The following is a 57,671-nucleotide window of genomic DNA, read 5'->3' as shown; positions in this document are numbered from 1 at the left end:
CGACCCTGGTGCCGGCGTCGGGTCCGACGAGCGTCGGGCTGTCGCCGGGGCGGACCGTCGGTGTCACGGTCGGTTGGTTGCTCGGCTGCGCCGTGGTGGTCGCCGGCGCGGCGTGGGCGCTGCCGAGATCCTGGGACGGTGCCCGACTGAGCCAGGTGGTGCTCTTCGCTCCGGACATCGGGCATGCGATCGTCGCTGTGGTCGGGCTCGCCACGGCGCTCGCGCTGGTCCGTCTCGGCCTCGGCGGGTACGTCCTCGCGGTGGCCCGGGCGCGTACCTGACCCGTTAGGAAGGGCCCCTTCCTATGCAAAATGCGATAGGAAGGGGCCCTTCCTTGCACCTCAGATGCGGCCGGTGCCGGCGCCGCCGGTGACGATGGACTTCACGTTGGCGGCGGGGTCGACGCTGACGCTGTACGGAAGGCTCCGTACGCTGCCGCCGGTCTGGCCGCTGCCGGAGTTCACGAAGTGGTTGTTCCTAGCCACCAGGGTGCCGGGGCCGGAGCTGGCCTCGCCGAGGTGGTACGGGTCTTCGGTGTTCTCGAAGTAGTTGCCCTCGACGAGCACACCGGCGCCCTCGGTGGAGGCGACGCCGTAGCCGCCGACGTTGTTGTAGTAGTTGTTGAAGACGTGCACCGGGTTGCCGAACCGGACCCGGGGGTGCCGCTGTTCGGAGCCGTCGAACCAGTTGTGGTGGTACGTGACGCGCAGCTTGCCGGTGTCCTCGCTCGCGTTGTCGTCCGAGTGGCCGAGCAGGAACGACTTGTCGTGGCCGTAGACCCGGTTCCACGAGACGGTGGCGCAGTCGGAGGCCCGCTTGATGTCGACCGCACCGTCGTTGCCGTTGGTGAAGCTGTTGTGGTCGATCCAGACCCGGGTCGAGTACTGCACGTTGATCGCGTCGTCGCTCCAGTTCCGGAAGTTGATGTTCCGGATGATGACGTTGCTGACGCTGGCGACGTTGAGCCCGCCGCCGGTGATGGCGGCGTTGCTGCCCACGCCGATGATGGTCTTGTTCGCGGCGACCTTCTGCATGCCGCTGATCGAGATGCTGCCGGAGACCCGGATGACCCGGGCGCCGCTGGCCTGCATGTTGCTGATCAGGCCGGCGGAGTCGGTGACGGTGACCGCCGAGGCGCTGCCGCCGCCGGTGGTGCCGCCGCACTGGGTCGCCCAACCCTGCATGTTGAACGAGGCCGCGGAGGCGGCGGGCGCGCCGGCGAGCGAGGTCGCCGCGAGTACGACGGTGGTGGTCGCGGCGAGCAGCGGGATCCGGACGAGCCGCCGGGTACGCGGTGTCGCGGTGGTGGTGTTGGTGCTGGACACGGGGGAACCTCCGAGTGGACGTGGTCCACCCCGGCGGCCGGGTCGCGGGTGGGACGCGGACGCCGCCAGCGGTGGGCGGACGGTGTGCCCGGATGCCTCCGGACACACCTGGACGGGATGTTGGAAAGCGCTTTCCCAATACCCGGAGACTATCGATGCGTTTCGACCATGTCAACGATGAATGTCGATGTTCTGTCGACTTCGCCGCAGTGATCCGCGCCCGGGTGACCTCGTCGGCTGTTTCCAGCAAAACGAACTTTGCCAGTTGTCTGGGCGGAGTCTGCTGACTAAGGTGATCGGCATACACGGGTTTCACTGCGATCAGGTGGCTGGAGGTCCCGGCGGACGGAACGCGGGGCGGACGGCCGGGCCACGGACCACCCGTGCCCCGGGGTCGGCGCCGGGCCGGGGCCTCGCCGAAGCCGGCGGCCACCGGAAGGGTTGACATGACATCCACGGCAGGCAACGGGGGGCACGCCGTGCCCGAGAACCCACTCATCCGCAACCCGGTGTTACCGGGCTTCCATCCGGATCCCTGCGTACTGCGGGTGGGCACCGACTACTACCTCGCCACCTCGACCTTCGAGTGGTGTCCGGGGGTACGGCTGCACCACTCCACGGACCTGGTGCACTGGCGCCCGCTCGGTGGCATCCTCACCGAGCGCCGATTGCTCGACCTCACCGGCGCCGCCGACTCGGCCGGCGTCTGGGCTCCCGACCTGTCCTACGTGGACGGTCTGTTCCACGTGGTGTACACCGACGTGTCCAGCTTCGCCGGCGGCTACTGGGACTCGCAGAACTACCTGACCACCGCTGCCGACATCACCGGCCCGTGGTCCGACCCGGTGCCGCTGCACGCCCGTGGCTTCGACCCGTCGCTCTTCCACGACGAGGACGGCACGAGCTGGCTGCTCGCCATGAACACCGACTGGCGTACCGGCCGGAACCGGTTCGCCGGCATCCAGATCCAGCAGTACGACCGGGCGGCCGGCAAGCTGGTCGGCGAGGAGCGACTGATCTTCGAGGGAACCTCGGTCGGCATGACCGAGGCGCCCCGCCTCTACCGCCGGGACGGCTGGTACTACCTGCTCACCGCCGAGGGCGGCACCAGCTGGACTCACCAGGTCACCGTCGCCCGGTCACGCGAGATGTTCGGCCCCTACGAGGTGGCGCCGGACGGGCCCATGCTCAGCTCCGCCGGCCGGCCGGACCTGACGCTGCAGAAGGCCGGCCACGGCAGCCTCGTCGACACACCGGACGGGCAGTGGTACCTGGCCCACCTGACGGCCCGGCCGTACTCCCCGCTCGGCCCGTGCGTGCTCGGCCGGGAGACGGCGATCCAACGGGTGACCTGGAACGACGCAGGATGGCCGCAGATCGAGGGTGGCGTGCCGGCCGAGGTCGTACCCGTGCCCGGGGCGCCGGCGGCGGTGGACCGGTCCGACCGCCGCGTCGACCACGACGACTTCGACGCGGCCCGGCTCGGCCCCGAGTGGTCGACCCTGCGCCGCCCGGCCACCCCCGACTGGGTGGATCTCTCCAGCAGGCCGTCCCACCTGCGCGTCCACGGTGGCCAATCGCCGGTCGGGCGGCAACGTCCCAGCCTGGTGGCGCGTCGGGTGACCGCCCGGCACTGCCGGCTGGAGACGACGATGGAGTTCCACCCGCGGACGTTCCGGCAGCTCGCCGGCGTCACCGCGTACTACAACACCCGCAACTGGCACTACGCCTACCTCACCCGGGACGACGACGGCCGGCGGGTGCTCGAACTGATGTCGTTCGACCAGGGCCGGCGGATCCAGCACGCCGGGTGCCAGGTCGACGCCACCAGGGCGGACGCGGTGCGGCTGCGGGTCCGGTTCGACGGGCCGGTCGTACGGTTCGACTACTCGCTGCGCCGGCCGACCGGGGAGGCGCGGGACGGCGACGGTTGGTGTCAGTTCCCCGTCGAACTGGACGCGACGATCCTCTCCGACGAACACGCCGCGGAGGCGGAGGCCGGTGAGCCGACCGCGTGGGGCTTCACCGGGGCCTTCGTCGGCCTGTGGGTGCAGGATCTGGGCGCCGAGGGTGGGTTCGCCGACTTCGACTCGGCGACCTACGTCGTGGACGAGCGGTGACCCGGCCGGCCCGACCGGTCCGCCGGGCAGGATCACTCCGGGACCGGGGTCACCTCCCCGACCAGGTACGGGCGCCCGCGCCGGACGTCGTACAGCCCGAAGTCCCAGGCCGGTGTCGCGGTGAACGCGACCGTCCCGGGCAGGGGTAGCGGCAGCGTGAAGTCCACGTCCACGACGTACGCGTCAGGGAGCCGGTTCGCCAGCGCGGCCAGGCAGCGGGCCTTGCTCCACATGCCGTGCGCGATGGGTCGGGGGAACCCGAACAGCCGGGCCGCCAGCCGCGAGGTGTGGATCGGGTTGTGGTCTCCCGACACCCGCGCGTAGTCGCGGCCGGTCCCGGCCCCGACCCGCCAGACGGCGGTCGGGGCCGGCGGCGTCGGATCATCGGCCCGGTCGCGCCGGGCCCGCTCCGCCGCCACCCGCTCCCGGCGCAGGTACGTCGACACGCCGCGCCAGACCACCTCGGCGCCGACCGACGCGGTGCAGAGCACGTCGAACTGCCGCCCCCGAGGGTGCGGCCGGAGGTCGAGGGTCCGGACCGACAGGTCGAGCGACTCGGCGGCGTCGATCGGACGGTGCGTGGTGATCCGGTTCGCCACGTGCACCAGGCCGACCAGCGGGAACGGGAACTCCGGTGCGGTCATCAGCCGCAGTGCCAGCGGGAACGCCAGCACGTGCGGATAGGTCGGCGGCAGTACGTCGGCCAACCGGAACCCGCAGACCCGGTCGTACCCGGCCAGGTGGTCCCGGTCGACGGTGACGCCCCGGACCACCAGCTCGACGTCGGGGAGCCGGTCGGCGCGGCGGGCCGCCCCGAGTCCCGGGGTGAGCCCGATCGCGGCCCGCCGGTACAGCGGCCCGGTGGCCGGGAGCCTCGGAAGTTCCGTCTCGGGACGTTCGTCCGGCTGTCCGGTCATCACGCCCCCAGCAGGCTCTGCCCGCAGACCCGTACGACGTTGCCGGTGACCCCCGCGGAGCCGGGCGAGGCGAACCAGGCGATCGTCTGCGCCACGTCGACCGGCAGGCCACCCTGCGCCATGCTGTTCATCCGGCGGCCGGCCTCCCGCAGCATCACCGGCATCTTCGCGGTCATCCGGGTCTCGATGAAGCCGGGGGCGACGGCGTTGACGGTGATGCCGCGGGCGGCGAGCGGCGCCGCCATCGAGTGCACCAGTCCGATCACCCCGGCCTTCGAGGTGGCGTAGTTGGTCTGGCCCCGGTTGCCGGCGATCCCGGCGATCGAGGAGACCCCGACCAGCCGGCCACCGGTCGGCAGCAGGTCCCGGTCCAGCAGCACGTCGTTGATCCGTTCCTGGCCGACGAGGTTGACCTCCAGCACCGCGTCCCACCAGTCCGACGTCATCCGGCCGAGGGTCCGGTCCCGGGTGATCCCGGCGTTGTGCACCACGATGTCGACCCGGCCGTGCCGGTCGGCCAGGTGGTCGGCGAGCCGGTGGGCCGCCTCCGGGGCGGTCAGGTCGAGTTGCACCGCCGTACCGCCGACGGTGTTGGCGACCTCGGCGAGCGCGTCGCCGGCCGCCGGCACGTCCAACGCCACCACGTGGGCGCCGTCGTCGGCCAGCACCTCGGCGACCTTCGCGCCGATGCCCCGGGCGGCGCCGGTGACCAGGGCGATCCGGCCGGCCAGCGGACGCTCCCAGTCGACCTCGGGAACCTCCGCCGGGGTGATCCGGACGACCTGGCCGGAGACGTACGCCGACCGGCCGGAGAGCAGGAAGCGCAGGGTCGACTCGACGGCCCGCTCGGCACCGGGGGCGACGAGGACCAGTTGGGCGGTACTGCCCCGGCCGAATTCCTTGCCGATGCTGCGGGTCAGTCCCTCCAGGGCACGCTGTGCGGTCGCCTCCCGGGGACTCGCACACAGTTCCGGCGGGGTACCGAGGACGATCACCCGCCCGGACGGACGCAGTGCCCGGGCCAGCGGGTGGAAGAAGTCGAAGAGGGCCCGGAGGCCGGTCGAGTCGGTGATGCCGGTGGCGTCGTACACCAGGGCGCCGTACGGCCCCTGATCCGGCGGTGCGGCGGCAGTCCGGTCGGCGACCTCGACGCCGGCCACGGTGAGGATCTTTCCGACCGGATCGACGAGCCGGCCGCCGGGAGCGGCGTCGAGCCGGACGGGGCCGTGGATCAGCGGGTCCCCGGGCCGGTGCCGGCGCAGTCGGGGCGGGTCGGGCAGGCCGAGGCGCCTGACCAGCGCCCGGCCGGGTCCGGTGTGGGCGAAGCTCGCGTACCTGTCACTCATGGCCGTAGCCTACTCGCGAGTAAGGTGGTGGCAACCCTGCGTACTGGAGGCGATGTCATGCAGACCGTCCGTCGTGTCGCGATCATCGGCGGCAACCGCATCCCGTTCGCCCGCTCGAACGGGCGGTACGCGAAGGCGTCCAACCAGGACATGCTCGGCGCCGCCCTGAACGGCCTGGTCGCCCGGTTCGGCCTGGCCGGCGAGCGGCTCGGCGAGGTGGCCGCCGGCGCGGTGCTGAAGCACTCCCGGGACTTCAACCTGACCCGCGAGGTGGTGCTCGGTTCCCGGCTCGACCCGCACACCCCGGCGTACGACCTCCAGCAGGCCTGCGGCACCGGCCTGGAGGCGGCGATCCTGGTCGCCAACAAGATCGCCCTCGGGCAGATCGAGGTCGGGATCGCCGGTGGCGTCGACACCACCTCGGACGCTCCGCTGGCGGTCAACGAGGAGCTGCGGCGCACCCTGCTGGAGATCAACGCGGCCCGGAGTCTCGGCGGTCGGTTGCGCGCCGCCACCCGGCTGCGGCCGGCGCAGCCGTTCCGGCCGGAGATCCCGCGCAACGCCGAGCCGCGTACCGGACTGTCGATGGGTGAGCACGCCGCGATCACGGCCCGCCGCTGGAACGTCGACCGGCGGGCCCAGGACGAACTGGCCGCCCGGTCGCACCACCGGCTCGCCGCCGCGTACGAGCGGGGGTTCTTCGACGACCTGGTCACGCCGTACCTCGGGTTGACCCGGGACGCGAACCTGCGCCCGGACACCAGCGTGGAGAAGTTGGCGGCGTTGAAGCCGGTCTTCGGCACCCGTGGACCGGAGGCGGACCAGGCGAGCATGACCGCGGGCAACTCCTCCCCGCTGACCGACGGCGCCTCGACCGTCCTGCTCGCCTCCGAGGAGTGGGCGAACGCCCACCGGTTGCCGGTGCTCGCCTGGTTCGGCGGTGCCGAGACCGCCGCCGTCGACTTCGTACACGGTGACGAGGGGCTGCTGATGGCACCCGCGTACGCCGTACCCCGACTGCTCGCCCGGACCGGTCTGACCTTCGCCGACTTCGACTACTTCGAGATCCACGAGGCGTTCGCCTCCCAGGTGCTGGCCACCCTGGCCGCCTGGGAGTCGGCGGAGTTCTGCCGGGACCGGCTCGGCCTGGACGCCCCGCTCGGCCCGGTCGACCCGGCGAAACTGAACGTCAACGGTTCGTCGTTGGCCGCCGGACACCCGTTCGCGGCGACCGGTGGCCGGATCGTGGCCACCCTGGCGAAGCTGCTCGCCCAGCGGGGTTCGGGACGGGGTCTGATCTCGATCTGCGCGGCCGGTGGCCAGGGCGTGGTGGCGATCCTGGAGCGCTGACCCGCTGGTCGTCGGCCCCGGCTGCGGAGGGTCCGGCGACTTCCGCACCGCGACCAACTCCCAAACAAGTGCTTGGCGGTTGGTGTCACGATCGCTAGACTCCCCAACATGTCTTTGGGAGATGACGACGGGGGCCCGGACACCGGGCCGGACCGGGACAGCGGCACCGGGCCCGACCCGACCGCCCGACTGCGCGCGCTGGCCCACCCCGTACGGATGCGGATGCTCTCGCTGCTCACCGCCTCCGCGCTGACCGCCGCCGAACTGGCCCGCGAACTCGACCTCACCCACGCCAACGCCAGCTACCACCTGCGACACCTGCTCGCCGCCGGGGTTATCCAGGCCGTCGGCGAGGAACGCATCCGGGGCGGGGTCGCCAAGCGCTACCGCTACGACCCCGACGCCGACGTGGAGTGGCCGCAGCCGGCCGCCGTCGAGGGCACCCAACCCACCCCCCAACACCGGCTCGTCTACGCCGCCCTCGCCACCGAGTTGCGCCGCCGGTCCGCGTCACTGCGCCGTGGCCCCGGCAACTTCCTGACCGACGCCGAGTTCTGGGTCGACCCCGACACCTGGCAGGAGATCCGGGACCTGATCGCCGAGGCGTCCGGTCGACTGCACCGGGCCGCCCAGCCGGCCCGCACCCCCGGCACCGTCCGGGTCAGCGCCACCGTCGCCCTGTTCCGGATGGAGGACTGAGCATGCCCACCCCCGCGTTGGCGCCGCTGCGGCACCGGCCCTTCCGCTACCTGGCGGTCGGCCGGGCCGCCACCATGCTCGGCAACGCGGTCGCGCCGATCGCACTCGGTTTCGCCGTACTCGATCTGCCCGGGTCGGTGCGCGACCTCGGTCTGGTGGTCGGCGCGCGGTCGCTGACCAACGTGCTGTTCCTGCTCTTCGGGGGCGTGCTGGCCGACCGGCTGCCCCGGCACGCGCTGATGGTGGTCTCCTGCGCGTCGGCCGCCGCCACCCAGGCCGCGGTCGCCGCCCTGGTGCTGACCGACACCGCGACGATTCCGCTGCTGGTCGCGCTGAGCGCGGTCAACGGGTTGCTGAGCGCCCTCGCCTGGCCGGCGGCCTCCGCACTGATGCCGCAGACGGTGCCGGCGGAACTGCTGCAGTCGGCGAACGCGATCAACCGGCTCGGCATCAACGCGGCGATGATCGGCGGCGCCTCGCTCGGCGGCCTGCTGGTGGCCGGCGCCGGCCCGGGGTGGGGCCTGCTGGTCGACGCGATGACGTTCGCGGTGGCCGGGCTCGCCTTCTCCCGGGTACGGGTGGCCCGGGTCGCCGACCCGGGCGCCGCCAGGTCCCACCCGTTCCGCGACCTGCGTGACGGGTGGACCGAGTTTGTCGCCCGCTCCTGGGTGTGGGTGGTGGTGCTCGGCTTCCTGCTGATCAACTTCGCGTACGCCAGCTCGGTCAACGTGCTCGGACCGGCGGTCGCGGACGAGGCGATCGGGCGGTCGGCCTGGGGACTGGTACTCGCCGCGCAGACCGTCGGCATGGTGGCCGGCGCGCTGGTCGCCCTCCGCCTCCGGGTACGGCGATTCCTGCTGGTCGGGGTGCTCTGCATGTTCGCCGACGTGCTGCTGCTGGGCGTACTGGCCTGGACGCCCTCGGTCCTGCTGCTGGTCGGCACCGCGTTTGTCGCCGGGGCGGCGGTGGAGCAGTTCTCGGTCGCCTGGGAGACCTCGATGCAGCGGCACATCCCCGCCGACAGGCTCGCCCGGGTCTACTCGTACGACGCGCTCGGCTCGTTCCTGGCCATCCCGCTCGGACAGATGGCGATCGGCCCGGTGGCGGAGGTGCTCGGCACCGAGCGGACACTGCTGCTCGCCGCCGGGATCGTGCTGGTCGCGGTGCTCGGCATGCTGATCGATCCCGCCGTACGGCGCCTCGACTCCAGCCCGTCCACCACCGGGTCGGAGGATCGACCGGACGTCGACCCGACGGTGTCGTCGACGACGGCCGTCTCGGCGTCCACATAGGAGCTGATCGGTCGGGTGCGGCCACGGCGGGGGTATCTCCACGGCGACAGCGGGTGGCCGGGCCGGTGGTCCGGGACCTGATCGGGCCGTAGCCGCGCTCGTCCGAACCATGCCGAGGCGCCACAAAGGCGACCACTAGGATCTTCGGCGATGTTCGTCAGATGATCAAATTCGGGGGTCCGGAGTGGTGCGGCAATGACCGTGCACACCGTGACGCGGCGACAGGGTGGCCTGACCGCGTTGTATCTCGGAATCTTCGCGACCCTCTGGTTCAGCGTGCCGAAGGCCGATCCGCCACTGAGCACCCTGCTGGTGGTCGGCAGCATCGCCGCCCTGCTGACCGCGGTGGCCGGCGGCGTCGTCGTGGCCCGGTCCCGGGGCGCCGACCCGACACCCCGGGACCGGGCCGTCGACCGGCGTTACCTGCTGATCGTCGGCGCGGAGTTCGCCGTCGCCGGGATCGGGGCGGCGGTGCTGTCCGTCGCCGGATGGACCGGGTTCATCCCGGCGCTGATCAGTTTTGTCGTCGGCGCGCACTTCCTGCCGCTGGCCCCGGTGCTGCGTGACCCACTGCTGCGCCCGCTCGGGGTGGCGGTCTGCGTGGTAGCGGTCGCCAGCCTCCTCGTCGGCCTCGCCTCGTCCGCGTCGGTCGGGCTGGTGGCCGGCGCCGGCACCGGGCTGCTCCTGCTCGGGTACGCGGTCACTGCCCTGCTCCGCATGTCCCGGCCGAGGTGACCGGCGATTCACCAGCCACCGGCCTGTTGACACCGGCGATAGGGTCTCGCTGATCATCGGACCGAGCATCGGGGCGTCACACGATGAGCTACCCAGGCCAGCCAGCAGGGACACCCGTACCGTCGGTACCCGTACCGCCCGTGCCACACCAACCGCCGGTGCCGCCGCCGGCCCGTCCGGCGACCGGCGGATCGGTGGGACGGGTACTGCTCGGACTGGGACTGGTGCTCCCGGCACTGCTCGCCCTGGTCTGGTCCTACCTCATCCCCACCGTCAGCATCGTGCTGACCAGCTTCCGGCACGAGGATCTGGTCAAGCCGCCGACCCCGGCGGGCACCGAGAACTACCAGACGATCGTCGCGGACGGGGTGTGGGGGCAGATCGGCTCCGCGCTCCTGCTCGGCCTGCTGCCGCTGGCGTACGCCCTGGTTGTCGCGCCGCTGCTGGCGGTCGTCGCGGACCGGGCCGGCCGGGTCGCCCGACTGGTCACCCGGGCCGTGCTCGCGTTGCCGATCGCCGGGTACGCCCCGGCCGCGCTCGCACTCGGCTGGCGGTTGCACCGGATCGAGCCGGGTGAGCCCGGCCCCCTGGTCCTGGTCGACGTGCTCTGGGCGCTCGCGGCGACGTCGTTCGGCCTGGTTGTCGCGATCGCCGCGACGGCGTTCCTGAGCGCACTGCGGAAGCGGACGTCCGGGCGTCGGTCACCGGCCGCCGTGCTGACCGTCGGTGGCGTCGTCGGCCTGAGCGTGCTCGCCCTGACCCTGCAGATCTACACGACGCCGGCGCTGCTCAACGGGCTCAAGACGGACGGATCGGCGTTGACGCCGGTGGTGGAACTGCTGCAGAACAGTTTCCTCCTCTACCGGGTGGGGCCGGGTGCCGCCGTGGCGACGCTGCTGCTCGGCCTGCTCGCGCTGCTCGGGCTCGCCACGACCGCTCTGCTGCTCGCCACCCGTACCCGGATCGAACTCGACGGTTGGCGGGACCGGCGCGACACGCCGCCCGTTCCCGTTTCCGCCCAGCCGGCCGCCGGTCCCGAGCAGCCGACCGCCGTGCCCGGGCAGCCGGATGCGGTTTCCGCGCGGCCAACCGCCGTTCCCGGGCAGCCGACCGTCCCGGCCCCGACGGCGGTGCCGGCCGGCGGTCGGGGACGCCTCGTCCACCTCGGACTCCTGGTGGTCGGACTGGCCGCCCTGCTCGGCGTGGTCGGTTGGGCGTCCGCGCCCTGGCTGCGGCACATCCTGTCCGACCCCGGCCTGGACGCCTTCCGCAACGGCCAACCGGAGCCGGGGCTCAGCCTGGTACGGGTGCTCGCCAACACCTGGATCCCACCCCTCATCTCGGCGGTCGTCTCGGTCGGCCTCGGTGCGGCCGGCGGCTTCGGGATCGGTGGGCTGCGACCGCTCGGCCGCTGGAGCGAACTGCTGCTGGTCCCGTTCGCACCGTGGCTCTTCGTCGGCGTCGGCCCACTCTCGGTCGGCACCGCGACCCGTGCCGCCGACGCGGACCAGGTCAACACGTTCCTCGGCCTGATTCCGCCGGTCTGGCTCTCCGTACCGGCGCTGTTCGTCTTCACGTTGCTCTTCCGGGGGCAGCACGCCCGGTGGCGGGCCGGTGGCGGTTTCTTCCGCGCCCTGCTGCTCCCGGCCCTGCCGATGCTGCCCGTGGCACTCCTGCTGACCTGGCTGTTCAATGCGCAGCAGCCGTACTGGGCACGGCTGATGGTGAGCAAGGCGGAGCTGCTGCCGGCGCCGGTTGTCGCCGAGACGATGTTGTGGCAGTTCGACGAGCCGGACGGCGACATGTTGAGTCTGGTGCTGCCGTTGCCGATCCTGTTGATCTTCCTGCTGGCCTTCGTCGTGCTCCAGGTCGGCTACCTGGACCGACTCGCCATCCGGGTGGGTCGGACCACACCCCCGCAGGGAGTGGGCCCGGCCGGGGCGGTGGCCGTACCGGCCGGACCGGTGCCGCCGCATGGCGTCGCGGTACCGGCGCAGCCGTACGGCGTGCCCGCCCCGCCGCAGCAGAGCGGATACCCCGCACCGGTGCCTCCACAGGCGTACCCGCCACCGCACGGATACCCACCACCGCAGGGATACGGGCCGGTTGCGCCGCAGGGTGGCCATCCGCCGCCCACGTCCCCGTACGGCGGCTGACCCAGCGGGGCCCGGTTACGGCTGTTCGGCGCTGATCGCGAGAGCGCCGAGCAGCCAGGCGTCCCGGCCGGTCCGGGCGGTCAGCCGGGCAGGTCCGTTCTCGGGCAGGCGGGTACGCAGCACCCGGGCGTCCGTACCGAGGGTGTTCCAACCGGCGGCCGTGCCGTCGGTACGGCTGGCCGCGGCGTTGCTCGGGTTGCCCCGGTCGACCGGTGACCCGGCCAGGTCGAGCCGGTCGCCGGTGGTCGACCGGTCGGTCTCCCAGCCGATGAACCCGATCTGGGCCGCCGCGCCCGCCGCCCCGGGCAGCGCGGTGGAGACCGAGTCGCCCGGCCGGAGGGCGAGGGCCCCGTCGAGTACCGCGACGCTGCGGGGCGGACCGCCGTCGGCGACGACGGCGAGCAGGCTCCAGCCGCCGAAGGAGCCGATCCCGGGGGTGAAGGCCCGCCGGTCCACCCCGACCCACCAGGTGCCGGAACGGGCGATCCCTGTCACGTCGACGTACGCCTGGTAACCCTGTCGGCCCTCCAGGGTGGCCGGGAAGGAGGCCACCCGGGTGGCGCGCAGTGGTGTGTACCGGCTGCTGCCGGGTGTCCGGACGTACGCCGTCGGCGCGCTCGGCGGGCGGCCGGTGCCGGCCCAGTACAGCCCGGCCCAGAGCACCCGGCCGGTGAGCCGTACGGAGGCGCCGCTGACCATGCCGCGCCGGGGTGCCCCGGCCGGCGCGTCACGTGCCGTGTAGCGGGTCATCAGGTAGTGGCCGTTGTCGACCCGGCCGAGGGCGGGACGGCCGGCCCGCGCCGCGCGGCAGGTGAGGTCGAGGTCGGAGCAGGAGAGCAGGGCGTTGCCGGCGGCGGTGAGCCGCGCCGAGACGGTACCGGCGAAGACCGTCGAGAGTCCGGTGTCGCCGACGTCGAGCCGGAGCGCGGCGGTGCTGCGGGGCGCACCGGGCGCGTCCAGGTTGAGCCGCACGGTGCCGCCCCGGGCGGTGCCGGCGACGGTGACCGGCAGGTACGCAGTGCTCGCCGTCGCCGCCGCCAACGGCCCCCGGCGGCAGGTGCCGGGGCTGCCGGCGGTGCAGGTCCAGCCGTCGCCGGCCGTCCCGGCGCGGAGCCGGATGCCGGTCGGCAGGGTGATCCGGGCGGTGAGCGGACCCGTCCGGTCGGCGGCGGCGGCACGGAACGTACCCGGTCGACGTCCTCCGCCGGCCCCGGCGGACCGGATCGGGTTGGTGACCGTCATCAACAGCACCGTGGACCGGCCCCGGACCAGGGTGCCGACCGGCGCGAGCGCCACGGCCAGCGAGCCGGGGGCGCCCGGTGCCGCCGTGCCGGGCCGGTCGGCCGGGCCGGACGGCCGGTCGGGGCCGTCACCGGGGCTGGTCGGCGCCCCGCCGGACGGGCCGGGCGCGGGCGTGCCGGACGGGCCGGGCGTGGGCTGGTCCGGTTCGGGTGTCGGGGTGGTGTCCTCTCCCGGTGTTCCCGGTCCCGCCGGCGGCGCCGACCGTCCCGGGCCGGCGGTCGGCTCCGGTCGGCCGCTGAGCGCGACCGCGACGGCGACGGTGGCCAGCAGGACCAGTACGACGCCGACGGCGGCGAGCCGGGTGGCCCGGTCACGGACGCGCCGCCGCGGGCGGCCCCGGCCGCTGCCCGGCGTACCGCCGTCGGCTGTGGTCCCGCTGTCCGTCGTGGTACCGCTGTCGGGGTCGGACCCGCCGTCACCGGAGCCGGCGGTGGGGTCGGCGGCAGGGCCGGTGGTGGCCGCGGCGCCGGCGGTGGCGTACCCGACGGCGGTGACGCCGACCAGCGAGGGGACCAGGATGGCACCGAGACCGGAGTTGACGTCGCCGAGTTCGACGTAGAGCAGGCGGCAGGACCGGCAGCCGGACAGGTGGCCCTCGACCTCGGTCGTCTCGCGGGTGGCCAGCCCGTCCCGGACGTACGCGCCGAGCCGCTCGGCGGTCCACCGGCACGCCTCGTCGGTACGGGTGGCGGCGTGCTCCCGCAGGTAGTTCTGCCGGAGGCGTTCCCGGGCACGGTAGGCGAGCGCGGAAACCGCGTTGGGGCGTACCCCGAGCAGTCGGGCGACCGTCGCCGGGGAGTCGCCCTCCACCTCGGTGTGCCACAGCACCAGCCGCCACCGCTCGGGCAGCGCCGCGAAGGCCCGGGCGACCATGGTGTGCTCCAGACCACGGACCGCCGGGTCGACGAACGGTTCGCCGGGATCGTGACCGGACAGGTCGTCGGCGAGTTCGAGCCGGCGGGACCGGCGCGTTTCGTCGTAGAAGACGTTGCGCAGGGTGGTGAGCAGGTAGGTGCGGAAGGCCGCCTTCGGGCCGGCACCGGCGCGGAGCGCGGCGAGCACCCGGGCGAACGCCTCCGCGACCAGCTCGTCCACTTCGGATCCGCGAGGGTCCAGGGTGCGGGCCAGACGCCGGGCCGCCACCTCGTGCCGCCGGTAGAGCACGGCGTACGCCTCGTTGTCGCCGTCGCGTACGGCACGCAGCAGTTGCAGGTCACTGCGGGCGTCGTACGCCGGGGTGCTGGTGTTGTCCGCCATGTCCTGCCAGGTCAGTGGAGTGAGCGGTCCGTTGTGGACCGGATCAGGCGCTCGCGGTGCGGCCCGCCGTACGACGGACGAGGAACAAACTACCAAGGGCGATCCCTCAGCGGCAGAAGGTGAAGTCGTGTTCCGGGAAGGTGACCACATGCCCGGATCGCGGCTAATTCTGGTTTTGTCCCCACCGTCGTCATGATCGGCCCCCGACTCCGTCTAGCCGACAGTGAGCCGCCGTGACGGATGGAGCAGTGACGCCGGATGAACGACGAACGCCCACTCAGCCCGGCGGCGGCGGAGCGCCGAGCCCGCGCCACCCGCCGTTTCCGCACCGAGGCGGTGGCGCTGCGCGAGGTGTGGCGGGAGTCGGTGCTGCGCCAACGGCCGAGCTGGACCGGCGGCTGGTGGACGGCGGCGGTCGACAGCCTGACCCGGGCGATCGCGGAGACCCGTGACCCGCAACCGGCCTGTGTCCGCCTGGGCAGGGCCAGAGCCGCCGCCGGGGTGGGCATCGACGACACGGTGGCCGACCTCAGCGCGCTGTACCGGGCGCTGCCGGAGGGCGAACCGCCCGACCACCTGCTGGAGGTGCTGGTCGGCGCCTGGACCGAGGTCACCCTGGTGCCGGAGCACACCGCGCCCTGCGTCGAGGCGCTTCCCCGGCTGCGGGACGTCGACGAACTCCAGGTGGTGCTGAAGGAGATCGCTCGGCACGCCCAACTGACCGGTACCCCGCTCGGCAACCGGCACGTGCTGCTGGTCGCCGACCTCACCGCCGTACCGCCGCCGACCAGGTGCGCCGGTACGTCGCCCAAGCCGACGGACGAGCAGCCGACGGAGTACGACGTGTCGGCGCCACCCGACCTCTCGGCCGTGCTGGAACAGCCGGTGCTCGGCGTCGAGCTGGCGACCCGGTTCCGGACGGCCTTTCCCGCCGGCGAGCCGATCATCCGACTCTGGCCCGGCGGCTACGTCGTCCTGACCGACGCCTCGGCGGAACTCGTCGGGCGTACCGCGTCGCTGCGGCGGGGGCTGGCCGAGATCGGGCTCGCCACCGCACGGCTGTGGTACGAGGACTTCCCCGACGACGTTCCCGCCGCCCAGGCCCTCTACCAGCGGCTCATCCGCAACTGAGCCGTCCGGTCGAATCACCCGGCCGGTGCGGTCGGGCCAGGCGGGATGGTCGAGAATGGCACGGTGACCAGCATCCCCAACGTCCTCGCCAACCGGTACGCCTCGACCGAACTCGTCGCCCTCTGGTCCCCGGAGGAGAAGATCCGACTGGAGCGGCGGCTCTGGCTCGCCGTACTCCGGGCCCAGCGTGATCTCGGCGTGCCGGTGCCGGACGACGTGGTCGAGGCGTACGAGCGGGTACTGGACCAGGTCGACCTGGCCTCGATCGCGGCCCGGGAGCGGGTCACCCGGCACGACGTGAAGGCCCGGATCGAGGAGTTCAGCGCGCTGGCCGGGCACGAGCACGTGCACAAGGGGATGACCTCCCGGGACCTGACCGAGAACGTCGAGCAGCTGCAGGTGCGCCGGTCGCTGGAGCTGATCCGGGACCGGGTGGTCGCCACCCTGGCCCGGCTGGCCCGGCTCGCGGTCGAGCACTCCGAGCTGGTGCTGACCGGGCGGTCACACAACGTCGCCGCGCAGGCCACCACGCTCGGCAAGCGGTTCGCCTCGGCGGCCGAGGAACTGCTGATCGCGTACGAGCGGCTGACCGACCTGCTCGGGCGGTACCCGCTGCGCGGCATCAAGGGGCCGGTCGGCACCGCCGCCGACCAGCTCGACCTCTTCGACGGGGACGCGGACAAGGTCGCCGAGCTGGAGCGCCGGGTCGCCGAGCACCTCGGCTTCGCCCGGGTACTGGACAGCGTCGGCCAGGTCTACCCGCGCTCGATCGACTTCGACGTGGTCTCCGCGCTGGCCCAGACCGCCGCCGCGCCCTCCTCGCTGGCCACCACGATCCGGCTGATGGTCGGCCAGGAACTGGCCACCGAGGGCTTCAAGCCCGGCCAGGTCGGCTCCAGCGCGATGCCGCACAAGATGAACACCCGGTCCAGCGAGCGGGTCAACGGCTTCGCGGTGATCATCCGGGGTTACCTGTCGATGGTCGGCGAGCTGGCCGGCGACCAGTGGAACGAGGGCGACGTCTCCTGCTCGGTGGTCCGGCGGGTGGCGCTGCCGGACGCCTTCTTCGCCGCCGACGGACTGTTCCAGACCTTCCTCACCGTGCTGGACGAGTTCGGCGCGTACCCGGCGGTGATCAACCGGGAACTGGACCGCTACCTGCCGTTCCTGGCCACCACCAAGATCCTCGTGGCGGCGGTGCGCCGTGGCGTCGGCCGGGAGACCGCACACGAGGTGATCAAGGAGCACGCGGTCGCCGTGGCGCTGGCGATGCGGGAGAAGGGGATCGCCGAGAACGACCTCTTCGACCGGCTCGCCGCCGACGGTCGGCTCGGGCTGACCCGGGCCGAGATCGACGAACTGGTCGCCGACCGGGCCGGCTTCACCGGGGCCGCCACCGCGCAGGTGCGGGCGGTCGCCGACCGGGTCGCGGCAGTGGTCGCCGCACACCCCGAGGCCGCCGCGTACAGCCCCGCGCCGATCCTCTGACGCACCCCGCCGACCTCGACCGGGCGCAGCGGTGGCCGCCAGACCCGCCGGAGACCACCGCGAACAGCGTTGACATTCCAGTAGGTGGAAGGTGCACGTTGACCCGATGGACGACGGCACGGAACGCCTGACGGTCGGGCAACTGGCCGACCGGACCGGTGTGTCGGCACGGACCATCCGCTTCTGGTCCGACGCCGGTCTTGTCACCCCCGCCGATCGGTCGCCCGCCGGGCACCGCCGTTACGACCCGAGCGCGGTCGACGCCCTCGACCTGCTCCGGACCCTGCGTGAACTGGGGATCGGCCTGCCCGCCGTGGCGCGGGTCCTGTCCGGGCAGGCAGCCCCGGCAGAGGTCGCGGACCAGCAGGTCGCGGTGGTGGACGCGGAACTCCGCATCCTGCGGCTGCGCCGGACCGTTCTCCGCGCCGTCGTCCGACGTGGTTCCGACCAGGAGGAGATCTCGATGATGCACCGGCTCGCCCGACTCTCAGCGTCGGAACGGCAACAGATGATCGACACGTTCGTCGACCGGGCCTTCGCCGGCGTCGACGACCAGGATGCCGAGGTTGTCGCGGGCTGGATGCGGGAACTGCCGCCGACGCTGCCCGAGGAGCCGACACCGGAGCAGGTCGACGCCTGGATGGAACTCGCCGAACTGGTCGCGGACGAGGAGTTCCAGGCGTCCGTACGGCGGTTGGTGCTCGCCGGCGACGTCGACAGCCGGTTCGACTACGGTCTGCACGTCCGCGCCGCCGTGCTGCGGTACGCGCGGCCGGCGGTCGACGAGGGTGTCCCGCCGGAGTCCCCGGAGGCGGACGCGGTACTGGCCCGAATCGTCCCCACCGACCTCACCGGGGCGGAGGTGACCGAGCTGCTCGCCTGGCTGGACACGGTCACCCAGCCCAGGGTCGAGCGGTACTGGCAGTTGCTGGACCTCGTCGCGGGTCGGACACCGCCGCCGCCCGCCGTCCCCGCCCTCGGCTGGCTCGCCGCCGCGCTGCGCGCGCACCGCTGATCGGCCGGGTCATGCCGGGGTCAGTTGCGTGGTGTCGGGGTGCCGGCGGCGCTGCCGAGGTTCGGGGCGCTCGGCGGCTCGGCGATGGCGCCCGAGTCGCGGGGCTCCGCCGGGTGCGCGGTTTCCGCGGCGACCTTCGGCTGGTCCGTCGGAGCGGGCTCGACCGGCTGCCGGACGGCCACCACCGCCGTCCCGTACGCGCAGATCTCCATCCACAACTCGCCGACGTCGCGGTGGTCGAAGCGCATCCCGAGCACCGCGTTGGCGCCGAGCCGGGTCGCCTCCTCGCCCAACTTCTGCACGGCGTCGGTACGCCAGCGGGTGAGGTTCTCGGGTGCGTTGGGGTCGTACGCGCCACCTCGGAGACTCTTCACCCCCTCCCGGTACGGGTTCCGGGTCCGGGCCTGGGAGGAGACGACCTCGCCGAGAATCGCGCGGATCTCGTACCCCGGGAGTTGATCCGTCGTCACGATCAGCACAGGTTGATGCTGGCAGAGAGTGGCCCGGCCACTTCGCGAGCCGTGTTCACATCGCAACACTCTGCGAAACGAGGCGACGACCCCGAACGGCGTGCCGGAGCCTCGAACGGGTGACACGGCCCCGAACAGGTGCCGGCGCCCCGAACAGGCTGGCGGAGCGCCGAACAGGTTGCGGCGCCGCGAACGGGGTGCCGGCGCCCCGAACAGGTTGGCGGAGCGCCGAACGGGTTGCGGCGCCGCGAACGGGGTGGCGGAGCGCCGAACAGGTGGCGCGGCCCCGGAACGGCGTACCGGGGACGGCGGGCCGAAACGGCGCGGCGCGGACGCCCCGGGCGAGCCGGGGACGTCCGCGCCGTACCCCTGAGGAGGGTTCGAGGGCCTAGACGCCGGCCACGGAGGTGATCCACGACCGGTTGTAGGCGACGCTGCCGTAGTTCTGGATGCTCTGGCCGTCGGCCGTGGAGGCGACCCCGACCTGGGCCCCGTTGTAGAACTGCGGGCCACCGGAGTCACCCCGCCAGGCGTTGCCGTTGATCCGGGTGCTGCGGATCGCCCGCCCGCCGTACGCGTCGGTGACGTTGGTGCTGGTCACCTGGACGTTGGCGGTCTTCAGCTGGGTGGCGGCGGAGCAGCCGCTGTAGCAGGTCATGCCCCAGCCGTAGATCGAGTTGGTCGAGCCGACCGGCGGGTAGCCGCTGGACAGCGAGACGTACGAGGTGTTGATCGCGGTGGAGAGGTTGAGCAGGGCGAGGTCGTACCGGCTGTAGGAGGCCGTCACGCCGCTGGTGACACCTCCCGAGGACCGGTTGACGCTGCCCACCCGTACCGACATCGTGCCGCTGACGCAGTGCCGGGCGGTGAGCACCCAGCGTGCCGCGATGATCGTGCCGGAGCAGGTGAACGAGCCGTTGCTGAACACCGCCGCCGCCCAGGGAGCGGAGGAGACGGTACCGCCGCCGATGATGTGCGACGGATCGCCCGCCGACGGCGGGGCGGCCGGGGCCGCGGCCGGCGCGACGAGCACGCCGGCGAGTGCGGTGGCGAGCATCACCAGGGTTCGGCGAAGACGCATGGAGGGGCTCCTTCCGGGGGGTCACCCGGGATCACCGGGTCGGTTCGAGCCGCCGTAGGCGGGTGGATGTCCGCCGTACGGATCTGGACAGGTCGACGTTCGGTGGCTGAGACCGGACGTTTGACGCCACACGCTAAGCCGTTCGTCACCTATTCACAAGAGTGAACCTCTCCGGTCGTTCTGGGACCCGCGTCGGGCCCTGACCGGATCGACAGGAGGCGCGCCGGGGATCCACCGGGGCGCCCGGAGCGGACCGCCCGTCGCCATCGGCGGGCCCACCGGCCGGCCCGTGCGCCAACTGCCTGGTCTGCCGGGTAGGCTGGCTCCGCTCGCCCCATCGTGGGCCGGCACCCAACTGCGTACACAGTCAGGAGTGCCCAGTGCCTCGCGTCGTCGTCGACGTCATGCTCAAGCCGGAGATTCTCGATCCTCAGGGCCAGGCCGTCGCGAATGCGCTGCCGAGGCTCGGAGTCACAGACGTGTCCTCCGTGCGCATCGGCCGGCGGATCGAAATCGAGTTCTCCGGCCAGCCGGACCTGGACCGGGCTCGGGAGATCGCGGACAAACTACTGGCCAACCCGGTGATCGAGGACTACTCGATCCGCCTGGCGGACCCGGAGGAGAGCACTCCATGACCGCCCGGATCGGTGTGGTGACGTTCCCCGGGTCACTGGACGACCGGGACGCCGCCCGCGCGGTACGGCTCGCCGGTGCCGAGGCGGTGTCGCTCTGGCACGACGATCCCGACCTGCGCGGCGTCGACGGCGTGGTGCTGCCCGGCGGCTTCTCCTACGGCGACTACCTGCGCTGCGGCGCCATCGCCCGGTTCGCCCCGGTGATGGAGACGATCGCGGCCGGTGCCCGGGCCGGCCTGCCGGTGCTCGGCATCTGCAACGGGTTCCAGATCCTCTGCGAGGCACACCTGCTGCCCGGCGCGCTGACCCGCAACCAGCACCTGCACTTCCGCAACCGCGACCAGTGGCTGCGCATCGAGTCGGCCGGCACCGCCTGGACCAACACCTTCCAGCCGGGGCAGGAGATCCTCATCCCGGTGAAGAACGGTGAGGGCTGCTACGTCGCCGACGAGCGCACCCTGGACGAGTTGGAGGCGACCGGCCGGGTCGTGGCGCGCTACGTGCACGGCAACCCCAACGGATCGCAGCGGGACATCGCCGGCATCACCAACGAGGCCGGCAACGTGGTCGGCCTGATGCCGCACCCCGAGCACGCCGTCGAGGCGCTGACCGGCCCGTCCCTGGACGGCCTCGGCTTCTTCACCTCGATCCTCAAGCACCTGGCCGGAGCGCCGGCATGACCGAACGGAGTGAGGTCATGGGCCAACCCGAGCCCACCCTCGCCGATTACCCCTCGGCACCGGTCGACCCGGCCGGTCTGGACACCGTCGCGCAGGCCACGGCGACCCCGGGCGAGCTTCAGCCGTACACCGAGCTGGGGTTGCGCGACGACGAGTACGACCGGATCCGTCAGATCCTGGGCCGCCGGCCGACCCAGTCCGAACTGGCGATGTACTCGATCATGTGGAGCGAGCACTGCTCCTACAAGTCGAGCAAGGTCCACCTGCGACAGTTCAGCGAGAAGGCGCCGCCGAGCGACCGGATGCTCGCCGGGATCGGCGAGAACGCCGGCGTGATCCAGGTCTCCGACAAGCTCGCGGTGACCTTCAAGGTCGAGTCGCACAACCACCCGAGCTTCGTCGAACCGCACCAGGGCGCGGCGACCGGCGTCGGCGGCATCGTCCGGGACATCCTGGCGATGGGCGCCCGGCCGATCGCGGTGATGGACCCGCTGCGGTTCGGCGCCGCCGACCACCCCGACACCGCCCGGGTGCTGCCCGGCGTCGTCGCCGGCATCGGCACCTACGGCAACTCGCTGGGTCTGCCGAACATCGGCGGCGAGGTCGTCTTCGACCCCTGCTACCAGGGCAACCCGCTGGTCAACGCGCTGTCCCTCGGCGTACTGCCGGTGGACCGGCTGCAGAACAAGGCCGCGGCCGGCCCGGGCAACGTCGTCGTCCTGCTCGGCGCGAAGACCGGACGGGACGGCATCGGCGGAGTCTCCGTACTCGCCAGTGCCACCTTCGACGACGCCAGCGAGCAGCGCCGCCCGTCGGTCCAGGTCGGCGACCCGTTCATGGAGAAGCTCCTGATCGAGGCCTGCCTGGAGCTGTACGACGCCCAACTGGTCGTCGGCATCCAGGACCTCGGCGGCGCCGGGCTCACCTGCGCGCTGACCGAGACCGCCGCCGCTGCCGGTACCGGCATGCGGGTCTGGCTGGAGCGGGTGCCGCTCCGTGAGGCCTCCATGGAGCCGCACGAGATCCTGGCCAGCGAGTCGCAGGAGCGGATGCTGCTGATCGTCGCGCCGGACCGGCTCGACGCGGTGCTGAAGACCGCCGAGAAATGGGGCGTGCCGGCGAGCGCGATCGGCGAGGTCACCGGCCCCGAGTCCGGTGTCGAGCCGGGTCGGCTGCTGATCACCTGGCACGGCCACCCCGTGGTCGACGTACCGCCGGGGTCGCTTGTGGACGACGGCCCGGTGTACGCCCGCCCGATGCGCGAGCCGGCGGACCTGATCCTGCTGCAGGCCGACCGGGCCGAGACGCTGGCCCGACCCTCCACACCGGAGGCGCTGCGCGAGACCGTGCTGCGGATGATCGCCTCGCCGAACCTCTGCGACAAGACCTGGATCACCGAGCAGTACGACCGCTACGTGCTCGGCAACACCGTGCTCGCCCAGCCCGAGGACTCCGGAGTCATCCGGATCGACGAGGAGACCGGGCTCGGGGTGGCGATCTCGGTCGACGGCAACGGCCGGTACGCCCGGCTCGACCCGTACAACGGGGCCAAGCTGGCGCTCGCCGAGGCGTACCGGAACGTGGCGGTGACCGGTGCCCGGCCGGTCGCGGTCACCGACTGCCTCAACTTCGGCTCGCCGGAGGACCCGGCGGTGATGTGGCAGTTCGCCGAGGCCGTACGCGGACTCGCCGACGGCTGCGCCGAGCTGGGGATCCCGGTCACCGGCGGCAACGTCAGCTTCTACAACCAGACGGGTGCGGCGGCGATCCACCCCACGCCGGTCGTCGGTGTGCTCGGGCTGCTCGACGACGTCACCCAGCGGGTGCCGATGGGCTTCGCCCGGACGACCGGAGCGGACCACGACCTGATCTTCCTGCTCGGGGAGACCCGGCTGGAACTCTCCGGGTCCGAGTGGGCGTGGGTGACCCACGAGCACCTCGGCGGCGTGCCGCCGAAGGTCGACCTGGCGGCCGAGCGTACGCTCGCCGACCTGGTCGCCGAGGCGGCCCGGGTCGGGCACCTGCGGTCGGCCCACGACCTCTCCGACGGCGGGCTGGCCCAGGCGCTGGTCGAGTCGAGCCTGCGGTACAACGTCGGCGCCCGGATCGCGCTGCCGGAGGGCTTCACCACCGGTTCGATGCCGTTTGTCTTCCTGTTCAGCGAGTCGGCCGGCCGGGCCATGGTGGCGGTGCCGCGCGGGCACGAGAAGGCGTTCACCGCCCTCTGCGCCGAGCGGGGTGTGCCGTGGACCCTGATCGGGGTGACCGACACCGCCGGTGGCGAGCTGGAGGTACGCGACCAGTTCACGATCGGGCTGGACGAGCTGCGTGCCGCCTTCACCGCGACGCTGCCGAGCCTCTTCGGAGGCGCGGCGACCACCGTGGCGTCGCCGGAGGCCGCGGCGACGGGTGCGACGGACGCGGAGGCGGCCGGGGCTGGCGTGGCCGGGGCAGTGGACACGGCCTCCGAGCCTTCCGCGCCGACCGGGACGGTCGAGCCTTCCGCGCCGACGGAAACGGCCGTCGCCGACCCCGAGCCGGCCGAGACCACGTCGACCGACCCTGGACGGGTCCAGGCCACGACCACTGTCGAGCCTGACCCGGCGGCGGAGCAACCTGACCCGGCGGAGCCCACCGTCGACCCGGCCGGGTCGACGGTGGTCCCGGAACAGCCGGCCGCTCCGGCCGGGGAGCGTACGACCCCGGCGGGCGGCCCGCCGACCTCCTGATGGGAGGGGGCGGGCGGTTCCCCGAATCGGTCTACACCCAGCCGGGTAGCGGGGCCCGCTTCGACTGGGGACTGGCCGGCGCGGCCGAGCTGAGCAAGGTCTGCGCCGCGCTGGTCGTCGTCGACGTGCTCTCCTTCACCACCTCGGTGGAGGTGGCGGTCGCCCGGGGGATGCGGGTACACCCGTTTCCCTGGGGCGCCCAGGCCGGCACGTACGCCGCCCGGGTCGGTGGGGTGGCGGCGGTCGGTCGACGCGCGGTCACCCCGGAACACCCCTGGTCGCTGTCACCGGCGGCGCTGCGTACCGCGCCTGTCGTACCGGATCTCGTGCTGCCCTCGCCGAACGGCTCGGCGATAAGCGCGGCGGCGAGCGCGACCGGGGTGCCGGTGGTGGCGGCCTGCCTGCGCAACGCCGCCGCCGTCGGGCGCTGGCTCATCAGCCAGGGGTACGGCTCGGTCGAGGCGCCGGTCGGAGTGGTCGCCGCGGGCGAACGGTGGCCGGACGAGACGATCCGACCCGGAGTGGAGGACCAGCTCGGTGCCGCCGCCGTGCTGGACGTGCTCGCCACCGTGCCCGGCGGACTCTCCGTGGAGGCGGCGCTGGCGTTGGCCACCCTCGCCAGCGTGCCGGATCTGCCGGCCGCGGTCCGGGGCTGCGTGTCCGGGCGGGAACTGACCGCCAGAGGCTTCGGCGACGACGTCGAGATAGCCGTCCAGGTCGGCGTCTCCGACGTCGTACCGGTGCTCCGCAACGGCGCGTTCACCGCCGCCTGATCCGACCTCGGGACGGGATCCCACCCTCGTTCCGGCCGGAAACGCGAAGGGCCGGGTCCGCCATCGCGGACCCGGCCCTTTCACCTGCCGTACGTGGTGGTGTCAGTCGTCCAGCCAGTCCAGCGACCGACGCTCCCCACGACCACCCTGCGGCGGTGCGCCGGAGCGGCTGTGACCACCGCCGGCCCGGGGGGCGTCGTCGTAGTAGCCGCCCTGCTGCTGGTCGTAGCCGGCCCGGTCGTCGTAACCGGCCTGGTCGTCGTAACCGCCGTGACCGCGCTGGTCGTAACCGGCACCCGTGCTCGGCTGCTCGTAGCCGTCGTCCTGGCCGTAGCGCTGGGTCGCGTCGTAACCGCCGGCCCGGTCCGGGTAGCCGTTGCCGTAGCCGTCGTCGGCCCGGTCGTAACCGGCACCGGTGCTCGGCTGTTCGTAACCACCACGCTCAGCGCCGTACCCGGCGGCGTCGTAGCCGTCGTCCTGGCCGTAGCGCTGGGTCGCGTCGTAACCCCCGGCACCGGAGGACGGCCCGTAACCGGCGTTCGAGTCGTACGGGTCGCTGGGCTGCCCGTAGTCGTCACCCTGACCGGTGTACCGGCCGGTCGGCTCGTCGAACTGCTCGTCGTAGCCGCCACCGGCGGCACCCGTGCGGTAGCCCGCACCGGAGACCGGGGCGCCGTAGCCGCCCGCACCGGAGGCGGGGGCGTTGCCGTAACCGGCGCCCGAGGCGGGGGCGTTGCCGTAGCCGGCACCGGAGGCCGGAGCGGCGGAACCGTAGCCGCCCGCACCGGAGCCCGGGGCGTTGCCGTAGCCACCCGCGCCGGGCCGGCCGCCGTAGCCGCCCTCGTCACCCCAGCCCTGCTGGGCCGGGGTGGCGCCGTAGCCACCGGGCGGACCCGACTGCGGGTTCGGCAGCGGTGCGCCGTACGGGTCGGGGAACTCGTCGACCAGCGGGGCGTTGTGCATCATGGTCGGCGCGTCAGCCAGGGACGACCGGGTGACCATGGTGGCGTCGGAGGCGGAACCGGCCCGGTTGGCGACCCGGGTCGGCTCGTCGCCGCCCCGGTAACCGCGACCGCCACCCGCCGGGGTACGCGGACCGTCCTCGTCGTCGTCCTCGTCGTCGCCGTCGCCCTTGCGCCGCATCATCAGCAGCACGATGGCGCCGACACCGAGCGCGACCAGCAGGCCGCCGGCGAGGATCAGCAGCATCGAGCTGCCGCCGCCGGAATCCTCGTTGCTGGCGTTGTTCTGCTCGGTGCCGTCGGCGGGCTCGTCGGTGGGCTCGTCGCCGGGTTCCTCCTCGAGGGCGGGGTCCTCCTCGGCCTCCTCGCTCGGCGTGGCCGAGGGGGTCGGGTCGGTGGCGGCGAGGGCGAGTGAGATGCCCCGGCCGGTGACCCGCTGGCCGTTGGCGCCGCTCACCGACAGGGTCCCGGTCACCCCGTCCTTCGTCACCCGCAGCTCGATGGAACCAGGGGTGATCGGGTTGTTCTCCGACCCGCGGAACTGGAAGACGCCGCTGCCGTTCGTGTTGGTCGAGTAGCTGTGCCCCTGCGAGTCACGGAGGGTGACCCTGGCGTTCGGGACAGCCGCACCGCTGGCCTCGTTGGTGACCTTTCCGGAGACCTCGGCGACCGTCGGGGTCTGCTGAATCTCCGGCCCCGTCACCTTGATGTTCCGGGCGGCGCCGCCGTTCTCGCGTCCGATCTCGGCGCTGATCCGCACCTGTCCGGAGCGCTCCTGTCCGGCTGGGACGTTGCCGGCCTGCAGCCTGACGCTGAAGGTCTTGCTCTCGTTCACCGGGATGCTGTCGGTGAACTCGCAGTTGTCGACGCACCGCAGTTCGCCGAACGTCGAGCTGACGCTGACGTCGACGGAGGTTGCGGGTACGAGTCCACCGCTCTTGTTGAGGATGGAGAAGCTCAGCGTCGTCTGCTGGCCCGGCTTCAGAGCGGCGTTCACCCCGGTGATCGTGACCACCGGTGGGTCTGCGAGGGCTGGTGTGGCGGGGTTAGCGAAGAGAGCGCTGGCCGCCAGCGCCACGACCACACCGGCCCGTGGAATCCAGGCTCGTCGGTGTGTTGTCACGTCCACCGCCTTCCGGTTCAACCGCCGACTTCTCGCCGGCTGAGGATCAACCCATACGATTACACCGTCGGCAACTATGCCTTGTCTGACCGGATGAGCGCGACCCAGGGGCGCCGAGAAATGCGACAAACACGGGTCGTATCGTCCCGATATGCCCTCTGAACACGGTATGTCCCCGGCCGTTTCGGCGGCTCTGGCGGACCTCGACGCCGGACGTACGCCGGATCGCGCCACTCTCCGTGACGCCGTTCGTGCGCTGTTGTCCGCTCTCGCCGCACGCGCGCCGGGTAGGGCGGTCGAGGTACGGGTGCCACCCTATGGCGCGGTGCAGTGCTGTCCCGGCCCACGACACACCAGGGGTACGCCGCCGAACGTGGTGGAGATGTCTCCGCTCACCTGGGTGCTCCTGGCCACCGGCCGGCTGCCCTGGGTGGACGCGGTGAGGGACGGTCGGGTGAGGACCAGTGGCATTCGCGCTGATATCTCCCCCTACCTCCCGATCTAGCATTATTCACTCATTACTAACCGTTACTAACAGCAGCCAATACGTGGCTCTCTGTATCAACTGCGGGTCGCGTACACTGTTGATTCGACGGAACTCCGTATCACCCGGGCGACAGGCGAGTCCGAGCGAACTCAGCAAAGGGAGCGGCAGGTGCCCCGAGGCGACGGCCGGTTGAGCCATGACCTCGACCCCCAACGACCCGGCCCCCAGGACGCGTGTGGCGTCTTCGGTGTCTGGGCGCCGGGGGAAGAGGTGGCGAAACTCACCTACTTCGGTCTCTACGCACTCCAGCACCGCGGCCAGGAAGCGGCCGGCATCGCGGTCAGCGACGGCTCGGGTGTGGTGGTCTACAAGGATCTCGGGCTGGTCGCCCAGGTCTTCGACGAGCCGACCCTGGCGAGCCTGCGCGGCCACCTGGCGATCGGGCACGCCCGGTACTCCACCACCGGCGGCTCCACCTGGGAGAACGCCCAGCCGACCATCCGGGCCACCAGCGCGGGCACCACGATCGCGCTGGCCCACAACGGCAACCTCGTCAACACCGCCGAGCTGTCCCGGCAGGCGACCGAGCGTGGCATGGACTCGGACGACGGCTCGACCAACGACACCTCGCTGGTGACCAGCCTGCTGGCCAGCCGACCGGACCTGTCTGTCGAGGCGGCCGCGCTGGAGGTGCTGCCCACCCTGCGGGGCGCGTTCAGCTTCGTCTTCATGGACGAGACCACCCTCTACGCCGCCCGGGACGCGTACGGCGTACGGCCGCTGGTCCTGGGCCGTCTGGAGCGCGGCTGGGTGGTGGCCAGCGAGACGTCGGCGCTGGACATCGTCGGCGCGAGCGTGGTCCGCGAGATCGAGCCCGGCGAGCTGATCGCCATCGACGAGCACGGCCTCCGCTCGGCCCGGTTCGCCGCGCCGGAGCCGAAGGGCTGCCTCTTCGAGTACGTCTACATCGCCCGGCCGGACACCACGATCGCCGGCCGCAACATCCACGCCGCCCGGGTCGCCATCGGTCGGCAGCTGGCCCGGGAGCACCCGGTCGAGGCCGATCTGGTGATCCCGGTCCCGGAGTCCGGCACCCCGGCCGCGATCGGCTACGCCGCCGAGTCCGGCATCACCTACGGCGCCGGCCTGATGAAGAACCCGTACGTCGGCCGTACCTTCATCCAGCCGTCGCAGACCCTGCGTCAGCTCGGCATCCGGCTCAAACTCAACCCGCTGCGGGAGAACGTCCGGGGCAAGCGGCTGGTGGTGGTCGACGACTCCATCGTGCGCGGCAACACCCAGCGGGCGATCGTCCGGATGCTGCGCGAGGCCGGCGCGCTGGAGGTGCACGTCCGCATCTCCTCGCCGCCGGTGAACTGGCCGTGCTTCTACGGCATCGACTTCGCCACCCGGGCCGAACTGCTCGCCAGCGGGCTGGACAACGACGGCATCCGGCGCTCGATCGGGGCGGACACCCTCGGGTACGTCTCCCTGGACGGTCTGGTGGCCGCCACCGAGCAGCCGAAGACCCGACTCTGCCGGGCCTGTTTCGACGGCGAGTACCCGATCGAGCTTCCGGCACGGAACCTGATCGGCAAGCACGTACTCGAAGGAGTTGACCGCCGGGTCGCGGGGGGCGCCCCGGAGGAGACGGGCGACCGTCCGGTCGGTGCCGCCGCGCGCGGTGCCACCGGTCAGCCGTTCGTGAACAGTTCCAGTGGCGGAGAGCAGCCGTCACACGCGTGAGTACCACGTCGGTCGCGACTGACGAGTTCCGGCCGGCGATCAGGACCGGCCCGTCCGGACAGCACCGGTCGGGCAGTACGACAGTCGAGCGATCCTCGACCGCGACCGACGCGGCCAGCCGCGAGAACCACTAAGGGGAGAACCGTGACGCACGTGACCGAGCGCAGTGGAGCGGGAAGCGGCCCGGCTGGCACCCATCAGCCCTGGACGGCGGGGACGGGGCGCGCCGGCCGCAAACGCACCACGTCGTACGCGGATGCCGGCGTCTCGATCGAAGCCGGCGACCGCGCGGTCGAGCTGCTGCGTCCGAAGGTCAAGAGCACCCGGCGCCCCGAGGTGATGGGCGACATCGGCGGCTTCGCCGGGCTGTTCCGGCTGGACACCCAGAAGTACCGCAACCCGATCCTGGCCTCCTCGACCGACGGCGTCGGCACCAAGCTGGTCATCGCGCAGCAGATGGACATCCACGACACGGTCGGCATCGACCTGGTCGCGATGGTCGTCGACGACCTGGTCGCCTGCGGCGCCGAGCCGCTCTTCCTGCTCGACTACATCGCCACCGGCGAGGTCGTCCCGGACAAGGTCGCCGAGATCGGCGCCGGTATCGCGGACGGCTGCCGGTACGCCGGCTGCGCGCTGCTCGGTGGCGAGACCGCCGAGCACCCGGGCGTGCTCCGGCCCGACGAGTACGACATCTCCGCCACCGGCGTCGGTGTGGTCGAGGAGAGCGAGATCCTCCGGCCGGAGCGGGTCGAGGTCGGTGACGTGGTCATCGCGATGGGCTCGTCCGGGCTGCACTCGAACGGCTACTCGCTGGTCCGGCACGTGCTGCTCGGCGCCGGTCGGATGCGGCTGGACACCGTGATCGAGGACTTCGGCCGGCAGCGCACCCTCGGCGAGGAGCTGCTGACCCCGACCAAGATCTACGCCCAGGACTGCCTGAAGCTGATCGCCGAGGCCGAGGTACGGGCGCTGGCGCACATCACCGGTGGCGGCATCCCCGGCAACCTGGTGCGGGTACTTCCCGACCATGTCGACGCGGTGGTCAACCGGGCCACCTGGCGGCCGCAGCCGATCTTCGACCTGGTGCAGTCGAAGGGCCGGATCGAGGACCCGGACATGGAGGCCACGTTCAACATGGGCGTGGGCATGTTCGCGATCGTCTCGGCGGAGGACGCCGACCGCGCGCTGGCCACGCTCACCGGGCGGGGCGTCGAGGCATGGCAGGCCGGGGAGATCATCGAGGGCACCGGCGAGGTGCACATGATCGGTCAGCACACCCGGGGCTGACCAGCGGCGCGATCGCCACCCGGCCGACCCCGACGGGTCGTTCCGGGTGGTCGGCGCAACTGTGGGCGTTTACGCGAAACGCGCCAAATCCCACAAGCCAGAAGGTTGCCTCGAATCCGCGTGATCCTTGGCATACCCGGTCAGGACTTCACCGGAGTGGCCAGCGCCCCCTAGCCTGAGGGCACCTCGGGCACGGGGAGGAGGGGGCATGGCTGTCCGACGACAGGAGTTTTCCGGCATGCGGGGGGTCGCCTCGGTCCCCAGCTACGTGGTCATGCAGCCGACGACGCTGTGCAATCTTGACTGCGCGTACTGCTATCTCCCACTCCGGTCGGCGGACCGGCGGATGTCGGTCGCGGTGGCGGAGGCAGTCGCCGTACCGGTCAACCGGTGGGCCGAGGAGGGCCGGTTCTCGGTGGTGTGGCACGGCGGTGAGCCGCTCGCCGCCGGCCGGACCCACCTCGGCGCGCTGCTGGCGCCCTTCCATCCTGCGGTGGAGCACCACGTGCAGACCAACGCGACGCTGATCGACGACGCCTGGTGCGAGTTCCTCGCCGAGCACCGGATCCGGGTCAGCGTCAGCGTCGACGGCCCCCGGGACCGCAACGCCGAGCGGGTGACCCGGGGCGGACGGCCGTCGTACGACCGGATCATGGCCGGGGTCGAGGCGCTGCGCCGCAACGGCATCGCCTTCTCCGCGCTCTGCGTGGTGAGCCGGCCGGAGGCCGGCCTCGCCACCGAGCTGTACGACTACTTCCTCGACCTCGGCTGTGACGTCCTGGGCATCAACATCGAGGAGACGGAGGGGGTGAACACCCGGCGCAACACCCACCGGGCCGAGCAGGTCAGCGGCTTCTGGGCGGAGCTGGTCACGGCCTGGCGTCGCGACCCCCGGATCCACCTGCGGGAGGTCGAGTGGTCGCTGCGGTACGCGGCGGCGGTGCTCGACGGCACCGAGGACCAGGTACTGCCCCGCCAGCTCGACCCCATCCCGACCATCGGGTACGACGGCTCCGTGGTGTTGCTCTCACCCGAGCTGGCCGGCTTCTCCGACCCGGACTACGGCGACTTCAGCAGCGGAAACGTCCTGGAGACGGCGCTACCGGACATTCTCGCCGCCGCCACCGGCACGCCGTGGGTGGCCGAGTTCCTGACCGGGGTGGAGTCCTGCCGTACGCGCTGCCCGTACTTCGGCTTCTGTGGGGGTGGCCATGCCGCCAACCGTTACTTCGAACACGGGCGCTTCGACGGTACGGAGACCGACCACTGCCGCAACAGCAAGATCCGTCTACTAGAGGGAGTGTTGGACCATGCCCGACACCACCAGCCGACGCCAGCCTGAACAAGCCGGGGCGGAGGCCGGCGACCCGGTGGCCCTGCGGGTCCGGGACGCCCGGGCGGGACTGACCACCCTGCTCCAGGAGGCGGCGGAGGCGCGACGGCTTCGGGCCGAGGTGCCCGCGAAGAACGCCGACGGCACCAGCGCGGTCTGCGCCTGGAACCACTTCGAGAACATCCCGACGTTCTACAACTGGAACAACCGGCCCCGCTGAGCCCTTCGTCCGACTCTGCCGCGCCCCAAGCTGCCGCGGGCACATCCGGCCGCGCTGCCCTGTCACCCGGTGGCGGGCGGCGTACGGGTGCCCGCGGTGGGGTGGGCTGACATCGGTAAGGACCTGCCGCGCGTACGCCGGACATGATCCGACGCGGCAGGTCCTTACCGATGGTGTTCCGATCCGCGGATGTGCCGCACCGCACTCGGACACGCGTGAGCACGCGGTGTTACCGCGTGCTCAGATGTGACCGGAGAGGTCAGCGGGTTGGCGCCCAGTTGTCCGGGTCGTCGTCCGCGTCGTGATCCTCGTCATCGTCGTCGACGTACTCTTTGTAGTCGTCGTCGAAGTCGTGGTCCGACTTGCGGCTGCCGCCGAGTTCTCGCTGCAAGGCGGCGAGGTCGGTGTTCGGGGAGTGGTACTTCAGCTCCCGGGCCACCTTTGTCTGCTTGGCCTTAGCACGGCCGCGCCCCATGGCTCGACCCCCTCGCACAGAATTCGGGGCAGCCCGAAGGCGGGCCCCGATGACGTCAGGCATCTCTCGTGGCTCTTACGGTACATGGGGATGCCCAGGTTCGGCACCTCGGGTTGCCACCGTCCGTGCCCGCGCGTCGCAGCGGCATCGACCGGGCGCCCGATACCGACGGGTAAGGGCCGCCTCTCGCCCCGGTCGTGACTTTCCGGGACTCCGGCGCCCATTCGTACCCACAGCCTAATTTCGCCCCGTCAACGCGGCAAACGTACGGACGTGCGAGCACGTCGGCCGGCCACCCGCCCTGGGACCGCGCCGGCCTGCACAGGGGGTGAGAAAGGGCCCCCTTCCTCACCGGAGGCGAGCGAAAGGGGCCCTCCTTACCGCAGGGTCAGCGGAGGTGGATCGTACGCAGCCGGCCGACCTCGGCCATCCGGCGCTCGGCGAGGCGGTCGGCGGCGACCGCCGGCGGCACACCCTCGGCGTCGGCGAGCCGGAGGATGTCCCGGGTCGTGTCGTAGATCTTCGTGGCCCGCAGCTTGGCCCGGTCGAAGTTGAAGCCCTCGATCTCGTCGGCGACCTGGATCACACCGCCGGCGTTGACCACGTAGTCGGGCGCGTAGAGCACTCCCCGGTCGGCCAGCAGTTTCTCGATGCCGGGGTGGGCGAGCTGGTTGTTCGCCGCACCGACCACGACCCTGGCCCGCAGCGCCGGCACCGTGGTGTCGTCGAGCGCCCCACCGAGGGCGCACGGCGCGTAGACGTCGATGTCGGAGGTGACCAGGGCGGTGGCGTCGGAGACCAGGTCGACCTGCGGGTAGGTCTGCCGGACCCAGGCCAGTGCCCGCTCGTTGACGTCGGTCGCCACCACCGAGGCGCCGTCGTCGATCAGGTGGGCGACGAGGTGCCGGCCGACCTTGCCCAGGCCGGCCACCCCGACCCGCCGGCCGGCGAGCGTCGGGGAGTCCCAGACGTGCTCGGCGGCGGCGCGCATGCCCTGGAAGACGCCCCAGGCGGTCAGCACGGACGAGTCGCCGGCGCCACCGTGCTCGACGCTGCGGCCGGTGACAAAACGCGTCTCGCGGGCGATCACGTCCATGTCGGCGACGTACGTGCCGACGTCGCAGGCGGTGTAGTAGCGGCCGTTCAGCGACTCGACGAAGCGGCCGTACGCGCGCAGCAGCGGCTCGGTCTTGATCCGGTCCGGGTCACCCCAGATGACCGCCTTGCCGCCGCCCAGGTCGAGACCGGCCAGCGCGTTCTTGTACGCCATGCCGCGGGACAGCTCCAGCACGTCGTGCAGTGCCTCGGCCTCGGAGGCGTACGGGTAGAACCGCGTGCCGCCGAGCGCGGGGCCGAGCGCGGTCGAGTAGATGGCGATGATCGCCTTGAGTCCGCTCTGCTTGTCCTGGCAGAACACGACCTGCTCGTGGCCGTCGGATTCCTGACCGTCGGTACTGGCGAATACGTCCATGGCTCGCTCCTGGTGAGGCTGGACACCCTTGTGGGATGTGTCGGGGCCGGGGGTCGCCCGGGTGTCGGCAGGGGGATGTCGCCGACTCCTGCGAGCGTAATCGTGGTCCCTGGCCCTGGTGGAGTGCCTCCGGCCCGTCCGAATGGTGGTCACCGGCCGGTTCCGGTCGGGCGGGCCGGCGGTGGGGCCGTCGCCGCCCGGTCGGGGCCGGACCGGCGACCGGCCCGGTCGGCCGGAACCGTCGGTGTGGATCTGATCGGAGGTGCTGACGACAGTGGGCTTCCGTTTCGTGGGAGGATCGCGCCGTGCCGTCGCTCTTCGCTTCCTACCTGCGGGTGTACGAGCCGTTGACCGCCTTCGACCGGGACCGGCAGCTCTTCTGGCGCCGGTACGTCAAGGAGGGCAGAGCGGTCGCCCCGTTGGAGGGGCCGGTCCGGCAACGTACCGCCGTGATCGAGGCGCTGGGCGCGGGCTGGACCCGCCTGCCCGACCTGCCCGAAGAGGCGTACGTCCTGGAGACCGACGAGACGTTGCTGGTCTGCCCCTGGAACCTGCGGATCCGGATCGCCGAGGCGGCGCTGAGCGCCCGGGACGGCGTACCGCCGGTGCTGGCCGACGCGTTCGTGCCGCCGGTGCTGGCCGGGCAGGCGAAGGCCGTGGTGGACGACTGGCGCAGCGGGGCCCGGGTGCTGGAGCACGGCGTACCCCGGCTGCACGAGCAGATCTCCACCTGGGGGGTGCCGCTGCGCTGGTTCGTCTTCGTGGACCCGGAGGAGCGCGAGCTGACGACCCGGCCGGACCGGCGGGTGCTGCGCTACCGCACGGAGATCTCCAAGGCCCGACGGCGGGCCTCCCGGGCGCTGTCGGTGCTCCGCAAGTCGGTGGGCGACGCGCCGATCACCGAGGCGGTCGAGGAGGGCGCCCGGTGGCTGGAGGAGTTCCATCCGCGTTCGGTGGTGGAACTCGACTACGGCGGCCTGGTGGACCTGCTGTCGGACGAGGCGCTGGGCGAGGACGACTCGCCGGCGTTGGTCGCGGCCGGGCTCGCCGGGCTGTCCCGCGGCGACGCGGAGGAGGCCACCGAGGTGTACGAGAAGCTCGTCGCGCGCTGGCGGGCCATCCAGCTACTGGAACGTTGCAACTAGTGAACAATGCCGCTCAGCGGGCCATGGGAGCGCGCACACGTGAGTGCCGCTCGTAACATTGGTGTCACGAGGGGCAATCGGCCGTCCGGTTAAGTCTTTTTCTGGCATAAAAAATAACCATATTTCGGTCATTGTTCATCCGTCCATCCAGGGACGTTCGGCCGTTCGGCCCATGTCGGACATCGGGGACTAGCCGGACCATGGGAGACGCGTCGGCCGGCGGGACCCCGGCCGATGTCTATAGGCACCTGTGGAGGAGTGACCGATGGCATCGCGTACGCATGAACCTGAGCCGCTACTCACACCGGCAGAGGTCGCGTCGATGTTCCGTGTCGACCCGAAGACCGTGACCCGGTGGGCGAAGGCGGGAAAGCTCAGCGCGATTCGAACGCTGGGTGGACACCGTCGCTACCGCGAGTCGGAGGTTCGCGCCCTGCTGCAGGGACAGATTCCCCAGCAGCGCCAGGGCGACTGAGGCGCGGCTCGCAGATCGACGTCTATCTCAGGGGTGGCACCGGGTACCGGTACCACCCCTGAATCTTGTCCGGACCCCTCGGCAGCGGGGCCGGCAGGACCCGGACAGCCGTCAGCCCCGCCGGCCCGGCAGGAGCCGACGGGGCTGACCGACAACAGGCGGAGCGGCGGTCAGCCGGCGGCGGCCGCCACCGGGGCGGCACCGGACCCGCCGGCCTCCTCCCCGGCCAACAGCCGACCGTCGCGCAGGGTCAGCACCCGGTCCGCCAGCTCGATCAGACTCGGATCGTGCGTCGCGACCAGCGCGGTCATGCCCTGGCTCCGGACCAGCGCCCGAAGCAGGTCCATGATCTCCCGACCGGTCTCCGAGTCCAGCTGCCCGGTCGGCTCGTCGGCGATCAGCAGCGGCGGATCGTTCGCCAGCGCCCGGGCCAGCGCCACCCGCTGCTGCTGGCCACCGGAGAGCTCGTACGGGCGCTGCGCCGCCTGGGCGCCCAGCCCGACCAGCTCCAGCAGCATCGCCACCCGCTCCTCACGCTCGGCCCGTGGCCGTTTGACCAGCCGCAACGGCACTCCGACGTTCTCGGCGGCGGAGAGGATCGGGATCAGGCCGAAGGACTGGAAGACAAAGCCGATCTTCGACCGGCGCAGCTCCACCAGCTCCCGGGAACCGGCGCTGGTCATCTCCAGCCCGGCCACCTGGATCCGGCCGCTGGTCGGCCGGTCCAGCCCGCCGATCAGGTTCAACAGGGTGGTCTTGCCGGCGCCGGAACGGCCCCGGACCGCCACCAGCTCGCCCCGACCGGCCGAGAAGGAGACCTCCTGGAGCGCGTGCACCACCCGGTCGCCGCTGCGGTAGTCGCGGCCCACAGCCTCGACCCGGACCAGTTCCTCGCCCATCGGGCCTCCGTTCTCCTCGGCGCGGCGGTCACGCCGGTGCCGTTTCCCGTCGGTGCTGCTCACGACGCCTCCCCGGGGGCGGCCGGCAGACTGCCGCTGGCGCCGTTGCCGCCGGCCCTGCCGTTACCGCCGCTGGTGCCGGCCCCACCGTTGCCGCCGGCACCGGTGCCGCTGCCGTCCTCGGTGGAGCTGTCGCCGGGGCGTACCTCGACGTGGTCCGGCTCCAGGTTGAGCTTGACCCGGTCCCGCAGGCTCAACGCGTCCACGAACGCGGCCGGCAACTGCATCCGGCCCGAACGGTCGAGCACCGCGTACTCCTCGGAGACCACCTCCTCGACCCCGTCGGCACCGACCCGGGCGGAACGACGTACCTCCGAGGCGGTCCGGCCGTCGCGGATCGCGACCGTCCGGCGGACCTGACCGGCCACGGCGTGGTCGTGGGTGACCACCACGATGGTCACCCCCAGCTCGGCGTTGATGGTGCGCAGCGCGGCGAAGACCTCGGCACCGGTCGCTTCGTCCAGTTCGCCGGTCGGTTCGTCGGCGAAGAGCACCTCAGGGTCGTTGGCCACCGCGACCGCCAGGGCGCAGCGCTGCTGCTCGCCACCGCTCATCTGGTCCGGCCGACGGTCGGCACAGTAGCCGACCCCGACCATCTCCAGCAGTTCCATCGCCCGACGCCGGGCAGCCCCGCCCCGCAGGCCGTGCGCCAGCCGCATCGGCAACTCCACGTTCTCCCGGGCGGTCAGGTACGGCAGCAGGTTGCGGGCCGTCTGCTGCCAGACGAAACCGACCATCCGGCGGCGGTACCGCAGCCGGCGTTTCGCCGACATGTTCAGCAGGTCGAAGTCGCCGACCCGGGCGATCCCCGCGGTCGGCACGTCCAACCCGGAGAGGATGTTCAGCACCGTGGACTTGCCGGACCCGGAGGCGCCGACGATGGCGAGCAGCTCGCCCCGGTCGACCACCAGGTCCAGCCCCTGCAGGGCCACCACTTCGACACCCTCGGTCTTGAAGATCCGGACCAGGCCGTCGCAGACGATGTGCCCACGCAGCCGGTTCGCACCGCCGGCCCGGGCCGCCGCCCGCTCCGTGGCCCGCCGCTGCAGTACGGCGAGATCGGGGGTGACCGGTGCGGCGGTGGTCGTCGGACTCGCCATCAGTTCTCCTCTCCGAGACGGAGCACCTTGCCGAGACGCATCCGCCGATTGACCAGACTCTCGATTCCCAGGGCGGTGACCAGCGCGGCCACCACGAGCAGCAGGACACCGACCACCAGGAGCGGGTCGACGTGCACCCGCGCCGGCAGGCCGCCGGTGAAGCCGGCCAACCCGAGCGCGGGTCCCAGCAGCCGGGGCAGCAGCACCCCGACCAGGCCGCCGGCCAGCACCGCGACCGCGACCAGCGGCACCAGTTCGTAGACGAGCAGGCCACGCCCCTCCCGACCGGACAGCCCCATGGTGCGCAGCCGGGACAGCACCCGACCGCGCGCGGGCGCCTCGGCGAGTACGGCGAAACCGACCGCCAACAGCGCCAGGGCGACCGCCCCGGCCACCCCGGTGCCGAAGGTGAAACTCAGCAGCCGGTTCACTCCGCTGCGTTCCAGCGTCCGGCGGTGCTCCTGCCAGGTGGTGACGGTGACCGGGAACGTGGTGACCTTGTCCTCCGGCTGCCCGAACAGCCCGGCCAGGTACTCCCGCTGTCCGGCCTCGACCGTCTCGCCCAGGGCGGCGGCCGGGACACCGTCCCCGGCGACGAGGAACTGGCTCGCCCGGACCGGCTGGAAGTCCGGCACCGGCAGGGCCTGCCAGGGCAGGATGACAAACCGCCGGGCGTCGACCGGCAACCCGGGGAAGGACTTCGTCACGGTGTCGACCGTGAAGGCGTACCGGCGGCCCTGTACGTCGGTGATCACCTCGCTGACCTCGTCGTGGGCGAGATCCTCGGCGACATCCGGGGAGACCACCGCCGGCACCGGACCGTCGATCCGGCCCGGCCGGGTGAAGGCGGCCGGCAGTTTCGTGTCGATCCCACTGCGTTCCAGCACCCGGGCCAGCGACGGGCCGTCCATCACCAGGATCTGCGCCTGGCCGAGCGGACGGCCGCCCGTACCGTCCGGGTTGCGTGCCCGCAACGGCTGCCCCGACTCGACCGCGACCGCACTCACCGCGGTCACCCCGGGCAGCGCGGCCAGGCGTCCGGGAGTCTCGTCGACGGTGTAGGTGTTGCTGACGACCCGGGCGTCGGCGCCCACCTCCTGGTTGCTGACCTGGTCCCGGGCCTCGGCGATGGTGCTGGTCACCACGCTGGTGAAGACGCCGGTGGCGATCGCCACGACCAGGATCGCCGCCGGAAAGACGGTGACCGGTGCGGCCCGGCCGGCCCGGGCCAGCCCGATGAACGGCACCACGGTCCGGGCCCGGGCGGCGAGCCGGCCCAGCAGACGCAGCGGCCACGGCACCAGCCGGAGGGCGATCAGCGCGGCGGCGACGGCGAGCAGCACCGGCACCGACGCCAGGTACGGGTCGACGCCGCTGGACTGGCTCAGCCCCCGTCGGCGCAGCAGCACCACACCGAGGACCGCGAGCAGCAGCACCAGCGCCTCGCCGGTGATCCGTCGTACGGTCGGTCGGTGCCGGACCAGGTCCCGCCGCTGCCCGAGGTAGTTCACCCCCCGCTGGCCGAGCATGGCCAACACCGGGACGGCCAGCGTGGTGCCGACCCCCAACGCCACCAGCAGCGGCAGTTCCACGCCGCTGGGCCGGCCCGGCACCCGGCTGCCGAGCGCCCAGCCCACCAGCACCGCGAGCGGCAGGACGAGCACCGCTTCGCACAGGGTTCGGCCGCCGATCGTCGACACCGCGCCGCCCCGCGCCCGGATCAGGGTCAACTCCTCCCGACGGCGTTCCACCGCGAGCCGGGCGGCGAGCACGATCAGGCCGAGCACGGTGGCGAGGATGCCGGCCTGCACCACGGCGAGCAGTGCCTGCACCGCGCGCAACTGGGAATCGAAGGTCAGCAGCGCGCTGTCCAGCCCGGTGACCAGGCGCGGCGCGACGTCGGACATCGGCCGTCGGGCCTGCCCGACCGCGGTCAGCAGCGTGGGGATCTCCGCCGTCGTCAACCGCTGCGCGTCGATCCGGTAGCGCCAGACGTAGTCCGTCGGCAGTTTCGCGGCCGCGGCCGACAGCCCCGGCAGATCGGTCAGCAGGGGAGCCTGCCAGGTCATTCCGGCGGTCGGATCCGGGCACGGGATCGGCGCGAAGGTGACACCGTCCCAGTCCGGGGCCGTCGGGTCGACCGGTTGGTAGATCCCGACGAGCCGGACCGGCACGGACGCGACGACGAACCCCTGGCCGGTCAGGGTGATCCGTTCGCCGACCCGCAGCCCGATCGCGTCGGCGGCCTCCCGGGACACGGCCACCTCCACCGCCGAGCCCTGGGACGCCGGCCAGTGCCCCTCCACCATGGTCACCAGTCGCTCCAGCCCCGGTTGGCCCCGCAGCGACAGGCTCGGCCGGCAGGAGCCGGACAGGACCGGCGTGTCACCGGAGACGGCCAGGTCCTTCGGGCCGACCTGACCGGCGAACCACTGCCGTTCGACCAGGCCGGACAGCGGGGCGGCGAGCCCTTCCCGGATCGGGTCGAGCTGGTCCGCCGCCTCCGTCGGCCGCAGCGGCTCCGCACGCCGGTCGCTGGGGCTGAACAACAGGTCCCGGACCTGGTACGGCAGGCCGCTGACGTCCTGGCCGAGCCCGTCGTCGGCGTACTGGTTCGCCAGCCGGGGCGCACCGGCGACCAGGAACGCCGCGACCAGTCCGAGCGCGGCGAGCAGGCCCAGATGGCCGGCGAAGACCCGCAGTCGGCGCAGCGGTCCGGGCAGCCGGGGGCGGGCACCGGCGGATCCGTTCACGGGGGTTGTCCTTCCGTCCTCGGCGAGCGCGACGCCCTTGTTCCGGTCGCTCAACGGTCCTCTCCGATCCGCAGCTGGGCCGCCGCCAGGCGGTTCCGGGTCGTGACGGCGGTCAACCCGCTCAGCAGCATCGCGAGCAGGAGCAGGGCGAGCGCCGTACCGCCGGACGGCAGCCAGGCGATCTCCAGCACGGGAGCGGGTACCGGTCGCTGCGCCGCCGGAGTCAGGATGATCAACGGCGCCATGGTGGCCGCGACGGCGATCCCCACCGCCAACCCCACCAGCACGCCGAGGCCGGCGAGGAAGCCCTGCTCGACAAGGAGGGACCGGGTCAACGTCCGGGAACCGGTGCCCAGGGTCCGGAGCACCGCCAGCTCGGTGAACCTGCGCCGGGCGGTCGCCCGGATGTCCACCCCGACGCCGACCGCGGCGAGCAGCATCGCGCCGAGCGCCGCCGCGAACAGGGCGGCCCGGGCGCCGACACCGTACGGGTCGCTGTTCGCCTCGGCGGCGACAGCCCGCCGGTCGACGACCCGCAGTCCGGTGAGCGTCGCCGCCTTCCCGGCCGTCAGTTCGGCCTGCCCGGGTCGGGTACCCACCCACCACTCCTGGGCGTTCCTGAGCGTGTTGTTGCCGTGGAAGAGCCGGGCGCTCAACGACGGCAGGTCGGCCAGGAGCGCCGCACCCTCCGGAACCCCGGGCAGCGCCGACACGGTGCCGACGACCCGGACGACCACGGGTACGCCGGTGATGGTCAGCCGGGTGCTCTCACCCACGTCCATCCGCAGTGCCGCCAGTGCCTCGGTGGTGGTCAGCACCGGCACCGCGCCCCCGGACGCGGGGGGAGTGAGCGCGACGGACCACGGCTGGTTGTCGCCGCGCCAGTTGTCAGCCGTCGCCTCTATCACGTACCGGGTGCGCAACGTGCCGTCGCCGGCTGTCGTGCTGCCGGCGACAACGCCGTTCCGGTTCACCATCTGCCACTTCGCCAGCTCGCCGAGTGGCAGTCGGGTGCCGTCCTGGCCGTCCGCCGCCCGCAGGTCGGCCAGCCGCCAGTCGAGGTGGTAACCGAAGGTCCCGAAACTGTCGACGACAAAACCGGCCAGCCGCACCGTTCCCGCCGGCAGGTCGACACCGAACCGCAGGGGTTGCCCGTTCCTGCTCTGTCCGAGCGGCACCCGGTGGTACGCCCCGGTCGAATCGACGACCACGGCCGAACTGCTGACCGGAGCCTCGGGGCCGTTGGCCCCGGGCGGCTGGTCCTCGGGAGCGACGTCGGTGAATTCGTAGGCCGAGGCGGTGGTGATCTGGCCGGTCAGCCGGCGGGCGCCGGTCGGCAGTGCGGTCGTCGGCGCGGTGACGGGGGTCGCCGCCAGCGCGTCGAAGAGCCGGCCAGGGTCGCCGTTCGCCAGGTCTGCCCGGTACCGGACGACCGGCCCGGCGTGGGCGGCCGGCAGGGCGAGCAGACCGGCCGGCACCCCCTCGGTGCCGAGGCGTAGGTCGTCCCGCCACGCCGGCAGGATCCCGCTGGTTCCCGGTAGCTCGGCGAGCTGCCCCGGCCGTTCCGGCGGTGCGTCGCCGAACGTCTCGACCAACCGCAGGTCGGCGCCGACCTGGTGGTCGGCCTGGTCGGTGAGCGACCGTTCCGAGGTGGCGGCGAGGCACCAGGCGAGGGTGCTGACCGCCACCGCCAGGGCGAGCAGCAGCACCGGCCCGGCGTGCGGACGGCGACCCGCCTGCCACATCCCGAACGTCGTCGCGGTCCAGGAGCGTCGGTCGACGGCCCGCTCGACCAGCCGGGCCAGCGGCGGCAGGGCGCGCAGCGCCAGGACCGCGCCGGCCAGCACCCCGACCGTCGGCGTGGCGGCCAGCAGCGGATCGATCCCGAGCGCGGCCCGGCCGCCGGCACCGGCCAGCGGCGACGAGTACTGGCGGAGCTGGAACCAGCCGAGCACCGCCAGCCCGACCAGCGCCACGTCGAGTCCGGCCCGCTGGGCGACGGTACGTCGGCTCGGTCGGGACCGGGCGGCCAGGTCACCGACGTACGTGCCGCCACGGCGCAGCGCCGGACCGGTCATCGCCAGCAGGCAACCGACCCCGGCGAGCCCGACCACCAGCCAGGCCAACGGGTCGAGGCGGGGAGTCAACCGGATCGCGGCGTCGGTCAGCAGCGACGTACGGCCGGCGAGCCCGATCAGGGCGACCGCGATGACCGGGGCGAGGACAACGGCCGGCAACACCACCAGCAGTGCCTCCCGGACGGCCAGCCCGACCAGTTGGCCCCGGCCGGCACCCCGGGCCCGGAGCAGTGACGTCTCGTCCCGCCGCTGCTCGGTGAGGAGCAGCGCGACCAGCAGCAGGGCGTACCCGCCGAGGACCACGACCAGCAGCATCGGTGTGACCAGGGCCGAGCGGCCCACCAGGTCGGCCCGGCCGAGCCGGTCGGCCAGCTGGTCGACCTGGGTGGTGACCAGGCCCGAGCTGCCGAGACCCACCTCGGAGGGCAGGGTCGTGCCGATCTCCCCGGCCGTCCGGCCGATCCGGTCCAGGGTGCCGACGGTGGCATGGGTGAGGTCCGGCTCGACCAGCCAGGCCACCGAGGCGTTGGCCACGAAGTGGTCCAGGAAGTCGGCCCGGTCCACCACCAGTGGGCCGTAGGTGGACGACCCCGGCGCGGCCCCGGTCATCACGTCCGGCGCCAACCGCCAGTACGGGTCGTGGCTGTCACGCGGTTTCCACACCCCGGCGACCCGTACCGTGGTGACCTTCCCGGTCACCCGGTCGGTGATCGGGATCTGGTCGCCGACCTTCGCGCCGAGAATGGTCGCGACCGGCTCGGCGAGCGTGGTCTGCACCGGCCGGGCGGCCGGGCTGGACCAGGCACCGGAGACCAGGTCGGCGTGCGCGGCGAGGTTGTCGAGGAAGAGCACCGAGGCGAAGACGACGCCGTCGTCGTCCGGGATCGCGGTACCGGTCGGACCGGTGAGCTGCCGACCGGCGGCCATGCCCGCGCCGGAGACGTCGGCCGGGACCCCGCTGAAACCGTCGACGAACCTTTCCCGCAGCGCCGCGTCCCGCTTGCCCAGTTCAGCCTGGTTTCCTCCGGCCGAGCCGCGTACCAGGATCGAGCGCTCCTCCGGGCTCGCCGCCGCGATCGCGACGTGCGCGCCGGAGTCCACCACCGCCTGGTTGTATCCGGCAAGGCCGGTGAGCAGGGCGGTGGCGATCAGGGTCGCCCCGGTCGCCGCGAGGAGCAGACTCTTCGCTCCCCGGGCACGCCGAAACACCAGCCTCATCGTGTCGGTCTCCCCGTGCCGGACGGGGGCGGCGTCGGATCGTCGCCCCCCATGGCTGCTGAGGCGCCCAAGGCGGGGCGAAAGGTTGCCAGGTGGGGGCGTGATTTGTCAGACCTACGGGTGTTGTGACCTGGCGCTGTCCCAATCGAGATCATTTCGTTGCGCCGCCGGGGGGATCTGTGCCTTCCTCACCCCTTTCGGCCCGGTGGGGGTGAGCCCCGGCACAGGAACGCCGTGGCAGCCACCGCCGGTGACGTACCCGGGGGAGCCGCTGCCACGGCGTGCCTCGATCCGGCGGGAAGCGCCGGTGGCGCCGGCCGATCGGTGGGCCGGACCGGCGGGGGACGGTCAGGCGACCGGCGGATGTCCCCCGTCGCCGTCCACGACCTCGTCCGGCTGGCCGTCCTCGTCGACGTCGACCATGGTGATGTCCACCTTGCCGTCGCCGTCGGTGTCGAACTGGAACAGGTCGGCCTTGCCGTCGCCGTCGGTGTCCACCACCCACACGTCGGTCTTGCCGTCCTGGTTGGCGTCCGCCGTGAGCAGCTCGATCCGCTCGTCACCACGGGTGTCGACGGTCTCCTGCGTCTCACTCATCTGTTGCCCTTCCGTCGGTTGGCGTCCGGATCAGGCCCGAACGGTCGTGCTCTGCGCCGCCCGGGTGCCACCCGGCAGAGCTTCCGGACCTGGATACCCGACTGTGCCACTCCGCACTCCCCGGTGTGGTCCCCGACCGGGCCCGGTGACCGCCGGATGGATCTCCGCGCAGCCGCGGTCGGGGGAACCGACCGGCCCCGGGGCACCTCGGTTCGCGGCCCTGTCGACGAACGCCGCCGCCCGGATGGTCAGTAGCTGACGTACGGGTTCGTGCCCCCGTCGAGGTAGCCGACCTGGTCGATGGTGCCGTCGTGGTCGACGTCCAGCAGGAGCCGGTCGGCCCGGCCGTTCTCGTCGAGGTCCGTGACGACCACGTCCGGGCGCCCGTCGTGGTCGCGGTCGGTCAGCCAGGTGTCGGCCCGGCCGTCGAGATCGGTGTCGGAGATGCTCCGGTCCACCAGACCGTCGTGGTCGCGGTCCAGCAGCACCGAGTCGGCCCGGCCGTCCGAGTTGGTGTCGGTGAGCACCTGGTCGGTCCGGCCGTCGAAGTTGGTGTCCCGCTCGACCAGGTCGATCCGGCCGTCCCAGTCGGTGTCCTGGTAACTCAGGTCCATGACCCGGTCGCCGTTGGCGTCGACCTGCACCAGGTCGACGTAGCCGTCGCCGTCGAGGTCGGTGGCCAACCGGCTGGAGCCGTCGGCGTAGTGGGTGACGACGGAGCTGACCGGCGGCGGGCCGGACACCTCGGACTCCTCCGGCAGCGCGGTCGCCAGCGGGTCCGGCATGCCGTCCGCCGCGGTACCGAAGCCCTCGTGCTCGCCGGCCCCGGGCAGCTCGGGCTCCGCGCAGCCCTCACCCAGCACGGTGGGGTCACCGTCGTAGCTCATGTCGTACCTCCCCGGTCGGCGGTGCTCCGACGGTCCCGCCGGGCATGCCAGCCACGCTAGGCCGACCGCGCCGCCGACAACTCCCGGAAGTGTGCCAGTGCGCGGACCGCTCGGGCGACCCTCGGGCGACGGTGGCCCCGGCGTCCGGAACCCACCGCACCCGCGACGCGGACCCGTCGCTCCGCCGGACGTGGATCCCGCCGCCTCCCGGACGCGAATCCGCCGGCGGCCCCGGGTACGGGTCGCCGGCGGAGAGCGGGTGGCGCTACCGGTTCAGGCTCATCCCGGCGGCGGCGAGCGCCTGGATCACCTTCGCGGACTCGGCGTAGCCGATGACCAGGACGGCGTCCGCGCCGAACTGCTTGATCTCCTGGGCACCCGAGGTGAAGTCGAGCGGCGGTGCGTTCGGGTCCTCCGGCGGGGTGTAGTTGAAGAGCTTGACCTGGCTCGGGCCGTGCCCGGCGCGTTCCAGCTCGGATCGGACGTTGCCCTGCAGGCCCTCGCCGTAGGAGTCCTGCCGGGCCACCAGGGCGATCTTGCGGGCACCGTCCCGGAGGATCATGTCCGCGAGCGCCCGACCCTGCAGGATGTCCGACGGAGCGGTACGGAAGTACAGGCCGCCGTCCTCGACCGCGCTGAGCCCGGCGTCGGTGTTGCTCGGGGAGAAGAGCACCAGGCCGGCCTTGACCACGTCGGGCAGTACCGCGCGGGAGATGCCGGAGGCACCCGCACCGATGATGACCTGCACGCCGTCCTCGATGTGCTTGGCCACCGTCGCCTTCGCGACGCTCGGGTTGGTGCCGTCGTCACCGTCGACCCAGGCGACGTCGTCGCCGAGCACGCCACCGGCGTCGTTGATCTCCTTGAGCGCCAGTGCCCCGCCCGCCGCCATCGGCGGGTACGCCAGTGCCAGGTCACCGGTCTTCGACAGCAGACTGCCGAGCTTCAGCGGCGCCCCACTGTCCCGTACGACGCTCGGCGTCTGCTTCTTCGGCGCCGGCGGCTCCTTGCCGCTGGCGGTGGTCTCGTCGCCGGCACCGAGGAACTCGGTCTTGCCGTCGTCGAGCTGGCTGTCGCTGCCGAAGTGCAGGGTGCCGTAGCTCGCGGTGGACGGCTCGCCGATGTCGGTGAAGCCGGCCCGGGTCAGCGAGACACCCCGGTAGGCGACGTCGAGACCGTCCCGGGCCAGTTCCAGGCACTGCCCGATCGAGTCGCACCGTTCGCCGCCGTTGGTCACGCCGACGATCTGCTCGGCGATCTTCGCGGGCTCGGTGCTGCCGGCGAGTTGCGCGGCGATCGCGCTGATCGCCACCGCGTCGTACGTCTCGGCGGCGTAGAGGAAGCCCGTGAGGTCCGGGTCGATGCTGCGCAGCCGTTCCTTGAAGTCGTCGGAGAGCGGGGTGAGTGGCGTGGTGCCCTTCATCCCCTTGAGCAGACCGCTCTGGTCCCCGAACTCTTCGGCGAACGAGTTCTGCATGTTGCCGTCCGTGCCGTAGAGACGGACCTGGGCGGGCGCGGTCTCGTCGGCCGAACCGTCGTCGTCCGAACCACCGCAGCCGGCCAGCAGGAGCGTGGCGCAGGCGGCGACGGTCAGCGCGGCGCGGCGCGGGCCGCGTGATACCAGCATCGGGTCATCCTTCCTCCCCGGAGATCCGTTGGCACATTAGCGCGCCTTGCCGGCGGACGTCGGCAGTGGTCGAACGGCTGACGCTTACCGCCAGGGAATATCATCCGGAACTGTCGGTGGTGGGGTGTTCCTCCGGGCGTGCCTTGACCTGGCGGCATACTCTTCCGCACGTGACGGACCTTCCGCGTCAGACGCTCGACGACGCCGCCGCGGTGCTGAGCTCGGCGTTGGCAGGTGACAGCGACGCCGTGGTCGGGACGTTCGACGCGGTCGTCGACCGGGCGGGCGTGGCCGGGGCGTACGAGGTGGCCTGGTGCCTCGCCGCGACGATGATCGGGGACGGTGTGCCACAGGGCGCCTGGACTCTCGACTTTCCCGGCATCGACGAGGCGGGCTACGACGCCCGCTGGGTGGCCCGGTTCGTCAGCGCGTACGCGAACGCCGACATCGACACCGGGGAGGCGCTCTTCGGCGCGGCGATCGCCGACGGGCAGCTGCCGGACTGTCTGCTGACCCTCGCCGGTTCCGCCGTCGCGACGCTGCGCCACCGCGCCGGATAGCCGCCGGGTCGTGGCCCGAGTCGGCCGACACGCCGGGGTGGGAGCGGGTCGCCGGGTGGTGGCCTGAGTCGGCCGACACGCTGCGGCGCCAGGTGGACGCGGCGCCGTCGTGCCCGGTGCCCGGCCCGCGCCAGGATGTTCGGTCATCGATCAGTATCTTTGCATATCGCACATGCGTCCCGTCCAGGGCACCCGGCCCACCTGTGGTAATCCTGACGGGTGTCCGAGGCGATGTTGAGCAAGGTCCGCAAGCTGCTGGCGAAGGCGGAGGACCCGGCCTGTACGGCGGCGGAGGCGGAGGCGTTCACCGCCAAGGCGGCGCAGTTGATCGCCCGGTACGGGGTCGACCGGGCCCTGCTCGCCGCCCGTGACCCCGACACCGACCCGGTGGGTGACCGGGTCGTCGACGTGCCGGCGCCGTACGCGCTGGACAAGGCGGGACTGCTCGCCGGAGTCGCCGACGCCCTGCGCTGCCGGGCGGTACGTCGACGCCAGGGCAACGGCTTTGTCATGCACCTGTTCGGGTTCGGCAGCGACCTGGAACGGGTGGACCTGCTCTTCACCTCGCTGCTGGTGCAGGCCGCGCACGGGCTCGCCGCCGCGACGGTACCGCCGGGTGAGCATCCGGCCGCGTTCCGCCGCTCCTGGCTGGCCGGGTTCTCGCTCACGGTCGCCGAGCGGCTCCGGCGGGCGGAAGAGGCGGCGGCCGCCTCGGCCCCGCCGCCCGGTGTGTCGACGTCGGTGGCCGTGGTGCTCGCCGACCGTACCGCCCGGGTGGAGCGCCGGCTGGCCGAGACGTACCCCCGGCTGCGGACGGCGGCGCCCCGTCGACTCCGTGGTGGTGGTCTGGACCAGGGGGTCGCGGCCGGCCGGCGTGCGGACCTCGGCGGGGCGGGTCTGCGTCCCGGTGGGTGGGCCGCCCGGTCGTCACTCGACCGTCCCGCCGATCGGGATCGGGGCGGCACCGTGAACCCCTGACCGAGCCCGGCCGATCGGTCCGGTCCGGTGTTCCGCCGACCAGTGGAAGCGCCGCCGGCTGGTGGTGCATTCCGTCGGGCGTCGGTGGAAAGCGCCGCCGGCTGGTGGGCCGGGGTGAGAAGGTGGATTTTCCGGACTTTGCCGGACCGGACGGATTCCGCCCTCCGGATCCGGTGTCGCCCTCATCCGGGAGGCCGAGCGTGGCGGGAGCGGCAGAGGAGCCATGACCAGGATCGGCGTCCTGCGCTGGCTGCGTCGGCGAGATCCGGGTTACGACGTCCTGCGCCGTGGGCTCCGGCTGACCGTGGTCGCCGCAGCCGGTCTCTTCGGTGGCACGTACGGCCTCGGCGACCCGCTGCTGGGGCTGTACACGCTCTTCAGTGCGATCGCCACCGGGCTCATCTCGCAACTGCCCGGCGGACCCGCGCAACGGATCCGTGCCCTGGCGGTGGCCCTGCCGGTGGCGTTGGCGCTGGTCACCCTCGGCAGCCTGCTCGCGGTGAACACCTGGGCGGCGGCGTCGGGCATGCTCGTCGTCGGCTTCGTCGTGGCGTTCGCCTCGGCCGGCGGACCACGGATCCTCGGACTCGCCACCGGGTTGCAGCTGTTCTACATCGCGTCGTCCTTCCCGCCGTACCAGCCGGGAGCCCTGCCGTCCCGGCTCGGCGGGGTGGCGCTCGGCATCGTGCTGCTCATCCTCGCCGAGCGGGTGCTCTGGCCGGAGCCGGGACCAGCCGGGTACCGCGACCGGCTGGCCGAGGCCAGCGGTACGCTGGCCGACTACCTTGATCTTGTCGCCGAGCTGCCGTCGGGAGACCCGGTCGACGACGCCGAACTCACCCGCCGTCGGGCGGCGGCGAGCCGTGCGGTGGCCGGCGTGTCGTTGGCCAGGTTCCCGCCGACCCAGCGTCCGGCGTCGGCCGGCGCCCGGGACCGGGCGTTACGGCACGGCGTCATCCTGATCGCGCAGATCCTCGCCCAGGCCGACCGGCTCCGGGCCAGGAGTACGGGCATCCACGACGAGGAACTGACCCGGCTGCTCCGGCGGGTGGCCCACCTCATGCACTCCGCCGCCGGTGCCCTCGCCGGCGCGACGGCACCGGTCGGTGAAGCCGAACTGGCCCGACTGGCGGCCCAGATCCAGCACGGTTACGACCACCCGCCGATCGAGCGGACCGATCCGGCCAGGACGGTCCACCTTCTCCGGATCGACGCGATCGCGCTGCGGCTCGCCGACAGCGTCCGGACCTTCGGCCTGACCACCCGGATCGCCGACGGTCTCAAACCGCCCCCGGAACCGGGACCCGATGACCTCTTCTACGCCCGACGCTCCGCGGTGTCGCTCTACTGGCAGCAGCTCCAACTCCACCTGACCACCCGTTCGGTGTACCTGCAGGGAGCGTTGCGGGTGGCCGTGGCGCTGACCGTCGCCCGGGTGGTCGCCGGGTTCCTCAACCTGAACCACGGATTCTGGGTGTTGCTCGCGATCCTGACCCTGATGCGGACCTCCGCCGTGGACACCCGCAAGGCGCTGCGTTCGGTGCTGCTCGGCACGCTGCTCGGTGCCGCGGTCGGCACCCTGCTGCTGACGGCGGCGCACGTCCCGGAACTCATCCTGGTGGCGCTGCCGGTGATGATGGTGCTGACCTTCGCGATCGGCCCGCTGCTGCCGCAGCTCTGGGGGCAGGCGCTCTTCACCGTCCTGTTCGTCCTGGTGTTCGTCGAGGTCGGCCCGGCGAACCTGGAGATCGCCGGGGCCCGGCTGCTGGACGTCGCGATCGGCGCCGCGGTCGGCGTCCTCGCCGGCGTACTGCTCTGGCCGAAGGGCGGCAGTGGTGAGGTACGCCGGTCGGTCGCCCAGTATCTGGAGATGAGCGCGTCGACCGCCGAGGGGGTCGTGGCGAGGCTGGCGGGGCGTTCGGTGGACGTGGACGTCTCGTGGCGTCGGCTGGTGCTCGCCGAGGCGTCGTTTCTGCAGTACCAGTCGGAGCGACACGACCGGTGGCTGCCGCCTGTCGACTGGATGGCCGCCGTCGTCGCCGCGAACTACCTGCACCTCGGCGCGCTCTTCCGACTGAGGCGTGGGGCCGCCGGCCGGTTGACCCGGGTGGCGGGCGCGGCCGACCGGCTCGAGGAGTACGCCGGACGGATCCGGCGCGGCTACGTCGACCTCGCGCACCAGTTGCACGCCGGCCACCTGCGGCGACGGGTGCCGGCTCCGGCACCGCCGGACGACTTCACCGACGAGGTGCAGGCGGTGCTGGACGCGGGCGAGCCACCGTCCGCCGTGCTGAACCTGGTCGACGTGGAGGTGTGGCTGTACGGCGCGGGCGACAACCTGGACCGGATCCAACCGGCACCCGAGGAATTTCCCGCCGCTGACAACTCCCCGGCTCACGAGCGTTCCCGAGCCGACGCTCACGCCCCGGCCGACGAGCACCGCCGCCTCCGGGGGCGGTGGGACGACTGACCTCCGCGGTCAGTGCTTGGCACCGCCCCGGACCGTCGCCGCGTACCGGGAGAGCAGTTCGTGCCAGCCCGCGGTCAGCGCTTTGCGGTAGCCCTCGGCGGCTTCACCGTGCCGGTCGAAGTCGCGGTGCTCCACCTCGACGAGGGTCGTCCCGTCCGCCTTCGGGTCGAACCGCACCTCCACCACGCTGCACTTCGACGGGTCCGGCACCGGTGCCCGGTCCGGCCCGATCTGCCAGGTGAAGACCAGCCGCCGGGGCGGCTGCCACTCCACCACCCGGCCCCAGTCGGCACGGAACCCGTGCGGACCGATCTCGTACGCCATGCCGCCGACGCCGGCTTCGATGCCGATCCTCGCCAGCAGCTCGGGACCGGACCAGGTGTATTCCTTGACCCACCAGTCCGCAAGCCGATTGGTGAACACCCTGAAGGCCCGATCAGCCGGACCCGGGACGTACAGGCTGTTGCACACGGAGTACGCGGTCGAGTCCTGGCGAATCTTGGTGGCGTTCGTGGTCTCCTGTCCCATAGGCCCGGACGATACCGGCTGCTTCCTAGCTGTGCATCTTTGGCGCGGCGGACGGTCGATCCGTGCGCCGAACGGTAGATCGATTCACGTACCCGCCCCGGTTCGGGGGTGGACGGCACCGGTCACTTGGCGCCCATCACGATTCCCGGATTAAGGCAGAGACCGGGGTTGCTGCCGGTCTTCTCGGCGATTTCGAGACAACGGGTGATCTTGTCGACCTCGGCGTTCTTCTCGGTGACGGCCTTCTGCTTTTCCGCGTTGATGAGGTCCTGGTCGAGGTTGCGGCCCTGGGCCAGCTTGTCCTGGAAGACCTTGATGTTGGCCTCGGTCTTCTCGTCGTGGTTGACCCGGATGATGGTCACGGAGAGGATCTCGATGTCCTGGCCGAGGCGTTCCTGCGCCGAGGTCTTCACCTTCTCCGCGAACGGCTTCAGGTCGACGTTGAGGTTCCCGGTCTTCGCGTCGATGTTGGCCAGCGGGTTGTAGGTGGCGAAGGCGTCGTTCACCGCCCCGTCGAGCTGGACGCCGACCCGTTGCCCCCGGAACGCCTCGAAGTCGCCCTTGTAGTCCATGAACTGCCGGGGCGCGTTCTCGGCGCGGACCTGCCACTCGACCAGTAGTTCGACTCCGGCGACCGCGAGCGTCCCGGTCCGTACCGGAACCGCGTTGTCAGCCCCGATGTGGTCGTACTTCTGTCGGCTGGCGTCCCACTCGCCAATCTTCTGCCATGGCGCGACCCAGTTCAGTCCGCTGCCGGTGGTTTCACCGGTGGGCTTGTTGAACGAGGTCACGATGCCGACGTTCCGTACCGGCACCGAGTTCGCCGAGGAGGCGATGGTGAGTGCGACGCCGAGCACGAGTGCGCCGATCGCGCCGCCCACTGCCGTGCTCTTTGTGCCCCTCGGTGCGAACACCGCGTACAGCGCGCCGATGGCGGCGGCGGCGAAGACAATCAGTGCGCCTACAAACAGCACCGGCATTGCCGCATCTCCTCTGGTGGCGTCCTGCCGAAAATCCGGGTGATCTTGGCCGGTACCCCGAAGTGTAGCGAGACCCGACAACTCCGTTTTCCGACGAAGTTGTGGCATTCGTCAGCGTCGACCCGCACCGACCCGCCGTTTGTCCTCATAGGACCCCCGGCGGCGTCGTGCGGTTGGTCGGACACCGGGTCGGCGGCGCCGGTCAGCTTCCGGGCGGCCGTCCGCACCACGGCCGGCTCAGGCGGCCGCACCTCGAACGGTCACACGCGGCCGAGTCGTCCGAGGCCGGGGACGAACCGGCCGACGCTGGCCGTGTACCGGCGGTAGGCGTCGCCGCGGACGACCCACCAACGCAGGGTTCCCGGTCGGCCGGCGTCGAGGCGTAGGCCGGTGTCGCCGGTGCGGCGCCACCGGGCGAGGGTGCGCCAGCCGAGGGCGAGCAGCAGTCCAAGCAGGTAGAACAGCAGGGCCAGCCAAGCCATCGTCACGCCTTTTCAGCACCAGGGTGGTCGTCGCCGCAGCAGCCTGAGGTCTCGTCAACGGGCAGGGGCGCACAGTCGTCGCAGTGCTCGCCGCGCCAGGCTTCCACGCCCTCCCTGACCGCGACCGCGGCGATGACGAGTGCGGCGATCGGGTCGGCCCACGACCAGCCGAGGACGGCGTTGAGGACCAGACCGACGAGCAGCACCGCAGACAGGTACGTGCACAGCATGGTCTGTGTGGAGTCGGCCAGCACCGTCGCCGAACCGAGTTCCCGGCCGGTGCGGCGCTTGGCGCGTACCAGCAGCGGCATCACGATCAGCGACGCGACTGCCAGGCCGATGCCGACCGGGCTGGCGTCGGCGTCTCCGTCGGACAGCAGCGAACGGCCGGCATCGACCGTCACCCAGGCAGCGAGGGCGAAGAACGAGACACCGATGAGCCGTAGAGCCAGCCGCTCCCGGTCCTCGGGCACCTGTGCGCGGAACTGCCAGATCAGCACGGCCGCGCTGGACACCTCGACAAACGAGTCGAGACCGAAGCCGACCAGTGCCGTGGAGGACGCGGCCGCGCCGGCGGCGATCGCGACCAGGCCCTCCAGCAGGTTGTAGCCGGCGGTGGCGTACGCCAACCACAGGCTGCGGCGCGACAGCTCCGCCCGACGCCGCGGGGTCAGCACCGACGCGCTCACGGGTTCACCGGTACGACGGAGCCGGCCGGGGTGCCGTAGACCGGGCACAGGGCGACCGCCTCACCCGTGACGGCCAACAGCTGTTCCGCCGAACGCAGCAGATCCAGCAGCTCGGGCCGGGTCAGCGCATAGAACGACTGGCGACCGTCGACCCGATAGTCGATCAGCCCGCAGTCCCGTAGACACGCCAGGTGTTTCGACACCGTCGACTGTGCCAACCCCAACTCGGCCGTCAGGTCGACCACCCGTGCCTCCCCGGTCGCCAGCCGGTGCACGATGGCCAGCCGGGTGGGATCGCCGAGCGACCGGAACAGCGCGACGGCGGGCGTCAGGCCAGGAGTGCAATCCATCGCCATAACGCGATGATAGCCGGATATGGCGATGGATAGCCAGGCGACCACGGTGCCCCGGTGACCTGGGTGAGGGCGTCGATGAACCGGCGAGGATAGGGCAACCCGGTCCGGCGCCAGGTAGCCGGAAGGCGGACGTCAGGTGGTGCGACGTGGAGGCTGGTGGGCCGGGGTCGTTTCATGGTCAGGATCGGGGCGCCAACCGCGCTCGACTGACCGTCGGCAGGTCTCCGGGTCGTCGCCGCAGCCGATGAACAGGGCGGTGAGCATGGCTGCGCCGTGGTCGAGTGTTTGGCGCGGTAAGGGCCCGGTGGCCCAGCGTTTCGTCCGCGGCCGCCGGATCCGCCAGTTCGAAGCCGGCGTCGAACATGACTCGGTACAGGTCGGGGTTGGCCAGGGCGTTTGACAGGTAGGCGGTCCCCAGGGCGGCCAGGTCTCGTACCGGGTCTGCTGAGAGCGGGACCGCCTCGAGCCTGGCGGCCAGGCGGGTGAACCCCTCCTGACGCGTTGCCTGCCACAGGCCGTCCATCCCGCCGAAGTAGGTGTAGACGGCCATGGTCGACACGCCGGTACCCGAGACGAGCGAGCGCAGGGTGACCGGCTCCCGGGCGCGCAGCATCGATGAGCCGTATCGGGTGTCGATGGGCGGTGACACCGCGAAGAGTCGTTAGGACTATCCCAGCGCATGCTTATATAAGTGGATCCTGGTAGGATGTGGTCTCGTGAACGCGTTCGACGTCCTCGGCGACCCGGTGCGTCGGCGCATTCTGGAGCTGCTCGCCGGCGGTGAGCAGACCTCTGGCGCGATCACGGACGTGATCCGGGTCGAGTTCGCACTGTCGCAGTCGGCTGTCTCCCAGCATCTGCGCGTTCTGCGTGAGCACGGGTTCGCGTTGGTCCGGGCTGAGGGGGCTCGTCGGTTCTACGCCGTGGAGGCCGGGCCGTTGAGCGAGGTTGACGCGTGGTTGGACCGGTTCCGCAGGTTCTGGGACCAGCGACTCGACGCACTGGAGACCGAGCTCGCCCGCGGCAGGCGTATGACCCGGAAACCCGCCAACGAAGAGCGCGGCAGGCCCAACGAAGAAGCGTAGGCACGAGGGGTTCCCTACCGAACGGAGCATGACGATGAAAGATGTACTCGACGAACTTTCCGCGGCCCGCCGAAAGATGGGCACGGCAACCCTGCCCGCCGGTGAGGCCTACACGATGGAGCTGAGGCGTCGCTACGACGCGCACCTCGATGACGTGTGGGACGCCATCACCAACCCCGAGCGACTGAGTCGCTGGATGAAGCCGGTCACCGGCGACCTGCGCCTCGGCGGGGCATTCGAGCTGGACGGCGGCGAGCATGGCGAGATCCTCCGGTGCGAGCCGCCGCGCTTGCTGCGGGTGTCCTGGATGTTCGGGCCCGGCGCGGACGAGTGGCCAGGCACGAGCGAGGTCGAGGTGCGCCTGTCTCCTGGATCGGCCGGAGACACCGAGTTCGAACTGGTCCACGCTGCGGCCGTCGGAGAGCCCATGTTCCCGACCTACGGTCCCGGTGCGGGCGGTGTCGGCTGGGACCTGCATCTCCTCACCCTCGCCAGCTTCCTAAGCGGCGGCGAGGTCCTTGACCACGAGGAGTTCAGGGCATCGTCCGCCGGACGCGAGTTCAGCCGGCGCAGCGCCGCCGCCTGGGGCGAGGCCCACCTGGCCGGCGGCGGCGAACCGGGCCACGTCGCGGCCGCGGTCGAGGCCACCACCGCGTTCTACCTGCCCACCGGGGACGCGCGATGAAGTACGCCACCTCGCTTGAGATCGCGCTGCCGGGGTCCAGACGCGCGGTGACCCGGCGCCACGGCAAGCCGCTTCGGTCCGTAGGCCGGGGCGGGAAGCCGTACGACGCCAGCCGACCGCGCGCCGAGCGCGTGCCAGCCACGTGCCAGAAGCCCATGCCGTAGACGGTCACCAGCGGGCAAGATCGGTCACCACCACCCCGCCGCTGACCAGGCACTCCGGACAGACCGGGGCGTCCGGGAACGATCTTCCAAACTGACGGTACGGGCCCTCCCGAGTGGGTGGCTGGATTATGGAGCCGGTAGCTGGCGGACTGCTTGGCGACCACGGGCCGGCGTCGGCGTGCCAGCAACGGCACCACCATCGCCCCCAGCCAAGCCGGTCGACAGCGGCCGGGGGAGAGCGACGTCGTCCGACTCCCCAGCCAGGTCAGTGACTACCACCGTCACCAGCCGACAGGCCGCGCGATCTTTGCAAGGCAGGGGTCGGCGACGCTCTCTCGGCAACCGGATAGACGAGTGGCCGTGCGATCCACGTGCGATGAGGAGCGGCCAGCAGCGGGATTCCCGGGTCAACGAGGGTCAGACCGGACAGACGGGCTCCTAGGCGAAAAGCAGAACGCCGACCGGCGTTTCCGCTGGTCGGCGCTCCTGTAGCCCGGCGAAAGGCTATGTGGCCAGGGGCGGGGTCGAACCGCCGACCTTCCGATTTTCAGTCGGACGCTCGTACCAACTGAGCTACCTGGCCGGGTTGCTCGGCTCATGTTACCCGTACGACGATGCCTCCGCCGCCCTGGGTGAACCCGAGCCGAAACGCAGAACGCCGCGCGTACACACGCGCGGCGAGCGGCGCTGGCGGTCCTGACGGGACTTGAACCCGCGACCTCCGCCTTGACAGGGCGGCGAGCACTCCAACTGCTCCACAGGACCTAGCTCGTACTGCTGTCTCCGGCCAAGACCGGAGCCGTGCCCCCAACGGGATTCGAACCCGTGCTACCGCCTTGAAAGGGCGGCGTCCTGGGCCGCTAGACGATGAGGGCGGCCCCGCCATCATTGCACATGACAACTTTGACGGCTTGTGCTCCCATCCGGCCCCGCCGGAGGCTTGGAAAGCATACGTGATGCCCTGCCGCCCAGCAAAACCGGTATCCGTGGCGGCAAAATAACCCCTAAACCGCCCGTTTGTGCCCTCAGATCCACGTACCGTCACGGCAGCGGAGCGTCCGGTACCTCGCGAAGCAGCGCGACCGCGTCGGCGAGGGTCGCCGGGGTGGCCACGCCGGCCGGCAACGCGCCGGCCGGCCAGCCCGGGCCGGCGGCCAGCAGCAGTACCGGGCGCCGGGGCATGCCGCGCACCGCCTCGAGCTGACCCGGGTCGCCGGTGGCCGGGGTGTGCGACCAGACGACCACGGCGGCCGGTGCGGTCCGGCGTACCGCCGCGACCAGGGCGGCAACCGGCACCCGGGCGCCGAGCAGTCGGCACGGCACACCCACCTCGGCGAGCGCGGCGGCCAGCGCCTCCAGCGGCAGGCTGTGCTGCTCCTCGTCGGCGCAGGCGAGCAGGATCCGGGGCGGCACCGGGGCGGCGGGCGGCCGGGGCACCGCGGCCAGCGCCTCTGACACGCAGCGGGAGAGCAGGTGTTCCACCTCGATCAGGCCGGCGGTGGCGGCGTGCCGGTCCCCGACCCCGGCCAGTACCGGCCGGAGCAGGTGATCCCAGGTGGCGACCACGCCGTCGGTGGCGATCGCCGTGGTGATCCGGGACCGCATCGCCGCCGCGTCGAGCCGCAGCGCGGCCCGGGACAGTCCGCGGGCGGCCGGCCCGGACCGGCGTACCGGGATGACCGGGCCGCCGCCGGTCCGGCCCGGCGACCGCCTCGCGACGCCGGGCGCCTGTCGGGCCCAGCGGGCGGCCTCGGCCGGGTTCACCCCGTCGACGGTGAGCCGGTGCATCATCTCCAGCCGGACGAGATCGTCCGGGGTGTACCGCCGGTGCTGACCCGGCACGTGCCGGCTCGGGCCGAGCCCGTACCGCTGGTGCCAGCTCCGCAGGGTGGTGACCGCGACACCCAGCCGGCGCGCGACGGCGCCGGCGCTCAGCCCGTCATCGGCCACCCTGCCACTCCGTCGCCGGGTCCTCGGCTGGGACGGTTCCGACCCGGGCCCCGTTGCCCGAACCGGGCAGGTCCACGCCGGCCGTCGGGGCCGAGCCGGTGAACCGGCTCAGCACTCCACCCAGCCAGGGGGCGTACGACCCGGGGTCGGCGGCCAGCCGGTCACGCAACTCGTCGGGGTGCACCCAGCGCAGGTCGGCGACCTCGTCCGGGTCGGGCAGCACCGGCGTGTCCGGGCTGAACTCGCCGCGCAGCACGTGGTCGTACTCGTACTCGACCCGGCCGGTGCCGGGGTCCT

The 57,671-nt window shown here is 72.2% G+C and carries 49 protein-coding genes, 3 tRNA genes and 1 pseudogene (2 of these 53 cut by a window edge); 26 read left to right on the top strand and 27 right to left on the bottom strand.

Annotation, left to right across the window (positions count from 1 at the left end):
* Positions 1-281, top strand: partial view of a serine hydrolase domain-containing protein gene (locus V1633_RS07205; protein WP_331213400.1) — the 3' portion only. The gene continues 1,396 nt to the left of window position 1, outside the view; the window shows 281 of its 1,677 coding nt (coding positions 1,397-1,677); its start codon lies beyond the left edge, outside the window; its stop codon occupies positions 279-281.
* 60 nt (positions 282-341) lie between these two features.
* On the opposite strand, the gene V1633_RS07200 is transcribed toward V1633_RS07205, so the two are convergent.
* On the bottom strand, positions 342-1,271 hold the full coding sequence (locus V1633_RS07200) for a pectate lyase family protein (RefSeq protein ID WP_456238635.1): 930 nt from the start codon (positions 1,269-1,271) through the stop codon (positions 342-344).
* Between the two features lie 533 nt (positions 1,272-1,804).
* On the opposite strand from V1633_RS07200, the gene V1633_RS07195 reads away from it, so the two are divergent.
* Positions 1,805-3,445, top strand: a complete 1,641-nt coding sequence (locus V1633_RS07195) for a glycoside hydrolase family 43 protein (RefSeq protein WP_331213398.1) — start codon at positions 1,805-1,807, stop codon at positions 3,443-3,445.
* A 32-nt stretch (positions 3,446-3,477) separates the two neighbouring features.
* Here the strand turns inward: V1633_RS07195 and V1633_RS07190 are convergent, their stop codons facing one another.
* On the bottom strand, positions 3,478-4,362 hold the full coding sequence (locus tag V1633_RS07190) for a MaoC family dehydratase (protein ID WP_331213397.1): 885 nt from the start codon (positions 4,360-4,362) through the stop codon (positions 3,478-3,480).
* Positions 4,362-5,708 (bottom strand): 3-oxoacyl-ACP reductase, encoded by a 1,347-nt coding sequence (locus tag V1633_RS07185; RefSeq protein ID WP_331213396.1) that lies wholly within the window; start codon positions 5,706-5,708, stop codon positions 4,362-4,364. The genes V1633_RS07190 and V1633_RS07185 overlap by 1 nt, the downstream gene beginning before the upstream one ends.
* Positions 5,709-5,765: 57 nt before the next feature.
* Between V1633_RS07185 and V1633_RS07180 the strand changes: the two genes are divergently transcribed.
* The 5 genes from V1633_RS07180 to V1633_RS07160 all read left to right on the top strand — a co-directional run bounded on the left by V1633_RS07180 (position 5,766) and on the right by V1633_RS07160 (position 11,940).
* Positions 5,766-7,058 carry an acetyl-CoA C-acetyltransferase gene (locus V1633_RS07180; RefSeq protein ID WP_331213395.1) on the top strand — a complete coding sequence of 431 codons (1,293 nt, stop codon included), beginning with the start codon at positions 5,766-5,768 and terminating at the stop codon, positions 7,056-7,058.
* Positions 7,059-7,166: 108 nt separating this feature from the next.
* Positions 7,167-7,757: an ArsR/SmtB family transcription factor gene (locus tag V1633_RS07175; protein ID WP_331213394.1), complete on the top strand. Its 591-nt coding sequence runs from the start codon at positions 7,167-7,169 to the stop codon at positions 7,755-7,757.
* Positions 7,758-7,759: 2 nt separating this feature from the next.
* The gene (locus tag V1633_RS07170; RefSeq protein ID WP_331213393.1) at positions 7,760-9,049 is read left to right on the top strand and encodes an MFS transporter; all 1,290 of its coding nucleotides are present in this window, start codon (positions 7,760-7,762) and stop codon (positions 9,047-9,049) included.
* 195 nt (positions 9,050-9,244) lie between these two features.
* Entirely contained in the window at positions 9,245-9,784 is a 540-nt protein-coding gene (locus V1633_RS07165) for a hypothetical protein (protein WP_331213392.1), read from the top strand.
* A gap of 140 nt (positions 9,785-9,924) precedes the next feature.
* Positions 9,925-11,940 (top strand): sugar ABC transporter permease, encoded by a 2,016-nt coding sequence (locus V1633_RS07160; protein ID WP_331213391.1) that lies wholly within the window; start codon positions 9,925-9,927, stop codon positions 11,938-11,940.
* Positions 11,941-11,955: 15 nt separating this feature from the next.
* On the opposite strand, the gene V1633_RS07155 is transcribed toward V1633_RS07160, so the two are convergent.
* Positions 11,956-14,499: a sigma-70 family RNA polymerase sigma factor gene (locus V1633_RS07155; protein WP_331213390.1), complete on the bottom strand. Its 2,544-nt coding sequence runs from the start codon at positions 14,497-14,499 to the stop codon at positions 11,956-11,958.
* Positions 14,500-14,757: 258 nt separating this feature from the next.
* On the opposite strand from V1633_RS07155, the gene V1633_RS07150 reads away from it, so the two are divergent.
* The 3 genes from V1633_RS07150 (at position 14,758) to V1633_RS07140 (ending at position 18,133) form a co-directional block, all read left to right on the top strand.
* Positions 14,758-15,630, top strand: coding sequence for a hypothetical protein (locus tag V1633_RS07150; protein ID WP_331213389.1), 873 nt, complete (start codon positions 14,758-14,760; stop codon positions 15,628-15,630).
* A 63-nt stretch (positions 15,631-15,693) separates the two neighbouring features.
* The gene (purB, locus tag V1633_RS07145) at positions 15,694-17,118 is read left to right on the top strand and encodes an adenylosuccinate lyase (protein ID WP_331213388.1); all 1,425 of its coding nucleotides are present in this window, start codon (positions 15,694-15,696) and stop codon (positions 17,116-17,118) included.
* A 106-nt stretch (positions 17,119-17,224) separates the two neighbouring features.
* Positions 17,225-18,133, top strand: a complete 909-nt coding sequence (locus tag V1633_RS07140) for a helix-turn-helix domain-containing protein (RefSeq protein ID WP_331213387.1) — start codon at positions 17,225-17,227, stop codon at positions 18,131-18,133.
* 20 nt (positions 18,134-18,153) lie between these two features.
* On the opposite strand, the gene V1633_RS07135 is transcribed toward V1633_RS07140, so the two are convergent.
* A complete protein-coding gene (locus V1633_RS07135; protein ID WP_331213386.1) occupies positions 18,154-18,612 on the bottom strand; it encodes a YbjQ family protein in 459 nt (152 codons plus the stop codon).
* 379 nt (positions 18,613-18,991) lie between these two features.
* On the bottom strand, positions 18,992-19,684 hold the full coding sequence (locus tag V1633_RS07130; protein WP_331213385.1) for a S1 family peptidase: 693 nt from the start codon (positions 19,682-19,684) through the stop codon (positions 18,992-18,994).
* Positions 19,685-20,064: 380 nt separating this feature from the next.
* On the opposite strand from V1633_RS07130, the gene purS reads away from it, so the two are divergent.
* Genes purS through V1633_RS07110 form a run of 4 tightly spaced genes read left to right on the top strand, consistent with a single transcriptional unit; the run spans position 20,065 to position 24,501 of the window.
* Positions 20,065-20,319 (top strand): phosphoribosylformylglycinamidine synthase subunit PurS, encoded by a 255-nt coding sequence (purS, locus tag V1633_RS07125; protein ID WP_331213384.1) that lies wholly within the window; start codon positions 20,065-20,067, stop codon positions 20,317-20,319.
* Entirely contained in the window at positions 20,316-20,999 is a 684-nt protein-coding gene (gene purQ, locus V1633_RS07120; protein ID WP_331213383.1) for a phosphoribosylformylglycinamidine synthase subunit PurQ, read from the top strand. Before purS ends, purQ begins: the two co-directional genes overlap by 4 nt.
* Positions 21,000-21,016: 17 nt before the next feature.
* The gene (gene purL / locus V1633_RS07115; protein ID WP_331213798.1) at positions 21,017-23,728 is read left to right on the top strand and encodes a phosphoribosylformylglycinamidine synthase subunit PurL; all 2,712 of its coding nucleotides are present in this window, start codon (positions 21,017-21,019) and stop codon (positions 23,726-23,728) included.
* Positions 23,728-24,501 carry a 2-phosphosulfolactate phosphatase gene (locus V1633_RS07110; protein ID WP_331213382.1) on the top strand — a complete coding sequence of 258 codons (774 nt, stop codon included), beginning with the start codon at positions 23,728-23,730 and terminating at the stop codon, positions 24,499-24,501. The genes purL and V1633_RS07110 overlap by 1 nt, the downstream gene beginning before the upstream one ends.
* Positions 24,502-24,603: 102 nt before the next feature.
* Here the strand turns inward: V1633_RS07110 and V1633_RS07105 are convergent, their stop codons facing one another.
* Entirely contained in the window at positions 24,604-26,460 is a 1,857-nt protein-coding gene (locus tag V1633_RS07105; protein ID WP_331213381.1) for a carboxypeptidase regulatory-like domain-containing protein, read from the bottom strand.
* A 277-nt stretch (positions 26,461-26,737) separates the two neighbouring features.
* Between V1633_RS07105 and V1633_RS07100 the strand changes: the two genes are divergently transcribed.
* The 5 genes from V1633_RS07100 (at position 26,738) to amcA (ending at position 31,662) form a co-directional block, all read left to right on the top strand.
* Positions 26,738-27,091: a sterol carrier family protein gene (locus V1633_RS07100; RefSeq protein ID WP_331213380.1), complete on the top strand. Its 354-nt coding sequence runs from the start codon at positions 26,738-26,740 to the stop codon at positions 27,089-27,091.
* Positions 27,092-27,241: 150 nt separating this feature from the next.
* Positions 27,242-28,819, top strand: coding sequence for an amidophosphoribosyltransferase (purF, locus tag V1633_RS07095; RefSeq protein ID WP_331213379.1), 1,578 nt, complete (start codon positions 27,242-27,244; stop codon positions 28,817-28,819).
* 144 nt (positions 28,820-28,963) lie between these two features.
* Positions 28,964-30,109, top strand: a complete 1,146-nt coding sequence (gene purM / locus V1633_RS07090) for a phosphoribosylformylglycinamidine cyclo-ligase (RefSeq protein ID WP_331213378.1) — start codon at positions 28,964-28,966, stop codon at positions 30,107-30,109.
* Between the two features lie 238 nt (positions 30,110-30,347).
* Positions 30,348-31,451: a cyclophane-forming radical SAM peptide maturase AmcB gene (amcB, locus tag V1633_RS07085; protein ID WP_331213797.1), complete on the top strand. Its 1,104-nt coding sequence runs from the start codon at positions 30,348-30,350 to the stop codon at positions 31,449-31,451.
* On the top strand, positions 31,420-31,662 hold the full coding sequence (gene amcA, locus V1633_RS07080; RefSeq protein WP_331213377.1) for a multiple cyclophane-containing RiPP AmcA: 243 nt from the start codon (positions 31,420-31,422) through the stop codon (positions 31,660-31,662). Before amcB ends, amcA begins: the two co-directional genes overlap by 32 nt.
* A 259-nt stretch (positions 31,663-31,921) precedes the next feature.
* Here amcA and V1633_RS07075 read toward each other — a convergent pair whose 3' ends face one another.
* Both V1633_RS07075 and V1633_RS07070 read right to left on the bottom strand, forming a co-directional pair.
* Positions 31,922-32,137, bottom strand: a complete 216-nt coding sequence (locus V1633_RS07075; protein ID WP_331213376.1) for a DUF3073 domain-containing protein — start codon at positions 32,135-32,137, stop codon at positions 31,922-31,924.
* 388 nt (positions 32,138-32,525) lie between these two features.
* Positions 32,526-33,608, bottom strand: a complete 1,083-nt coding sequence (locus tag V1633_RS07070; RefSeq protein ID WP_331213375.1) for a Glu/Leu/Phe/Val family dehydrogenase — start codon at positions 33,606-33,608, stop codon at positions 32,526-32,528.
* 305 nt (positions 33,609-33,913) lie between these two features.
* Here V1633_RS07070 and V1633_RS07065 point away from each other — a divergent pair, with 305 nt between their 5' ends.
* Together V1633_RS07065 and V1633_RS07060 are read left to right on the top strand one after the other, a co-directional pair.
* Positions 33,914-34,753 (top strand): hypothetical protein, encoded by an 840-nt coding sequence (locus V1633_RS07065; protein WP_331213374.1) that lies wholly within the window; start codon positions 33,914-33,916, stop codon positions 34,751-34,753.
* Positions 34,754-35,018: 265 nt separating this feature from the next.
* The gene (locus tag V1633_RS07060) at positions 35,019-35,228 is read left to right on the top strand and encodes a BldC family transcriptional regulator (RefSeq protein ID WP_007073996.1); all 210 of its coding nucleotides are present in this window, start codon (positions 35,019-35,021) and stop codon (positions 35,226-35,228) included.
* A gap of 170 nt (positions 35,229-35,398) precedes the next feature.
* Here V1633_RS07060 and V1633_RS07055 read toward each other — a convergent pair whose 3' ends face one another.
* The 7 genes from V1633_RS07055 to V1633_RS07025 form a co-directional block, all read right to left on the bottom strand.
* The gene (locus V1633_RS07055) at positions 35,399-36,127 is read right to left on the bottom strand and encodes an ABC transporter ATP-binding protein (protein ID WP_331213796.1); all 729 of its coding nucleotides are present in this window, start codon (positions 36,125-36,127) and stop codon (positions 35,399-35,401) included.
* 59 nt (positions 36,128-36,186) lie between these two features.
* Entirely contained in the window at positions 36,187-37,287 is a 1,101-nt protein-coding gene (locus V1633_RS07050; RefSeq protein WP_331213373.1) for an ATP-binding cassette domain-containing protein, read from the bottom strand.
* Positions 37,287-40,040, bottom strand: coding sequence for an FtsX-like permease family protein (locus V1633_RS07045; RefSeq protein WP_331213372.1), 2,754 nt, complete (start codon positions 40,038-40,040; stop codon positions 37,287-37,289). The genes V1633_RS07050 and V1633_RS07045 overlap by 1 nt, the downstream gene beginning before the upstream one ends.
* Before the next feature lie 50 nt (positions 40,041-40,090).
* On the bottom strand, positions 40,091-43,336 hold the full coding sequence (locus tag V1633_RS07040; RefSeq protein ID WP_331213371.1) for an FtsX-like permease family protein: 3,246 nt from the start codon (positions 43,334-43,336) through the stop codon (positions 40,091-40,093).
* 348 nt (positions 43,337-43,684) lie between these two features.
* The gene (locus V1633_RS07035) at positions 43,685-43,933 is read right to left on the bottom strand and encodes a hypothetical protein (RefSeq protein ID WP_331213370.1); all 249 of its coding nucleotides are present in this window, start codon (positions 43,931-43,933) and stop codon (positions 43,685-43,687) included.
* Positions 43,934-44,181: 248 nt separating this feature from the next.
* Entirely contained in the window at positions 44,182-44,820 is a 639-nt protein-coding gene (locus tag V1633_RS07030) for a hypothetical protein (RefSeq protein WP_331213369.1), read from the bottom strand.
* A 265-nt stretch (positions 44,821-45,085) separates the two neighbouring features.
* Positions 45,086-46,447, bottom strand: coding sequence for an ABC transporter substrate-binding protein (locus V1633_RS07025; RefSeq protein ID WP_331213368.1), 1,362 nt, complete (start codon positions 46,445-46,447; stop codon positions 45,086-45,088).
* 170 nt (positions 46,448-46,617) lie between these two features.
* On the opposite strand from V1633_RS07025, the gene V1633_RS07020 reads away from it, so the two are divergent.
* From V1633_RS07020 to V1633_RS07010, 3 genes are all read left to right on the top strand, one after another.
* Positions 46,618-47,007, top strand: coding sequence for a hypothetical protein (locus tag V1633_RS07020; protein ID WP_331213367.1), 390 nt, complete (start codon positions 46,618-46,620; stop codon positions 47,005-47,007).
* Positions 47,008-47,226: 219 nt separating this feature from the next.
* Positions 47,227-47,985 (top strand): DUF2786 domain-containing protein, encoded by a 759-nt coding sequence (locus V1633_RS07015; RefSeq protein ID WP_331213366.1) that lies wholly within the window; start codon positions 47,227-47,229, stop codon positions 47,983-47,985.
* Between the two features lie 223 nt (positions 47,986-48,208).
* On the top strand, positions 48,209-50,455 hold the full coding sequence (locus V1633_RS07010; protein ID WP_331213365.1) for an FUSC family protein: 2,247 nt from the start codon (positions 48,209-48,211) through the stop codon (positions 50,453-50,455).
* Positions 50,456-50,464: 9 nt separating this feature from the next.
* Here the strand turns inward: V1633_RS07010 and V1633_RS07005 are convergent, their stop codons facing one another.
* The 6 genes and pseudogenes from V1633_RS07005 to V1633_RS06980 all read right to left on the bottom strand — a co-directional run bounded on the left by V1633_RS07005 (position 50,465) and on the right by V1633_RS06980 (position 54,103).
* Positions 50,465-50,983 (bottom strand): SRPBCC family protein, encoded by a 519-nt coding sequence (locus V1633_RS07005; RefSeq protein ID WP_331213364.1) that lies wholly within the window; start codon positions 50,981-50,983, stop codon positions 50,465-50,467.
* Between the two features lie 122 nt (positions 50,984-51,105).
* Positions 51,106-51,963, bottom strand: coding sequence for an SPFH domain-containing protein (locus V1633_RS07000; protein ID WP_331213363.1), 858 nt, complete (start codon positions 51,961-51,963; stop codon positions 51,106-51,108).
* A gap of 344 nt (positions 51,964-52,307) precedes the next feature.
* A pseudogene (locus tag V1633_RS06995) lies at positions 52,308-52,445 on the bottom strand (isoprenylcysteine carboxylmethyltransferase family protein); the annotation flags it as partial.
* 2 nt (positions 52,446-52,447) lie between these two features.
* Positions 52,448-53,134, bottom strand: coding sequence for a cation transporter (locus V1633_RS06990; RefSeq protein WP_331213362.1), 687 nt, complete (start codon positions 53,132-53,134; stop codon positions 52,448-52,450).
* Positions 53,131-53,490 carry an ArsR/SmtB family transcription factor gene (locus V1633_RS06985; protein WP_331213361.1) on the bottom strand — a complete coding sequence of 120 codons (360 nt, stop codon included), beginning with the start codon at positions 53,488-53,490 and terminating at the stop codon, positions 53,131-53,133. Before V1633_RS06985 ends, V1633_RS06990 begins: the two co-directional genes overlap by 4 nt.
* Before the next feature lie 178 nt (positions 53,491-53,668).
* Entirely contained in the window at positions 53,669-54,103 is a 435-nt protein-coding gene (locus V1633_RS06980; protein ID WP_331213360.1) for a TetR/AcrR family transcriptional regulator, read from the bottom strand.
* Positions 54,104-54,206: 103 nt separating this feature from the next.
* Between V1633_RS06980 and V1633_RS06975 the strand changes: the two genes are divergently transcribed.
* Positions 54,207-54,575: an ArsR/SmtB family transcription factor gene (locus tag V1633_RS06975; protein WP_331213359.1), complete on the top strand. Its 369-nt coding sequence runs from the start codon at positions 54,207-54,209 to the stop codon at positions 54,573-54,575.
* A gap of 34 nt (positions 54,576-54,609) precedes the next feature.
* Positions 54,610-55,260 (top strand): SRPBCC family protein, encoded by a 651-nt coding sequence (locus V1633_RS06970; RefSeq protein WP_331213358.1) that lies wholly within the window; start codon positions 54,610-54,612, stop codon positions 55,258-55,260.
* A 673-nt stretch (positions 55,261-55,933) separates the two neighbouring features.
* Here the strand turns inward: V1633_RS06970 and V1633_RS06965 are convergent.
* The 5 genes from V1633_RS06965 to idi all read right to left on the bottom strand — a co-directional run.
* Positions 55,934-56,007, bottom strand: a tRNA-Phe gene (locus V1633_RS06965).
* Positions 56,008-56,112: 105 nt separating this feature from the next.
* Positions 56,113-56,189: transfer RNA gene (locus V1633_RS06960), tRNA-Asp, on the bottom strand.
* Positions 56,190-56,226: 37 nt separating this feature from the next.
* Positions 56,227-56,299 (bottom strand) — tRNA-Glu (locus V1633_RS06955).
* Between the two features lie 166 nt (positions 56,300-56,465).
* Positions 56,466-57,374, bottom strand: a complete 909-nt coding sequence (locus V1633_RS06950; RefSeq protein ID WP_331213357.1) for a MerR family transcriptional regulator — start codon at positions 57,372-57,374, stop codon at positions 56,466-56,468.
* Positions 57,364-57,671 carry the final stretch of an isopentenyl-diphosphate Delta-isomerase gene (gene idi / locus V1633_RS06945; protein WP_331213356.1) on the bottom strand. The gene runs 328 nt beyond the window's last position, so the window shows 308 of its 636 coding nt (coding positions 329-636); its start codon lies off the right edge, out of view; the stop codon is at positions 57,364-57,366. The genes V1633_RS06950 and idi overlap by 11 nt, the downstream gene beginning before the upstream one ends.

The sequence above is a fragment of the Plantactinospora sonchi genome (genome assembly GCF_036422035.1).
Lineage (GTDB): Bacteria > Actinomycetota > Actinomycetes > Mycobacteriales > Micromonosporaceae > Plantactinospora > Plantactinospora sonchi.
Note: the sequence above shows the minus strand (reverse complement) of the source record. Positions and strands in the feature narration are given on the sequence as shown.

Coding starts and splice junctions, on each gene's coding strand:
- V1633_RS07190 (WP_331213397.1), bottom strand. CDS start 4,362: ATGACCGGACAGCCGGACGAACGTCCCGAGACGGAACTTCCGAGGCTC.
- V1633_RS07185 (WP_331213396.1), bottom strand. CDS start 5,708: ATGAGTGACAGGTACGCGAGCTTCGCCCACACCGGACCCGGCCGGGCG.
- V1633_RS07180 (WP_331213395.1), top strand. CDS start 5,766: ATGCAGACCGTCCGTCGTGTCGCGATCATCGGCGGCAACCGCATCCCG.
- V1633_RS07175 (WP_331213394.1), top strand. CDS start 7,167: ATGTCTTTGGGAGATGACGACGGGGGCCCGGACACCGGGCCGGACCGG.
- V1633_RS07170 (WP_331213393.1), top strand. CDS start 7,760: ATGCCCACCCCCGCGTTGGCGCCGCTGCGGCACCGGCCCTTCCGCTAC.
- V1633_RS07165 (WP_331213392.1), top strand. CDS start 9,245: ATGACCGTGCACACCGTGACGCGGCGACAGGGTGGCCTGACCGCGTTG.
- V1633_RS07155 (WP_331213390.1), bottom strand. CDS start 14,499: ATGGCGGACAACACCAGCACCCCGGCGTACGACGCCCGCAGTGACCTG.
- V1633_RS07150 (WP_331213389.1), top strand. CDS start 14,758: ATGAACGACGAACGCCCACTCAGCCCGGCGGCGGCGGAGCGCCGAGCC.
- V1633_RS07140 (WP_331213387.1), top strand. CDS start 17,225: ATGGACGACGGCACGGAACGCCTGACGGTCGGGCAACTGGCCGACCGG.
- V1633_RS07130 (WP_331213385.1), bottom strand. CDS start 19,684: ATGCGTCTTCGCCGAACCCTGGTGATGCTCGCCACCGCACTCGCCGGC.
- purQ (WP_331213383.1), top strand. CDS start 20,316: ATGACCGCCCGGATCGGTGTGGTGACGTTCCCCGGGTCACTGGACGAC.
- purL (WP_331213798.1), top strand. CDS start 21,017: ATGGGCCAACCCGAGCCCACCCTCGCCGATTACCCCTCGGCACCGGTC.
- V1633_RS07110 (WP_331213382.1), top strand. CDS start 23,728: ATGGGAGGGGGCGGGCGGTTCCCCGAATCGGTCTACACCCAGCCGGGT.
- V1633_RS07100 (WP_331213380.1), top strand. CDS start 26,738: ATGCCCTCTGAACACGGTATGTCCCCGGCCGTTTCGGCGGCTCTGGCG.
- amcB (WP_331213797.1), top strand. CDS start 30,348: ATGCGGGGGGTCGCCTCGGTCCCCAGCTACGTGGTCATGCAGCCGACG.
- amcA (WP_331213377.1), top strand. CDS start 31,420: ATGCCCGACACCACCAGCCGACGCCAGCCTGAACAAGCCGGGGCGGAG.
- V1633_RS07075 (WP_331213376.1), bottom strand. CDS start 32,137: ATGGGGCGCGGCCGTGCTAAGGCCAAGCAGACAAAGGTGGCCCGGGAG.
- V1633_RS07070 (WP_331213375.1), bottom strand. CDS start 33,608: ATGGACGTATTCGCCAGTACCGACGGTCAGGAATCCGACGGCCACGAG.
- V1633_RS07060 (WP_007073996.1), top strand. CDS start 35,019: ATGGCATCGCGTACGCATGAACCTGAGCCGCTACTCACACCGGCAGAG.
- V1633_RS07055 (WP_331213796.1), bottom strand. CDS start 36,127: ATGGGCGAGGAACTGGTCCGGGTCGAGGCTGTGGGCCGCGACTACCGC.
- V1633_RS07050 (WP_331213373.1), bottom strand. CDS start 37,287: ATGGCGAGTCCGACGACCACCGCCGCACCGGTCACCCCCGATCTCGCC.
- V1633_RS07040 (WP_331213371.1), bottom strand. CDS start 43,336: ATGAGGCTGGTGTTTCGGCGTGCCCGGGGAGCGAAGAGTCTGCTCCTC.
- V1633_RS07035 (WP_331213370.1), bottom strand. CDS start 43,933: ATGAGTGAGACGCAGGAGACCGTCGACACCCGTGGTGACGAGCGGATC.
- V1633_RS07030 (WP_331213369.1), bottom strand. CDS start 44,820: ATGAGCTACGACGGTGACCCCACCGTGCTGGGTGAGGGCTGCGCGGAG.
- V1633_RS07025 (WP_331213368.1), bottom strand. CDS start 46,447: ATGCTGGTATCACGCGGCCCGCGCCGCGCCGCGCTGACCGTCGCCGCC.
- V1633_RS07010 (WP_331213365.1), top strand. CDS start 48,209: ATGACCAGGATCGGCGTCCTGCGCTGGCTGCGTCGGCGAGATCCGGGT.
- V1633_RS07005 (WP_331213364.1), bottom strand. CDS start 50,983: ATGGGACAGGAGACCACGAACGCCACCAAGATTCGCCAGGACTCGACC.
- V1633_RS07000 (WP_331213363.1), bottom strand. CDS start 51,963: ATGCCGGTGCTGTTTGTAGGCGCACTGATTGTCTTCGCCGCCGCCGCC.
- V1633_RS06985 (WP_331213361.1), bottom strand. CDS start 53,490: ATGGCGATGGATTGCACTCCTGGCCTGACGCCCGCCGTCGCGCTGTTC.
- V1633_RS06980 (WP_331213360.1), bottom strand. CDS start 54,103: ATGCTGCGCGCCCGGGAGCCGGTCACCCTGCGCTCGCTCGTCTCGGGT.
- V1633_RS06970 (WP_331213358.1), top strand. CDS start 54,610: ATGAAAGATGTACTCGACGAACTTTCCGCGGCCCGCCGAAAGATGGGC.